The sequence below is a fragment of the Sulfitobacter sp. genome (assembly GCF_036960155.1).
Taxonomy (GTDB): Bacteria; Pseudomonadota; Alphaproteobacteria; order Rhodobacterales; family Rhodobacteraceae; genus Sulfitobacter.
This window is the reverse complement of sequence record NZ_JBALWB010000011.1, coordinates 1-57,671: the sequence shown is the minus strand read 5'-3', so window position 1 is coordinate 57,671 and position 57,671 is coordinate 1. Positions and strand designations below refer to the sequence as shown.

The following is a 57,671-nucleotide window of genomic DNA, read 5'->3' as shown; positions in this document are numbered from 1 at the left end:
GTTTTGATGGCTATCCAATGGCCCAGCAGGGCAAGGCGGGAAAAGCATTGACCATCGCCGCCATCAGCAGCTTTGCTGGCGGAACGGTTGGCGCAATTCTGTTGATGATATTCGCACCGATGCTTTCGTCCGTGGCCTTACTTTTCCACTCTGCAGAGTACTTTGCACTAATGGTTGTGGGGCTTTCGGCTATCGCGGCATTCGCGGGGACTGGCCAAGTCGCCAAGGCAATGATCATGACGGTGTTTGGTTTGATCATGGCCACTGTCGGCGAAGGCGCATTGTTCAATTTGCCGCGCTTTACGGGCGGCATCATGGATCTGCAATCAGGTTTTGGTTTTATCACCCTTGCGATGGCGATGTTCGCATTGCCCGAGGCAATATTTTTGGTCTTGAAACCCAAAATGCCGGGCAACGCGGACGGCGCCATCAAGGACCTGCGCATCACACGCGCAGAGGCGCGGGCCATCGCGCCCGTTATCGGCCGCCAATCAATCCAAGGTTTCTTTATCGGCGTTTTGCCCGGTGCTGGTGCGACAATCGCCAGCTTCCTAGGCTACGCCGTTGAACGTAACCTAGCCACAAAAGAAGAGCAGGCTGAGTTCGGAAAAGGGTCTATCAAAGGCCTTGCCGCACCTGAGACAGCGAACAACGCCGCCTGCACCGGATCATTCGTACCGCTTTTGACATTGGGCATCCCGGGTTCCGGCACAACGGCAATCCTGCTCGGCGCGCTCATTGCTTTGAACGTCTCGCCGGGTCCACGCCTAATGATCGACGAGCCGCAGATTTTCTGGGCCGTCATCATGTCGATGTTCATCGGTAATCTGGTGCTTCTCATACTGAATTTGCCCCTCATACCCTACATCGCCAAAGTGCTATCGATCCCACGCAATTTTCTGATCCCTTTCATTTTGTTCTTCACCTTAATGGGGGCCTACATTGGCCAGAACAACGCAACTGAGCTGCTCATCCTTGTCGGCTTCGGGGTCTGCGCGACGGCTTTGAAATTTGCGGACTATCCACTGGCTCCCCTTTTGATCGGGTTCATTTTGGGCGGCATGCTAGAGAACAACTTCGCACGATCAATGCAGCTGTATGACGGTATCTCGTTCATCTGGGAACGCCCCATGACGCTGGGTCTATTGATCATCGCCGCGATCCTGATCGTGCTGCCCAGCTACCGCGCAAGACGCGCACGAATTCGTGCGAGCGGCATTGCCGATGGTGACTAGTATCTAGCTAAAAGACTGACCAAATACTACCCCCTAGAAACTACTATCCGTTTCTAGGGGGGACTTCGTTCTCACGTGCCAATTTCTCAAATGCTCTCAGTTCAACCCTCAAAAAGGCTTCAAGAAAATCGGTCTCGTCTTTTTTGAAACGATCTTTGCGTTCAACTAGATAGTAGGTTCGATGAACTACCGGGTCGACCAAAGGGATCACACGGATACCGCTTTCCTCTGTCTCTTGGACGACCAGTTTGGGGAGTATCGCCGCCAATCCGCGGTGTTTTACCAACCCCATAAGGGTATTGCGAAACCGAACATGTACGGCGGGCTCAAAGAACATTCCAATCGCACGGAACACGTCGTTGATTATCTCGTAACTGTTTGAACCTTCCTTGAAAACGGCCAGCTCTTCCTGCTTCAGCTCTTCCCATCGAACAGTTTCACGGGCGTGAAACCGGTGGTCTTGATTTACGACTAAGCAGTATTGGTCGCGAAACAACTCCCTTGACCAAAACCGTTTTGGATCTTCCTGAGTACTAATGATGCCCAAATCGACATCACCAACGTCAACCGCAGCGACAATCTCTGGGTTGATACCGTCCAACAACGTTATCTTTATTTTCTCATTTTCCGCCTCGAATTGATTGATCAGAGACGGCAACAGATAAGCAGTCAGGCTAGAGATAGAGGCGATCTTAAGCTCTGCCGGGGCCCCTGCCCCACGCGCACTCAGAAAAGTGGTGAAATCGATACATTGGTTCAAATAGAGCTCTACTTTTGGCAATAGCTCTTCTGCTTTCGCAGTTATGATAACGTTTCGCCCCACCCGCTCGAAAAGAGGTGTATCGATTGCATCTTCTAACAGTTTAATTCCGCGACTAAGTGACGGTTGAGCAACGCCGCATTTTTTCGCCGCTACAGTAAAGTTACCAAACTTAGCAGCAGTATAGAAATAGCTCAGATTTCGCCGGCTAAGCCGAGCGTCGAAATTTTCCGAGGAGAGATAATCAAGGAGGTTTTGCATATGCACCATATCAACTCAAAGATCGATCAACAGCAAGCCAAAGCTAGTCAACATTCGCCCTCTGATAGCTTTTCACTATCAAAGTGGCCTGCTCAATATCTCTGAAATATCGCTCAGATTGAAACGATCGCCATGTGATAATCCAAACGCAATGAGGTGGTCCTGTTCCGTTACACCCAATCGATCAGACACCAACTGTCGGAATTTCAGAACAACTTGCTCTGTGGTCATTGGGTTTTTGGGGTCCCCTTTGGCCGCTGGAACATGACCTTTGAATTGGTCGCTATTGCGTGTGGTCACGAGGAAGTCGGGCTCCACCCCAGGCGTCCAATCATCCTTCACGTCAAAGCGCACCAAACGTGCCAATTCCAGCGTCCTAGAGGACGTAATCGTCTCGTCCGTAAACCGGTCAATGCCAATTGTATCGAACTGAAGCGCCAAAGCGATCGCAAATGGCAGGCTCAACTGGGCCTCGGCGACTGTCGCAGGGTCTACCTTTCCCAACTGGCGATATTACGAGGCAGAGCACGTCACCAAAACCGCATCAATGTTATCAGCGGTTACCTGATTTTCTGATCGCATCTGGTGAATGACATCGATGGCACTGTGGCATCCTCGGCAACATGCATATGGCTTGATACCTGTCCATCCAAGCCGCAGATCATCGCCAAGGTCAGCGAACAAGGTCATCAGATCATAGGTATGGTTGAAGGCGTATAGGGAGAAATACCCACCCCATTCAGCCTCAATAACATAGCGGGGTCCGGTAAATCCTTCGCGCGCCAAGTATGCCGCCGTAATTCCGCTTTGCGCTGCATTTCCGGGATTGAACCGCTTGCTCATGGACCCATCGCGACTAAAAGCCCAAGTCCCGCCAGCAACGCTACCGGACAAGCCGATGGCCGAGACCATTTGGGCCTGCGTCAGGCCAAGATACTTGCTTGTTGCGACTGCCGCAGCATAGGCCCCTAATGTTCCAGTTGTGTGCCATCCTGTACTGTTATGTTTTGAATAACCGCCGCCAGCATCCGTCGTCCGATTTCGTACCCGAGGATCATCGCCTCCAGAAATCGGCCCTCATCGAAATCGTTCTCGTGTTCTGCAACTGCAAACAAAGCGGGCAGCACAACGGCCCCCGTGTGATCGATGCCTAGAAAATCATCCAGCTCAAGAACGTGGGACATGATCCCGTTAAACATTGCCGCATTACGCGGAGTGCCCTTCAAACTGGTGCCCCACATCGCGACCTTACCTGCGCCGCCGTCCAAACTTTGGCAAGCTGCAAGGGCCGCATTTTGCTCGGGCGTTCCCAAACCACCCAATGCGCACCCCAAGAGATCAAGCAATAAGAGCCGCGCATAGGACACTATGATTTCAGGCGCATCTTCTAGGTGAAACCCGCAAGCAAATTTAGCAAAGACTTCGGTAAGGCTGGTTGAGTTTTCGTCCTGCATGATATGCCCCTAACGGTGTTGTTCTAGGCTGTGATCAAACCGTGCTTTACAACGGCGGCATCGAACCCAATCGTGAAGTCCGAAGTCATCTGTGCGCGTGTTGCATCGTCGATCCAAGCCCCTTCGAGACCGTTCAACATAAAGCCATGTAGGTCATCGACTGTGTAACCAAACGCGTCGTGCATCATTTTCCACACAAGGTTAGGAGACACGTTGTGGAATGTGGGATCATCTGTGTTCGGGTGAATCTTTAGACCCTTACGCGCCATCTGGCGGATCGGGTGTTTCTCGGCCCATTCGGATTGATCAAGCGTGCGCATATAGTAGGAATTTGTCGGCACAACAGTCACGATCATTCCCCGCTCGATACACGATTGCAGCAGTGTTTCGTTCTCTAACATCGTATAACAGTGATCCAAGCGGTCCACCTGCAACAGATCAAGAGACGTTTCCACATTGCGCCAATGACATCCAAATTCCCCCGCATGGGCGGTCGTCTTTAGACCTGCCTCACGGGCCATTTGGTAAGCTTTCCAAAACCCTTCTGGCGGATGTCCGGTTTCGAGATAGTCTATTCCCAGGCCGATTGCGCGATCATCTCGATGCGCCAATACACGTTCCATCAGGGTCACTGCATCCTCAACGCTGGCTTGGCGATCGATGGCATGGATCAGCATTGCGTTGATCCCTAGCGTCGCCTGCGCATCCTCCATCGCGCGGGTGATTGCGGCCTGCGTTTGTGCAAAGGTCAAATGTGGGTGGTGGGCCAATGTACCCGTCGAGTTCCAAAATAATTCTGTATACTGGACGTTCTCCGAGGCTAAATCCTCGAGGCATTCCATGGTGAGGCGGTACAGTCGATCCGTACTGCCGAAAATGAATTCTTCCATGAAACGAAACGCATGCAAGACGCCTTTGGGCTTCTCTCCACGCACGTAAAATTCGGCCACGCTTGCTTCGCTCATTGGTGCGCCCGTCTCGCGTACGAAATCTTTCAGCGTCGCTTCTCGAATGGTGCCGTACAGGTGGCAGTGTATATCTACCTTTGGGATTTCTGCAAAGAATGCGTCAGGGATTTGTGGCGTTGTTGATGTACCAGACATAAGTGAAAACCTACTTCTCAGAGAATATCTTTAAGCCAACAGTCCGGCTTGTGATGATGAAAATGATCAGCGTAACCGTCAACATAATGGTCGAAATTGCAGCGGGTGTAGGGTCTGCCGAATATTCGATATGGGACATCATCTGCACAGGTAGGGTCGTGGCATTTGGTCCGGTCAAGAAGATGGACAGCGACACATCGTTAAACGAATAGGTGAACGCCAAAATCCCGCCTGAGATGATGCCGGGGCGCGCCATCGGCAACACCACATTCATGAAGGTCCTGTAGGGCGTCGCGCCAAGGCCCAGGCTGGCTTCTTCTAGTGAGATGTCCGTGCCCGCCATCGCGGACCAAACCGACCGTACAACAAAGGGCACTGTGATCAGGATATGCCCGCCAATTAGGTTGATAAAGTTGTTCCCCTCAAGTGCGAAGTGCACAAGAATGTTGAACAACGCAAAGCCTAAGACAATCACCGGCAACAACAGCGGGGTGAGGACAATCAGTTCGACAAAACCCTTTGCCCGAAAGCTACCGCGTGCTAGCGCACGCGCCACCAAAATCCCAATCACAGCGGAAATCGCGGTCGATATAATTGCGATGGTAAAGCTGGTGATGATCGAAGACGAGAACCAAGAAAGCGAGAACACCTCCCAATACCACCGCATAGAAAATTCTGTTGGGGGGAACGTTAAGTAAGAGGCCGACGTGAACGACGAAATCACAACAACCAAGATTGGTCCAAGCAGGAATAAAAAGCCAAAGACCATCATGGCCACCGAAAGCGATTTGCCAGCAATCAACAGCACGTCTTCGACACGTGCCCGATTTTGGGATGATTTATTCATAGGATTTAAGCACCTTTTTTCCGACCCAGCGCTGTAGCGCAACAAAGCTAAGTGCCAAAACGATGAGCACCAGACCAACAGCGGCGGCGGCGGACCAATCAAAGGTGGTGAAGGCGAATGTATAGATCAGTGTGGTCAACAGCGGTGTTCGCCCTCCGCCCAACAAGAGCGGCGTTGCGAAGGCTGTAAGCGCTAGTGCAAAGACCAATAGCGTACCTGTCAAAAGACCCGGAACACTGACAGGTATGACAATCCGAAAGAACGTCGTGACCGGATTTGCGCCCAGGCTCATGGACGCTTCTTCCAAGTTAGTGTCTGCTTTTTGCAGGCTCGCGACCAATGACAACACCATGTATGGCAACAACAACTGGCTTTCGCCAAGGATCACAGCCCATTCAGTGTGAAGGATCTCCAGAGGTTCGGAAATAATGCCAATACCCATGAGAAATTGGTTCAAAATACCGCTAGGGCTAAGCACAACAATCCAGCCATACGCACGAACCACAACGGACACCATCAAGGGAAAAACCAGCAACGTCAAAAGGACCGGTTGCAGGCGTGCATTTGCGCGCAAAAACCCAATCGCCAGCGGATAGCCCAATATGATGGTGATCAGGGTGACACTAATAGACACTCGAATGGTCCGCCAAAAAGCTTGCATCGCAAGTTTGCTGTTCCAGAGCTTTTCAAAATTCGCCAGCGTAAAGCCTTCAATATCCGGCGACGAAAACGCCGAGACAAATAGCATCATTGCTGGGATAACCGCCAAGATTGTGACGATTGTGAAAGCCGGAAGCGATAAGGCCCAATCTTTTTGTCTTGCGGACAACATGGCTTAATCCTGCTCCAAAATCAGAATTTTTGCTGGCGGCAGATGCAATTTAACATTGCCTGTCAGCTTCTGTTCCTTTTCAGTTTTTAAAATGATCGGCTCAGAGCCTAGTCCAGTTTGAACCTGATAGACGTTGGATTCACCTGTGTAGGCTTCGCCAATGATTTCTCCGGTAATTTGGTTGTCCGACGCATCAGCCTCGCTGTTGACCAATTGCAAATCCCCACTGCGGAAACCTGCCATCATCTGGCTTGGCCCCTTCCCCGCGATGTCGGTCTTAAATTCGGATCCCGCCAGGCGAACACCATTGTCAGTTCGTACCGCTGGCAAAATGTTCTCGACCCCGATGAAATCTGCGACAAAGGCGCTGTTGGGGTGATCCCAGATTTCACGTGGGCTGCCGACCTGTTTGACGACGGCGTTGTTCATCACAACGATCTGGTCAGACAGCGTGAACGCCTCTTCTTGGTCGTGCGTCACCAGCAAGGTCGTGACACCAGATTGCCGCTGGATACGCTTAAGCTCAAACCGCATTTCATCGCGCAATTTGGCGTCCAATGCGGAAAGAGGTTCATCTAGCAACATGACATCGGGCTCAATGATCAAAGCACGCGCCAATGCAACCCGTTGACGCTGACCACCACTAAGCTGGCGCGGGTATTTGCTGCGGCTGTCCGGCAAGCCAACGCGTTTCAGCGCATCATCTACCTTACGCGAGATTTCATCTTTAGGAACCTTCCGCATCTTAAGGCCGTACCCGACGTTATCGCCGACAGTCATAAATGGAAAAAGCGCGTATGATTGAAAAACGATACCAATGTTGCGACGCCATGAAGGCGTATTTGCCAGCGATCGACCATCCAGCAATATGTCACCGCTGGTCACATCTTCAAACCCTGCAATCGCGCGTAATGTTGTGGTTTTGCCGCAGCCACTTGGGCCCAGAATACTGATCAAGCTTCCAGACTCGGCCATGAAACTTGCGTCATTCACGGCAGTGAATTCGCCGTATTTTTTAATAAGGTTTCGGACCTCAACAGAAGACATAATCCACATCCAATCAGGAAAAGTAAGGCGATGCAGAAGGATCTGACACCGCCTCAGTTCAGGGAGGTTCTTAGTTCGCGATTACAGTTTCCTGCCACAACTCAACCCAATCAGCCTTGGATTCTGCGATGGTTTTCATATCCCAAAAGTTCAGGTTATCCATTTCCTCAAGGGTCAGGACGTTGCGCGGCATTTCTGCGGCACCGGACATATCAACATTGGCGGAAACAGGTGTTTCACCGGATTCATTCAGAAGACGGTTCTGCACTTCATCAGACAGCATGTAGTTCATGAACTTTTCGGCCAGCTCTGTGTTTTTGCTGCCTTGAACTGCGCACATCAGGTTCAAGACGCCCAAACCACCCTCATCAGGCCAAGCAAAATCCATTGGAACGCCGTCTTCTTTTTTCACAAAGATATTCAGCTGTGGCGCAAGCGAAACATCCCCCCGCACAACACTCTCAAGAACTTCACGCGAAGCGAAAAACTGCAAGTTGTCGCGAGAGGCGTGCAAGGCATCAAAGCCCGCAGCAATGTTCGTAATGTCGCCACCGTTCAGCTCTGACATTTGAATAGCCAAAAGTGTCGCGTAAGAAATACCAATATCGGGGTATCCAGCTTTGCCAGCCAGATCATCCCTTAAAATATCACTCCACGACGTTGGCGGAGTATCCCCAAATTCGTCCGTATTATAGGCCAAACCAGCACCAAGAACCACAAACGCAGGGCATGAATCGCCGCCCATTGGGTCTTTGGCAAAATCACGCAAGTTGGCGCGGTTCGGTACGTTCTCAACAGTCACATTTGAGATAAGGTTGCGTGAATATGCTTCATACATCTGGAAATCAGAGAGGAAAATCAGATCGACCCCACGACCCTTTGTGGCAATCAGTTTGCTCAAACGTTCAGACGACCGCCCACCATCAATTGCAATTTCAACACCATGCGCCTCTTCGAATGGCTTTACATAGTTATTTGTAAACCGTTCGCCATAGCCACCGCCCCACAACGAAATTGTAAGATCAGCCGCACCAGCCGTACCTGCGGTTAACGCGAATGCAGCAAACGCTGCGGCGGAAAGTAATGAGGTCTTACACTTCATGATTATGCTCCAATTGGTCTTTCTGTTTGGAGCAGATTAACAGATGCTAACCAAGCCATCCAATATGAATAAGCTCTCAATCAATAGCGTATGTGCATGAATGAGTGCGGTGACCAGTCTGCAAATTAGTGTCGAGGTTTGCCCCCTGACGGGGCACTGTAAACTCAATGCACCGGTCTCGTAGAGATGCGATGTGGCAGCATGACCACATCCAGCCCTCCTTCGCTTTACCACTGCCATCGTTTTCCACCAGATGTGATTGCTCAAGCGGTTTGGCTGTATTTCGGAATTCCACTCAGCCTGCGCATGGTCGAGGATCTGCTCGCCGAACGCGGCATAATCGTTTCGCATCAGACAATCCGGGAGTGAGCCGATAAATTGCGTTCATACGGAGTTGCAAAGCGAGAAGTTATGTCCGGTGTCGAACACCGATCGCACAAGGGGCCGAATAATCGGGCCGAGAATTCTCACCAGCCAACGCAGAAAAGAGAAAGGGTGATGAAGTGGTTCAAATCACCAGCTCACTCGCAGCGATTTCTTTCAACCCACGATCCGATCGCCGACTTGTTCCTGCTTCCTCGGCACGAAATGAGATCACTGGCGACGCAAACCTGCCGCGAAATCGCTCAAGGTGTAGCGGCTTAAGCCCGAAGATCGCAGACCTACATAGCTGAGATAGTTAAGTTTACGGTGCCCCCTGCCCTAGTGCTAATACGGTTTTTCAAGGACAGGTAGCCGCTGGGTCGCGAAACCTGAGCAGCTGTAGCGGCTACTCATCCGTGTCAAAAATTCCTGGTTCAACATCTTCCCAAAAAGCAAAGATAGCCTTGCTGTTGAGTGCCGACATCCACCCATGGCGATCAAAATCATCCACCAACACCGGATCAGAAAGGCGACTGCGAAACAGCGCACGGTCCGCATCTCGTCGTGTAGGGGACCGGGATGCAACAGCATCCTGAACCGCCTTAAGTTGCTTGGCACGTCCGGTCTCGGGCACTGCCGCCTTTTCCGCTGCTGTTGTGAAATCCTCATCAATGGCGCGCCGCAGATAACTGACAGGGCTTTTCACTTCACCGCGTCCTGACACATAGGTCAGTTTATCATTCACGTAATCTTCGCCGTGTTCAGTGAGCCACTGTCGCGCCAGCCGGTCACTGACCCCCAGCGCGCGGAGCTTCGCATAGACGTTGCCCTTGCGCAGCCCTGCCCCGTCATCAATATCCAAAATAGACAGCTGCGGGTTTCTCTTGATCAGGAGGCGAATATGGCTAACCGCCCTGCCCTCTTTGCGGATCTCGGGCGTGATCGTGATGTCAGACACTTTGTTCACCTCGGCGACCGCTGGCTTGATGATCTTGGCGTTAAGATGTTTGTAGCTCTCGTAATACTCCGACCCATCGACCCCCATCAGCCGGCGAAATGTTTCCAACGCCCACCAACCCGTTGATCCTGTCCCGATAAACCGAAAGCAGTTTTCATAAAGCGCCAGCGCATGGCCGCCTGTGAACTGTCGCTGGATATCGAGATTGATCAGAGCAAATACCTTGGGGTCGTGCAGCTTTTCGGCCAGCGCAGGGGAATAGGCGTATTCGCACACGCCAGCCTTTAGCTTGGCAAAAGACAGCAGCGCCGAGACACCCCATTCCTGTCGCCCCTTTTCATCCAGCATATCCCATTCGGCCACCGTTTCCGCCAATCCACGCAGCGAGGCCTTAAGCGATTCTGTATCGTTGGAATTGTAGCCGATCATCATACACAGCGTCCGCGCGTCAATGCGGTGCGTGCTGCGAGAGATCAGCGTATCATACGCATTGAGCAGCAAAACATTGGACAATTTGCGTTGCAACAGCGTCAACTTGCCAGAGACATGAATTGCCGCGACATTCTTTTTCACCGATGGCCGCCGCAAGGCGCCGCTCAATTGGATATTTTCAACTGCTTTCATAGTCTGCTCTTTTTCTTGCAAGTTACTCCAAAAGGAACCTACAGTAAAGCCTTGCACGGGTCCCCTAATCAGGGAAGGCAGGCCCGCGCCATCAACACCTAAAGGAACCCAGATACGGGAACGTGTGAAAGGGTTGCTCATTGCCGTGGATGCAAACAGGCTCTAATCCGGCAATAATAGGCTCTACCTGTATTAGGGTTCCCTTATTCCCGCGAATCGGAGTCCTTTACCCCGTATCTGGGTCCCCTTGTGCCTGTATCTTGGTGCCCTTGCTCCTGCTTTTGGGTCCTCAAACACACCCAGTTGCTTGTAATCAATGGCATTAATTCTAGTGGAAGTCCTTAAAGATACATAAAGATAATAAACTATGTGCTGTCTTTTTTCGCTGTTATTTGGTTTCGCCGCGAAACTGTGACGAAGGGATGGTGATATCGGCTAGTTTCTGTGATATTGCAGCAAACAACGAACATATCGAGGTAGACAGATGGCGAGCAAGGATACCCCCCTTCCCCCGTACTACAATATTGATCCCAAGGAAGCAGCAAGCCGGTTGGCTGATCCTGTCACAACGACTCGGTTTGCAAAAGCCGCTAGTTTCGCGGCCAAGGGTCGGGATGATCTGGCACGGCGCGGTCATTCTCCGGACGGGAAAAAGCACCTGCGCAAGTTTTCCACATGGGAGATCTGCAAATACCTGATCCCTCTAGCAGCTGCCCACTTCAGACGTGTCCTTAAACAAAACCCCGATCTGCCCCAAGGGTCAGGTGAAGGGGGATCAAAGTGGTTCACTCTAGAAGAGGTCCTACAGTTACGTCAGCATTTCGCCGCAGAAGGCGCTGCTGACCGTGAATATTTGCCCTACCGTCCCGAAGGACTGCCCGCCAAAGTTATTGCTGTGGCGAACTTCAAAGGCGGTGTTGGAAAAACGTCAACCTGCGCACATCTCGCGATGAGCGCAGCCTTGGATGGCTACAAGGTTTTGGTGATTGATCTGGATAGCCAGGGATCAATGACCTCTATCATGGGGGGCAAAGTCGCTGATGAATGGCAAACCGCGTTTCCATTGATTGCCAAACATTTTGCGGGCCATTTGGCGGCAGAAAATAGCGTTCTTGCAGCGGGTGGTTTCGCCACGAAACCTTTGGACGAAACCCTACAGGCCGCAACCGAGATCAACGCAGATGATGTGATCCAGAAAACCCATTGGCCCAACATCGACCTGATTGGCGCACAACTGAACCTATACTGGGCCGAATTTCAGGTACCTGTGTGGCGCATGCAGTTGCGTTCTTGGCCGCTATGGGATGCTTTGGGCGGCTTTCTTGAGGATGAGGAACTGCTAGATAAATATGACTTGGTCTTCCTGGATACGCCCCCTGCCCTTGGGTATCTGACGATCAATGCGCTGGCCGCAGCCGATATTTTGCTGGTGCCTCTTGGCGCTTCCTTTCTTGAGTTTGATTCAACGGGGCGGTTTTTTGACATGCTCTATTCAACATTTGCAAGCATTGAGGACGGTGAAAACATGTCGCGTGCGGGTGCTGGTCTGGAGGAAGTCAGGTTTGAATGGGACGCGGTGCGTGCGTTAATCACCCGTTTTGATCCCGCTCAACAGACCGATCTTGCAAATGTGGTGCAGGCCTATTTCGGAGACTTCATGACCACCTACCGACAAGATTTCACCGCTATGGTGGGCCAAGCGGGTGAACAGGTCAGCGGGATTTACGAAGCGGACTACCGTGAGTTTAACCGAGATACCTATGTGCGTGGGCGTGAGACGTTTGACCGCACATGGAGTGAGGTCAAAGAAATTATTCTAGGGTGTTGGTGGCGGGACCAGCAAATGAATGCAACGAACGATCCGGTAGCAGAGGAGTAATAACCAATGGCTAAACGTCGTAAGCTCACCGCGCCTAGTGCCGAAGACCTCAACAAGATCGAAGAAGAGTTTCGCCGCGAAACCTCTCCAAATCCGGGGATGGCGCCGATTGCCCAAGTGGCAGCGGAGAACGCTATGAATATGAATGTCGTTGATCCAGCAACGCGCGCCAAACTGGCTGAATTGGATAAATTTCGCGCGGTCGAGGCCCAAGGGCTGGTTGCGCGACTGATCCCAATTGACGCGGTGGATGCGACAGTTCTTACCCGTGACCGAATGGATTTGAACCCCGAAGATTTTGCCGAACTTAAGGCAGCGATCCTTGCAAACGGGCTGCGAATGCCAATCGAAGTTTGCGAGCTGGAGCCTGTAGATGGGCGTGCGCGCTATGGGTTGATCTCAGGGTATCGTCGTTTTCGCGCAGTAAGCGAGCTGCGCGGCCAGCCGGGACAGGCAGCAGGCGTTGTTGAGGCGCTTATACGTCCAGCTGCATCTTCAGCGGCGAGTATGGAAGCGATGGTCGAGGAAAACGAAATCCGCTCTGACCTGACCCATTTCGAACGCGGACGTATCGCCGTTCTGGCCGCGCAACATGGCGTATACCGCGATGTAGAAGAAGCAACAGCCAAGCTATTTGCATTTGCCTCCAAGGCGAAGCGTTCCAAAATCCGCTCTTTTGCAGTGGTGTTTGAACGGTTGGGGGACGTGCTGGGTTTTCCGTTGGCGTTGAAGGAGAAACAGGGGCTTGCGATTGCGGCTGGGCTGAGAAGTGGGGCAGGGGATGCGCTACGCGAAGCTTTGGCTTCGGCCATACCAGCCGACCCATCCGAAGAATGGGCTGTGGTTGAACGCGTTCTAGACGGTTTCGCCGCGAAACCTCAGGCAGGTGACAAAGATCGTGGTGGTAGACCCAAGGCGCAAACCCAAACCGTTGAGACACCGCGTGGGACCAAGATAGGATGGACACGAAAAGGGCAGGGCGTAGTGATTCAGCTTGACGGAGAGATCAACGATGCTGACCTGAAAGAGGTGATAACACTCCTCAGTGGTGCGGTGTGACACAGGCAAGGCGCAGTACGAATAAGCTCTAAATGGCGCTTTAGGCTCAGCCTTAATCCTGTGTTACGACGCCATGGCGCGCGTTAGACGGCAGATGCTGGGGGAACGAGAGACATCGATTTTATCGAAGGCCGTCAACAGTGGCATAAGCCGAAACACATCATTCCGGTGTTTCTTAATGTCATCCCCCTTGACGGTTTCGCCGTTTTTACGACGCTTGGTCAGATCAACAAATGCTCTGGCCTTGAACGGGATTAGCAGTCTTTCATCTAAGATTTGGATTCCGCCGATCTCGCGGATCGCGCGAAAATCGACGCCGACTTCATCGAAAATGAGCGAGCATGCTGTGCCACCAATTAGGGCATAAATTCGCTTCATGGCCTGAAAAAATGTTCGCGAAGTTTGTCTATGCCCGGAACCACTGAAAATTCTCCATCAGGTGTAGGGTTGCACCCACGACGCGCTCATCTGCATGGTTTTGAAATTGCATGTAGAGGGACAGGGGATCAGCTGTGTTCTCACCTGTAATGATGTCTGGGTCATATCGCCAAACATCGACGCCGTAATCGGCCTAGTCTTGATAGATGACTTCGATGCCATAGTCGCCAGCTTGCAGGATTTTCCAATTCGTGGGGCCAACTGCAAAGTGTGGGTTTTGTGGCGGGTTGAGCACTGATTGCTCTGAAAGAGCCATCTCACCACCATATGGGAATTGCACAGGCAATGTGGTGCTCTGGAACCCTTTTGGCATGCGCTTGGCCTGAAAGAAGTGTGTCGATTTTACAGGTGATCGCAACATGGGATGCGCGGTTTTAAATATCTCTTCAGGGCTTTCGTTAAACTTGAGTAGCTTGCTTCGCCCATCGGGTATCACCTTTGCCAACCCGTTGGCCGAGAGCTCCTCAAAGGCGCGGCCAACGGTCATGGCCGAATAACCTAACTCTTTGGCAAGTCCGCTTGGGGTCCAGATTTTGTGATCAATCTTGAGGAGGTGACGAAACAGCACGGCTTGGGCCGCTGGTGACAGGCTGGAAGATGATAAAGGCGCACGGGTGCGGAAATACTCTCGTAAATCCAGCGCCAAGTCTGGAATGTAGAGTTGGTTTTCAACAACGATGAAGGCAATGCCTTTTTCAATCATGCGGGCACGGACATAGGCTGACATGTGTTCAAACACAAAGATCACAACTTCGGCTGCACCACGTTTGATCCTGTCCTGACGTTTTGCCAATTCTGATGGGGTTACTGGGGCGTCTTCGGACACGAAGGCGAAGATACAAGGGATTGAAAAGATATGAGCCTGCCGAAACTCAAACCCGCGAGCAAGGGAAAGGGGAAGGTCGGAACTGCCTTTCCATGGCTTGAGATCTAGGCGCAGATGGAGGGTCGATTGCAGGTAATCGCGCAATCGATCGGTGAGTTGGTTGTCGTCTTTGTTGTTGGATAATAACATAAATATGAACGTTATTATCGATCACGTTAGTCTAAAATTTTTATGTTAGAATACGCTCCAGCATGGATATTTTTTCGGTGCGGAACCCTTGCGGGTATCTCACAGAAAGGCCGGGCAGGGGCCTAGACCAACGTTCTCATGCTCCAAAATGCATTACGGACCGATCTTAAATTCATGTTTTTCGTAAACTAGCTATGCTAATTTCGAAATAATAAGGGATCAATCACATGCCTCAGCCATCATCTCGCAAGGACCTCAACCTGAAGTGGCTGGAGCTGTTCCAGATTTGTGCTCAGAAAGGGTCATTGCAAGCTGTTTCAGACGAAACTGGACTGTCAATCAGCACAGTATCCCATCACTTGAAAAACCTTGAAGATAATTTGGGCGTAGCGCTCTTTAATCACAACCGGCGTCCGATGACTTTGACACCTAAAGGGCAGGCCTTCTTAAGGAATATTGAGGGCGCGTTGCATTCCATTCGGAAGGCCAAAGCGGAAGCCTCTGCTGGGAACCTAGCTGAAGCCAGCTATCTGAGGGTTGGAACAATCGAGGATTTTGACAGCGATATTATCCCTGAACTGGCTGTGTTTCTGTCAGCCCATTTGCCGCAATGTGATTTTCTGTATCACACCGATTCCAGCCATACCGTCATTGAAATGTTGCGTAACCGTCAGTTGGATATTGGCGTAACAGCAAGCCCAACCGAACGTTTGCGCGACCTGCAAGATAGGCCGCTTTTGCGGGATCCTTTTGTTGTTGTGTTACCGTCCAAAAATGAATTTTCGCTGGCTAATGTCGTCGAAGGGCGGACAAAATTACCGTTTCTGCGGTTTTCAAACAATCTTATCATCGCGCGTCAGATTGAGGCTCAGTTGCGCCGCCTTGGGGTGTCGACTGCACACAAATTTGAATGTGGGAACAATCAAACGCTTATGGCGATGGTTGCGGCTGGCACGGGGTGGACCATCACGACCCCACTTTTGTTTTCCCGCGCGCGGCGATTTGAGAAGGCCCTGACAATGCACCGATTTCCAGGAAAGAGTTTTTCGCGCACCCTCGCGATTGTTTCAACGCCGGATTGCTCCCGATCTATCCTTGATCTTGTGGATAATCAGATGCGTGATCTCATCACGCAACACGTCCTTGAGCCACTGCACAAAAGCACTCCGTGGCTCAAAGATAGTTTAACTCTCATCGAATAGGCGTGGCTGCATCAACCAGAATTTAACTGCGCATACGGTCATAGCTGGGGTCATACGGTGAAGGCGTTATGACTTGGGCACCAACAAGATCACCGCAAAGATCAAGCAGCATCTTCGTACCGATTTCGGCTAGTTCCGGGTTAACAAAAGCATAGGCAAGGTTCATGCCAACGCGATGCCCCCAGTCACCTGAAGTGATTGTGCCAACAACGTTGTCCCCCTGCATCAAAGATCCGCCGCCATGTGCGGGAGCGTGGGTCGCATCGATCTTGAGGGTCACCAGCTTTTTGCGCGGGCGAGCCGCTTGGCGGGCAACAAGCGCAGGCTTGCCGATGAAATCACCCTTGTCGATCTTCACAAAACGATCAAGTCCGGTCTCAAACGGATCGAACTCGGTCAACAGATCAGCTTTCCAATGCAGGAACCCTTTTTCCATGCGCATGGCGTCAACGGCGCGTGCGCCAAACAGTTTTAGCCCATGGGCGTTTCCTGCATCGCGCAGCGCCAGATATGCAGCGTACAGCGATGCATTTGGAATGTGGATTTCATACGCCAATTCACCTGAAAAGCTAACGCCCATCACGGTTGCAGGCGAAAACCCGATGAAACACTCGCGCACTGACAACCACGGGAATGCGGCCTTGGACCAATCGCCACGAGAGCAGGCCGATAAAACGTCGCGCGCCTTGGGGCCTGCAAGAACAAGGATGGTTTGGTCATTGGTGAGCGAGCGGATTGCGACATCTTCGCCGTCGCGGATATGGTTTTGTAACCAATCCATATCGTGGAATTCACTGGCTGCGGCTGAGCCGTACCAGACGCGGTCTCCGCCACGATCACTGGCGGGAATGTTGGCGATTGTGGCTTCGCCTTTGACCATGCCGTGGTCATTTAACAAATATCCAAGGCCCACACGACCAGCCCGTTTTGTGACAGTGCCACAGAACATGCGGTCTAGAAATGAGTGGCGTTCTGATCCGGTGATTTCAAACCGGTTAAAGCCGTTCACTTCGCATAGCCCTACGTTTTCTTGGACATTTTTCACCTCAGCTGCAACGACATCAAATGCTTCGTCAAAGTTAAAGCTGAGTGACGGGTGGAAGTCAGAGGTGGGTTTGATGTAGTCGACACGCTCCCAGCCGTTGACGACCGTGAATTCCGCACCTGCTGCTGCCATGACGGGTGTCAGCGGTGTAGTTTTGGCATTGCGGCCCGCTGGGCGGTGCTCATGTGGGAAATGAAAGCGGAATTCGTTTTGGTAATCCTCAATCGCTTTCAGGGCAGTCAGTTCTACATTTGTGTGTCCGGTAAAACGACGTGGATCGATGCACCATGTGTCATAAACCGCTTCACCGTGCACAATTTGTTGCGCCAACAACCACCCATGGCCGCCGCCCTCACCCAGACCTGCACGCAGGCCGATAATGCAGAACGCATTTCGTTTGTTGGGGATCGGACCAACCAGCGGTGCGCCGTCAATTGTGTAGGTGATCGGTCCATTCACTACAGTGTGGACACCAACTTCTTCAAGGGCGGGCATCCGTGCAAATGCACCTTCTAAAACGTCCATCACACGGTCCATATCATCAGGGCACAAGGCGTTTACGAAATTTGGATCAATCCCGTCCATGCCCCATGTTTTGCAATCCTGTTCGTAAAACCCGATCAGCAAACCGTTCTTTTCTTGTCGGCAATAATAGTCGCTAATTGGGCAGCGCAGCAATGGCATCCGGTGATCCGCTTCCTTGATTGCCGCGATGTCTTCGGTCAAGAAATATTGGTGCTCCATCGAGCTAACAGGGTGATGAACGCCCATCATCGCGCCAACCTCATTGACGCGGTATCCGCAGGCATTCACCACAATATCACAATCGATATCGCCGTGTTCGGTGTGGACAGTCCATGTGTCGTCTTTGTGCTGGGTAAGCGCGGTGACTGGCGTGTTGCGGTAGACTTCGGCGCCCGCATTTCGTGCGCGCCGCGCCAGTGCTTGGCACAGCTGGGCAGGGTCAATGTCGCCATCCATCGGGTCCCAAAGCCCACCAATCATGTTGTCCGTTGCAATAAGCGGATGACGGCGGGCACATTCGGCCGCATCGATAACTTCGAAATCCACATCCATGCCACGGGCCATAGAAGAAAAATGGCGATACGCTTGCATCTGTTCTTCGGTATTGGCGAGCCGAATGCCGCCGTCGCCGTGATGGTAATTGATCGGATAGTCAGGATCATTTGCAAGTTCTTGATAGAGATTGATTGAATGTGTCTTCAGGCCCACCATCGTTTGGTTCATTCCGAAATTGGTGACTTGAGCCGCTGAATGCCACGTTGTCCCGCTTGTCAGTTCGTTGCGTTCGACCAGAACAACATCACTCCACCCCTCTTGCGTAAGGTGATAGAGCGTTGAACAACCAGCGATGCCGCCGCCAATGACAACAACTTTTGTGCGCGATTTCATGGGTATACCTCCAAGATTTTCTTTTATTTAGCGCCAAAGCCATGAGGTGCAACATGGCGTGCGATAAGTTTGAACTTATCGAATTTTAGCTCCCTATATTTCGAATTAATCACTTACCGATTGTGTTCACTTTCGATTGCACTGTCTAATTTGTGAATGTCTCAGGGGTAGGAATGAACATGGCCAAGCGATCCGTTAAACGGGGTGGACGTAAGGAACGCTTGGAACAACGTGCCGCAAAACCAGCGGTTGATCCATGCCCACCTGGCCAAGTTGGCGGAGCGTATAAACCGCTAACAGAAGATGACCTTCGTAAGATCTATGACACATCTTTGAGCCTTCTTGAAAACCTAGGCATCGGAGAAGTCCCTGCACGATTGCACAAGGACCTTCTGGCTATTGGTGCTGTGGATAACGGGGCAGGTCGGGTTTTATTTTCGCCTGCGCTGGTTGAGCGCGCAATTGATCAAGCGGCCAAAACATTTGTTTTGCACGGGCGCGACGAGGCGAGATCGATCACTGTTGGTGGCAACCGCGTCTACTTTGGAACTGGGGGCGCCGGGGTTCAGACGCTTGATATGGACAGCGGGACCTACCGGCCATCCACCCTTGAGGATTTGCACAACTTTACGCGCTTGCAAGACACATTGGCGAACGTCAGCTGGTATACGCGGTGTTGCATCGCGACGGACGTTCCCGACAATTACGATTTAGACGTCAATACGGTTTATGCCTTGCTGAAAAACACGACAAAGCCGACCGCGACGGCCTTTACCATCGCAGAACATGTCGAACCGATTGTAGAGATGTTGGACATTGCGGCTGGCGGCTCAGGCGAATTTTCCAAACGTCCGTTTATGAAAGCGCACATCAGCCCGCTCATTTCTCCGATGCGCTACGGTGAAGATGCGGTTGATGTGGTTTACGAATGCATCAAACACAATATTCCCATTTCCTGCATCACTGCGGCTCAAGCTGGGGCGACCGCACCGGCAACTTTGGCGGGGTTTTTGGCGCAATCCTTGGCTGAAACGCTCGCAAGCCTTTTGATGGTTCACGCGATACGGCCCGGATTTCCAATGGTGTTTTCCAACTGGCCGTTAGTGGTCGATCTGCGAACAGGGTCATTTTCTGGCGGGAGCGGAGAAACGGCTGTTTTAAATGCGGCGTCCGCACAGCTATCCAATTGGCTGGGTTTACCGTCAGGTGTCGCCTGTTCGATGACCGATGCGAAGGCTATCGATGCGCAATACGGAATGGAAAAAGGTATCACCTCGCTTGCGGCGGCTTTGGCGGGTGGGAATCTGATTTATGAGAGTTCGGGAATGACAGCATCCCTGTTGGGTGTCAGTTTTGAGGCATTCATTTTGGACAATGAAATGCATTCCCTCACGTACAGCGCCTTGCGCGGTATTGAGGTGACAGATGACAACCTTGGGTATGAAGCGATCTTTGACGCGGTGTTGGGGGACGGTCATTTTTTGGGTGGCCGCCATACCTATGCCGCGATGGAACGCGACTGTTTCTATCCTACTTTTGCCGACCGTGACGAGCCACGAACATGGGCCGAAAAAGGGGCCAAGGATGCATGGGCAGTTGCCCGAGATGAGGCACGTTCTGTCCTGAAGAACCATCATCCAACCTATCTAAGCGCGGAGCAGGACCAGAAAATCCGAGAGCGTTTTAACATCCTTTAATCGGTACTTCCTGAGCCAAAAGTTTGCTTGGCCATGTTAGTGGCGGAGTTCGGAAACAGGCACATTACGTGCCTTAAATTGCACGTTCTCGGATATGGAAATATGTGCTGCAGGGCAGTGCATGATCGGTAAGTCATTGTACTGCGACGTCTTCGCCAAAAATCGCGTTAGATATTTTGCGCACAAAACTGCTTGCCGAAAACTCATTTATGCAACCGATTGCAAAAACTCAAATCAACAGTAAAGTGTAGTACGAATCACGGAAGGCCTTTGGCTAAATGTTAACGCAGAAGATGAATCAAACGAGGCTGGAGAAAAGGGCCAGTGCACATCTACTGGATGCCCAGGCCGTGCACAATTTGATTGATCTGGCGTGTGCTGCGCTGGCGTTACCCGTTTTCACTGTTCCGCAGTTGACTGAACCAGTCGTCTGAGGGGGGAAGATACAATCGCCTCAACGCTAGGGGCCTCGGTATAAATAACGCATGCGCCGGGCATGCAAAAGGGAGGAATAAAATGAACAAATTTCTGATGGCCGCAGGTTTAACTGCTCTCATGGGAACGTCGGCAATGGCACAGCAAATTGGTGTGTCTGTTGCACGTTTTGATGACAACGGTCTGACCGTGATGCGCAACGGCATGGTCGCGCATGAAAAGGCACTAGACGGCGTTAGTCTTCAAATCGAAGACGCGACAGATGATGTTGCAAAGCAGTTGGACCAGATCAACAATTTCATTGCTTCGGGTGTTGATGCGATCATCGTAAACGCAGTTGACACAAACGCAACTGATGCGATGTCAAACGCGGCGGCATCTGCTGGCGTACCATTGGTTTATGTCAACCGTCAGCCTGTCAACATGGACACACTGCCAGAGGGCCAAGCCTTTGTTGCATCAAACGAGATCGAGTCAGGTACTTTGGCCGCGTTCCGCATGTGCCAAGATCTACGGGCGCAGGGCAAATCAGGCGGCGCTCAGGCGTATATGTTGATGGGTCAGCTGTCTAACCAAGCAGCGGTTCAGCGTTCAAAAGACTTTGAAGACGTGATCGGTATGGACATGTGTAATTTCATCACATTGATCGACAAGCAGACAGCGAACTGGTCACGTGACGAAGCGGCAGATCTGATGACAAACTGGATTTCTTCCGGTGAGCCATTTGATGCGGTTTTCGGTAACAACGACGAAATGGCCATCGGTGCGATCCAAGCGATGAAAGCTTCGGGCATTTCAATGGAAGACGTTGTTGTTGGTGGCGTTGACGCGACAGCCGATGCGTTGGTTGCGATGCAGGCCGGCGACATGGACGTCACAGTGTTCCAAGACCTTGCGGGCCAAGGCGCTGGTTCTATCGATACAGCGCTGGCATTGATCGCTGGCGAAGATGTCGACAAGAAAGTCTTTATCCCGTTCAAGCTGGTTACTCCTGAGAACATCAGCGAGTTCCTTCAGTAATCGTAAAACGACTGTGCAGGGCTGTTTTTTTGCCCTGCACACACAAACTCAAAATCTACAAATTCCATAAAATCAAGGAGCGTTGACACGTGTCAGATAAGAGCCATGGGACAGGCGGCCTGACTTTCGATACATCGAAAAGGCAGTGGCCAAACGAACTGAACGTGTTAGCCGCACTTCTTCTGATCATTGTGATCTTCGAGATTCTTGGGGCTATATTTGTTGGTCAAAGCTTGTTGTTTGACAGCCGGGATCGCTTTGACAGTATCTTTAATGAACAACGCTTGCGGATCATTATTATTCAGGTGGCCATTGTTGGGATCATCGCGCTGGGTGTGACGCAGGTGATCATTACGGCAGGTATCGATCTGTCGTCAGGGTCGGTGCTGGGTGCTACCGCCATGATCGCGATGAGTTTTGCACAAGTCGCCGAAGTGAACGGCGGTCCGAACCCCAAAGCAATCTTTGGACCCTCCTTTCTGGATCTACCGGTGGTGGTGCCTGTGTTCGTCGGGCTTTGTTGCGGTATCCTTGCGGGTATTGTGAACGGTGTACTGGTGGCCTTGGTGCGGATACCACCTTTTATTGCAACGCTTGGCATGATGCTTTTTGCCCGCGGCATTGCCCAGTGGTGGTCGCAGGGTAATCCTGTGTCCTTTCCCACCGAAGGCTATGCGGTCATTGGTGCAGGCATGAACCCGGTTATTATCTTTCTGGGCCTTGCTGTGCTGTTCCATCTGGTGATGAACTATACGGTATACGGCAAACACACCTACGCCATCGGATCGAACGAAGCAGCCGCGCGGATGTCTGGGATCAATGTGCCTCGTCACCTGATTTTGGTTTATGCGATTGCGGGCATGCTTGCTGGTCTGTCGGCGGTCATCCTGACGTCCAAGAACCTGACCGCACAGTCCGGCATGGGTTTGTCCTATGAGCTTGACGCGATTGCCATGGCCGTCATCGGTGGTGTGTCTCTGTTCGGCGGGCGCGGGTCGATTATTGGTACTGTGATCGGTGCGCTTATCATTGGCGTCATCACCTCTGGTTTCACATTCTTGCGCGTTGGCGCTTACTATCAGGAAATGGTGCTGGGTATGATCATTGTTGGTGCGGTTGCACTGGATCAAGTGCAACAAAAACGCGCTGCGATGCGGGTCTAGGAAAGAGTCAAAAAATGTCAGATGTTATTCTAGAGACCAAAGACCTAACCAAATACTACGGCGGGGTTCATGCGCTTGAGGGCGCGGACTTTATTGTCAAAAAGGGTGAGCATGTTGCCATCATGGGCGACAACGGTGCGGGTAAATCAACCTTTGTGCGCCAGATCACTGGCGTAGAACAACGCACACGCGGCACGGTGGTTTTCGACGGCAATGAGGTGAATTTTGCGGGCCCGCTGGATGCGCGCGAAGTCGGGATTGAGACCGTGTTTCAAACGCTGGCACTTGCCGATGATCTGAACGTTCCTGACAATCTGTTTTTGGGGCGTGAAAAGACCAAGTGGGACTGGCTTGGGCCGTTTCGTGTGTTGGACTACAAAGCCATGCGCGAAGATACGATGGCGGGTCTGGTCAAGACGGGCGTGAAAATTCCCAACATCAAAAACACAATTGCGAATATGTCGGGTGGTCAGCGCCAATGTGTGGCTATCGCGCGCACAGCAACCTTTGCCAGTAAACTGACGATCATGGACGAGCCAACAGCGGCTTTGGGTGTGCAGGAAACTGCGCAGGTGGAAAACATCATCCGCACCCTAAAGGAACAAGGTGAAAGCCTGATCCTTGTCAGCCACAACATGCGTCAGGTATTTGATCTGGTGGACCGGATTATTGTGTTCCGGCGTGGGCGTATCGTGGCCAACCTGAAGAAAGAAGACACCGACGGTCAAGACGTTGTTGCCTATATCACGGGTGCCAAAACAGGCGCTGAATACGAAGGCGCAGCGTGAGGAAACTCATTGATCTGAACGTTCCCTTTTTTGCCCCCTTATGGATTAGGGTCGCGGTTGTTGCAGTTTGCATCTGCTGGGGCCTGTTCGAAATGTCGGCAGGCGCGCCCATGTGGGGCATCGTTTTTTTGGGTCTGGGCGCAATCTGTGCTTGGCGTTTCGCAACAATTGACTATAGCACAAGCGAGGTAGACGGGGGAGACAAGTGAATGGCGGTAACGCTCAAGGAAGTTGCCGCACTGGCTGGCGTGTCACGCTCTGCTGTATCGCGCACCTATACTGAGGGCGCGTCCGTCTCGGCCAAGACCCGCAGCAAGGTCACCAAAGCTGCCGCTGATTTGGGTTATAGCCCCAACGCGTTGGCCTCTTCCCTAACCACTGGTCGGACCAAGATGATCGGGTTGGTGTCCGATAACTTTCACAATCCGATCTTTTTAGAAGTATTCGATCTGTTCACGCGGGGCTTGCAGGAACGTGGTTTGCGCCCGCTGTTGGTCAACTTGACCGATGAAACCGACCCCGAGGCATCGGTGCGCATGTTACGGCAGTATTCGGTTGATGGAGTGATCGTGGCTTCGTCCACCTTACCACCGGGTTTCGCCAAAGCGTTTCGGGACGCAGGTGTGCCTGTTGTGCACTCATTTGGGCGCCATACGGATACGCCACCTGTAGATGTTCTGGGGATTAACAACATTTCTGCTGGCCGGCTTGCGGCCCAGACCTTGATTGACCGTGGATATCAGCGGTTGGGCTTTCTGGGTGGACCAGAACAGGCGACCTCGACCCAAGACCGTTTGCAGGGGTTTTCACAAAGGATTGCCGAAAACCCTGAGCTAAGTTTGTCTGCCAGTTTCGCGACGGCCTATTCGTTTGAAGCAGGGCGGACAGAGATGCAGAATTTGCTACAATCCGAAATTGCAGAAGCCTATTTTTGCGGGGATGACGTGCTGTCGTTTGGAGTCTTGTCCGCGCTACAGTCCGCTGGCCTGAATGCCCCACAGGATGTCGGTATCCTTGGATTGAACGACATGGAAATGGCGGGCTGGGCAAACCTGAACCTCACCACGATCAATAACCCGATCAGCGAAATTATTGACGCTTCGATTGATCGGGTTACTGTACTTATCAAAGACCCAGACGGAGCCCCGCTAGCGCAACTGTTTGATTGCGCTTTGGTTGAGCGGGGCACATTGCGCCCCTTGCTCGAGGTTTGATTTAGCGCAGGGAAGGGGGCCGGGCATCGACCCATTGCCCGTCTGCCTTGCCGCTTTGCGCAACGGCAACAACCGCCGACATTGAGCGCAACCCATCTTCGGCCTTTGGAAACAGGTTTGCTGCGGCATCCATTTCGCGGCCCGTTTTACGCGCATCAATTGCTTCTGCCAGATCGGTATAGATGTTGGCGAAGGCCAATGGCATCCCTTCGGCATGCCCGATGGTGACACGGCTGGTGCGATCCGCCTCTGGTGACAGGTTCGCCTCGCCGCGCTCAATCACTTGCAAGCGACCGTTCAACGGCATGTAATACAGCTGGTTGGGATGCTCCTGCGACCAGCGCAAGCCACCAGTTTCGCCAAAGACCTGAATGCCCAAACCGTGTTGGCGCCCAATGGCAATGGAAGATGTCCAAAGACGTCCAACCGCACCACCGTCCATACGGAAGTTGACCATAGCGTCATCTTCTAAAGTGCGGACCTCAATGCAAGACACGATGTCCGCGCTTAGTTTTGTGACTTCCTGACCGGTGACAAAGCTGGCCATATGCATGGCGTGAATGCCGCAATCAGCGAACTGTGCGCTGACGCCTGCCTGTGCGGGATCATAACGCCACCGCACGCGGGGATTGTCGGCATCCGCTGCGTCTGCATGATGTCCATGCGCAAATTCTGCGTTCACAACGCGCACTTTACCAATGTCGCCACGTGCAACCATCGCCTTCATATGGCGTACAAGGCTGTAGCCGGAATAGCCGTAATTTACAGCACAAATCTGGCCAGTTGCCTTGGCAACTTTCACGATCTCTTCACCTTCTTCGACGGTCATTGTCATCGGCTTTTCACAAAGCACGTGAAAACCACCCTCAAGGAAGGCTTTGGTGATCTCAAAATGTGTCGCATTGGGTGTGGCGACGGTGACCAGATCAATCCGGTCGTCGCGCTTTTTCTCGCCCTCTAGCATGTCCTGCCAGCTGCCGTATGCGCGGTCACCAAGACCAAGACGTTGGCCGTACTCGATGCCCACGTCGGGCCGGTGATCTAACGCACCAGCGGCGAAGTTGTACAATCCGTCCAGACCTGCCCCAAGACGATGAGCTGGTCCGATCTGACTGCCTTCACCGCCGCCGATCATGCCCCATTGTAATTTTGCCATGATTTATGCTCCTTCAAAACCGATGGATTGCAGGTACGTGCGGTTCAATTTTGCATCGTCAATGGGCGAGGTGTCGCCTGACGGATCGCAATCTTGTTCTACAGTGCACCAGCCATCAAAATTTGCGTCCTGCAACACTTTGCGCACGGCTGGGAAATCGACATCCCCTTCGCCCAGATTACAGAAAATGCCTTGGCCGCATGCTGTGTAGAAATCAGTACGCTTGGCAACGACATCGGCTTTCACCTTGGGATCAATGTCCTTGAAGTGCATATAGCTGATGCGATCGATGTGCTTTTTCATAAACGCTACTGGATCAAAGCCAGCATAAGAATGGTGGCCCGTGTCAAAGCAGATTTTGAGGATGTTCTCGTCAACCTCATTCAGCAGGCGCTCCAGTTCCGGTTCAAAGTCCATAAAGCCAGCGGCATGGGCATGGATGCCGACCGTTAGGCCATAGTCTTCTGCACTCATTTTGGCGATGGTTGCGATACGGTCGCGGTAGGCAGTCCATTCGGCTTTGCCCATCTGCTCGGCTTCGGACGCGCGGCCGGCTGTTGGTGCACGGCGCGGCGAGATGCTATCGATCAACACCAAATGCTGCGCCCCATGAGCCTTGAGCGCCTTGCATGTCCGGACTGAGGCGTCCAACACTTCATCCCATGCGTCTGGGTCGTGGAACGGGCGGAAGACAACGCCGCCAACCAATTCCTGTCCAAATTCCTCTAGCGCATCTGACAGAAGCGCAGGATCTTCGGGCATGAAGCCCACTGGACCGAGTTCAATGCCCGTATATCCGGCATCTGCATTTTCTTGCAGCACTTTGCGCCAGCTTGGGTTGCGCGGATCATCCGCAAATTCCACACCCCATGAACAGGGAGCATTGCCAATTTTGATCATGGCGAATTCCTTTTCTCTTAGTAGTCAGCCACGTTGACCCAAGCCTGTTTATCGCTTGAACTGAGGGCTGCGTTGACGATGCGGTTGACCTCTACGCCTTCGGCAAAGGTTGGCCAGATGTTGCTGTTCTCATGAATTGCGCGCAGGAAATCATGCGCTTCAATAATGATTTGGTCTTGATAGCCGGTGCCATGCCCTGGTCCTTGGCAAAACGGCAGGTAATCAGGGTGGGCAGGGCCGGTAAGGATTTTGCGAAAGCCGCGCTCGGCCTCTGGGCCTTCCATGGTATAGAGATGGATGGCGTTTTGGTCTTCTTGGTCAAAACGGATAGCGCCTTTTGTGCCAAATACCTCGTAGGCATACCCCATTTTGCGGCCCGTCGCGACGCGGCTAAAGAACATATGCCCCTGTGCGCCATTTTCGAAGCGGCACATCATTTGCGCCTGATCATCGTTGGTTACTTTGCCGCCTGGGCGGGTATGGTGCACGGTTTCGACGCTTGCGATCAAGGATGTGACGGGCCCGATTAGTGCCCGCGCCGCGTTGATCATATGCGGGGCTAGATCGCCCATTGTGCCATTTGCCATACCGTCAGTACGCCATGTTGCGGGCAGGGTGGCATCGGCAAGGAAATCTTCGGTGTTTTCGCCGCGAAACCATGTGACATCGCCAATACGCCCTTCGGCGATAAGCTGGCGTGCAAACTGTGAGGCAGGGGTGCGGATGTAGTTGAACCCGACCATGTTGATATGGCCCTCGGAGGCGGCTTGCATAGCAAGGCTATCCTCAAGGGAAGCACCTAGCGGCTTTTCGCAGAAAACAGGTTTTCCGGCGGCAAAGGCGGCCTCGGCGATGGCGCGGTGGGTGACCTGCGGCGATGCGATGACAACGGCGTCAACATTGGGGTCATTTACCAAAACACGCCAATCATCCGTACAACGTGCGAATCCGAATGACTTGCGATACCGCTCAGCAGAGGCGGGGGAGGAGGCGGCAACCATCTCGAGTACGGGGCGCAAGGGGGTGTCAAACACGCCACCAACAGCAGCATAAGCAACCGCATGAGCCTTGCCCATATAGCCGCCACCGACGATTCCGATCCTGATATCTGGCATGCGTTTCGTTATCCTCAAATTATATATTGCAACCGATTGCAAAACGGGTATCTTTGAATGGTGCTGCGGGTCAATAGCTTTGTTGCTCACACCGCTAATTGAAAAGCTGGAGAACAACAGTGACACCTATAGGCAAAACAGTAACGTTGACCGTGGCGCAAGCAATTGTGCGCTACCTCGCCGCGCAATACATCGAGATTGACGGCACAAAGACGCGCTTTTGTGGTGGCGGTTTTGGCATCTTTGGACATGGCAATGTGACCTGTTTGGGCGAGGCGCTGTATAACAGTCGCGATGAATTGCCGCTTTATCGGGGTCAGAATGAGCAAGGCATGGGCTTTGCTGCTGCGGCTTACGCTAAAACGCACCTGCGCCGCCGGTTTATGTTTTGTACGGCCAGTGCTGGCCCGGGAACAGCGAACTTGCTAACCAGCGCAGCCCTTGCACATGCGAATCGTTTGCCGATGCTGTTGCTTTGTGGTGATACGTTTATCACGCGGCTGCCCGATCCGGTGCTGCAACAGCTTGAACATTTCGGCAATCCAACCTTCGGGGTGAACGACGCCTTTAAAGCCGTTAGCCGTTTCTGGGACCGAATCACACACCCCGCGCAGATCCTTCAATCGCTGCCTGCTGCCTTGGCAACAATGTTGGACCCTGCTGATTGCGGCCCAGCGTTTATTGGTCTGCCGCAGGATGTGCAGGGTTGGACGTATGACTACCCAGAAGAATTCTTTGCCGAGCATACCCACCGGATTCGCCGCCAAGCGCCGGACGTGGCTGAGGTTGCAGATGCTGTTGCCCTGTTGAAAAACGCCGAACGCCCAATGATAATCGCAGGCGGTGGGGTTCAATACTCTGGCGCAGTAGCGGAATTGACTGCCTTCGCCGAAACACATGCCATTCCGGTTGTTGAGACGATAGCAGGACGTGCCAATATGCTGGTGACCCATGACCTGAACATCGGGCCGCTGGGGGTTACGGGGTCGGATAGCGCCAATGCTATTGCCGAGCAGGCTGACGTGATCCTTGCTGTTGGTACACGGTTGCAGGATTTCACAACTGGCTCTTGGACGGCATTTTCCAAAGACGCGCGCATCATCGGATTGAACGCAGCGCGCCATGACGCGGCGAAACACATGTCTGCCACTGTGGTAGGGGATGCCAAACTGGGTTTGACAGCCTTGGAAGCAGGTCTGGCCGATTACACCGCGCCCACATCGTGGACAAAAAATGCGCGGGACCAGCGCAGCACATGGGACGCGTATGTCGCGGAGAACACCCGCCTTGGCAACGGTCCCGCCAGCTATGCGCAGGCCATTGGTGAGGTGAACCGCCTATGCGATCCGCGCGACCGCATTGTTGCTGCGGCAGGTGGATTGCCTGCAGAAGTGACCGCCAACTGGCGCACGCTGGACATCGGCACTGTGGACGTGGAATTTGGCTTTTCCTGCATGGGATACGAGATCGCAGGCGGGTGGGGCGCACGCATTGCGCAATCCGAAAAAGAGCCTGACAGCGATACAATCGTCTTTACGGGCGATGGTTCCTATCTGCTGATGAACAGCGATCTTTACTCATCCGTTCTGACCGAAAAGAAGATGATCTTGATGGTGTTGGACAATGGCGGCTTTGCCGTGATCAACAAACTGCAGAACAACACTGGCAACGAAAGCTTTAATAATCTGATCGCGGACACGCCCACGGCGACCAACCAAACCCGCGTCGATTTTGAGGCGCATGCGCGGTCCATGGGCGCACTGGCGGAAACTGTCAGCAACCCTGAGGGGCTTGCAGATGCGTTTGCCCGCGCCAAGGCCGCAAAGCAAAGCTATGTTATCGTGATGCAGGTCGATCCCTATGAGGGTTGGACCACCGAAGGCCACACATGGTGGGAGGTTGGCACACCGCATATCTCTGAAAGCGAACGCGTAAAAGAGGCCCACATAGATCAAGAATCCACACGCACGCAGCAGCGGAAGGGCGTCTAAATGTCTGCATTGATGGATGGCATTAAGGCCAATAATTTCCTTGTCATTGGCCGCGCCGGTATGGATTTCTTTGCTGATCCTCCCGGAACAGCCACAGAAGATGCCGAGGTGTTTCATGCAGGTTTGGGCGGGTCGTCTGCCAATATTGCGGCGGGTGTTTGCAAGTTGGGCGGGCAGGCGGCGCTTGTCACGCGGGTATCTGACGACAGCGTCGGGCGCTATTGCGTGAACCAGTTGAAACGCTACGGCGTGGATGCAACCCACGTGACACCCGTTGGCGGCGAGGCCCGTAATTCCTTGGCCGTCTATGAAAGCCGGATCGAGGATCATCAATCCGTGATTTACCGCAACGGTGCCGCAGATTTTGAGATGAACAGTGATGATGTGTCTGCTGTTAACTACGCCCAATACGGTGCGTTGATCACCGCAGGCACGGTATTCGCCGCCGAACCATCGCGCAGTGCCACTTTTCACGCGTTTGACCTTGCTAAAAAGGCGGGTCTGCCGATCATCTTTGATGTTGATTACCGTCCCTATTCTTGGCCCTCTGCTCAAGAAGCGTCTGATGTTCTTACCCGTGCTGCCGCTGCATGCGATATGATCGTGGGCAACGATGAAGAGTTCGGTTTTATGGCGGGTGACATCACAAAGGGTTTGGGCATGGCCCGTAAATTATCGCAAACATCTGCCACGATGGTGATTTACAAAATGGGGTCCAAAGGCGCCATCACCTTTGCAAATGGCGAAGAAATCCGTACAGGCATTTACCCAGTTGATGCTCTTAAACCAACGGGCGCGGGCGACAGCTTTATGGCGGGTCTGATGACATCTATCGCGGGGGGGCATGATCTGCGCACTGCGATTCTGCGCGGCTCTGCTTGCGCTTCCATCACGGTATCGCGTCCAGGCTGTGCGCCTGCGATGGCCGATACTGAAACACTTGAAACCTTTTTGGCCGCGCATCCCGGCCCGATTGAAACCTAAGGGGACGGCTATGCATTACGCGCCATTTGACAACCAGAACAAACCCATCGTGGACATTGATGATCCGACGGTCCCGTTGAATTACTTCAACATCATTAAGTTGAAAAAAGGCGAAGCCTTTGAGTATGAAGTGCCGGGGTATGAAACGTGCATCGTGCCTGCGACGGGTACCGTGGACGTTAATGTAGAGGGTTTCAAAGCAGACGCTTTGGGTAATCGGACCGTTGATGTTTGGGACGGCGAGCCCGAAGGCGTTTATGTGCCCACCGCCGCACGCGCTACAATGGTGTGCACAACGGACGAGGCAGAAATTTTTGTCGCCGGCGCGCGCTATGACAAAGTGCTCGAAGCATTCGAGGTTCGGGCCGCAGATCTGGACAAGGTTCAGTACGGATCGGACGACACAAAAACGCATCGCAAGATCAAACATATCTTTGGTACAAAATACCACGACAAGGTAGGCCGCCTGCTGGTGTCCGAATTGTTCACTGTCGGGCAGGGGGGATGGTCAGGCTTTCCAAGCCACAAGCACGACACAGACCGTTTGCCGATCGAGACGCGCCACGACGAAACCTACAATTTCCGCTTTAAGCCGAACCACGGCAGTGGTGTGCAGATGTTGCAGCGCGAGGATGGCAAGTCAGGTGATGCCTATCATCTGGTCGATGGCTCAACGATTTGCATCGACAACGGGTATCATCCCTGTGCCGTTCTGCCGGGGTATGAGATGTATTATTTCACGATCCTAGGTGGGCTGACACAACGCAGTCTCGTGCAGTATTTCCAGCCCAGTCACGCAGATCAGGTGGAAACCATTCCCGGCATCAAAGACATGATCGCCAAGTTCAAATAAAGCCCGTTAGGTCTTCACATCCATGCCCCTTGTTTCACTTTCAGACGTCCTTCAACCCGCGCTTAAGGGCCGTTATGCCGTTGGCGGCCTCGTTACGTTAGGCTGGGAAGACATGCGTGCTTTCGTTGCCGCAGCTGAGGCCGAAGGCTGCCCCGTCATCTTGCAGGCGGGGCCTGGGTGCCGCGAACATACGCCTTTGCCAATCCTTGGAAAAATGTTCCGGCATCTGGGCGAGGGGGCTTCTGTTCCTGTCGTCGCTCATCTGGATCATGGCTATACCTATGATGAATGCTCTGAGGCGTTGGATGCAGGGTTCACGTCACTGATGTTTGATGGCTCACGAGACACATTAGCGGATAACATTTCGCAAACCCGCAAGATCGCCGAGATGGCCCATGCTGCTGGCATTTCCTGCGAGGGCGAGATTGGGTTTGTGGGGTATTCTAACGGCGAACAATCGGCAGGAACGGACCCCGCTGAGGCCGCTACGTTTGCGATTGAAACGGGCGTAGATGCCATGGCGATTTCTGTTGGTAACGTACATTTACAAGAAAACAAGGAAGGTGGCTTGGACGAAGGCCGCATCGCCGCGATCCAGTTAGTAACGGATGTTCCGCTGGTTATTCATGGCGGCTCTGGCGTTCCTGTCGAGCAGCGCTTGCGTCTCGCAAGAACCACGGACATCTGCAAATTTAATATTGGCACCGAACTGCGCATGGCGTTTGGCAACGCGATGCGCGATGCCGTCAACGCAGACCCCGCACGGTTTGACCGCGTGTCGATCCTCAAAGAAACCCACGACCCGATGGTTGCTGCGGCGCGCCGCGTTCTTGCTGCCTTAAAAGGATGACATCATGTTAAACATTGGTATTTTGGGATGTGGCCGTATCGGTCAGGTCCATGGCGAAACCCTGCGTGGAATGACAAATGCCCGTGCTGTAGCGGTGTCTGATTTCATGCCCGAAGCCGCGCAAGCGTTGGGTGCCAGACTGGGCGCCAAGGTCATGTCCAGCGAAGATATCCTGCGTGATCCCAGCATTGACGCCGTCGTCATCGGCACGCCGACAACTACGCATTTCGACCTTATCCAAGAGGCCGCTGCCAACGGTAAGGCGATCTTTTGCGAGAAGCCGCTGGACTTGTCCGTCGATCGCATCCGCACCTGTCTAAAAGCCGTTGCCAAGGCTGGTGTTCCGCTGATGGCTGCGTTCAACCGCCGCTTTGACCCCAGCTTTGCGCATCTGCAAAAACAGATTGCCGATCAAGTTATAGGGAACGTCGAGATTGTCACCATCTTGTCGCGCGATCCATCGCCGCCACCGATCAGCTATATCGAAACATCGGGCGGCATCTTTAGGGATATGATGATCCATGATCTGGATATGGCACGGTTTTTGCTGGGTGAAGAACCAGTAGAGCTGAGCGCTGCGGCCTCTTGTCTTGTTGATCCGGCCATCGGGGCGGCTGGCGATTTTGATACCGCCGTTGTGACCTTGAAAACCGCCAGCGGTAAACTTTGCCAGATCAGCAATTCCCGCCGCGCTACGTATGGCTATGATCAGCGCATCGAAGTGCATGGGTCTAAAGGCATGCTGCGCGCTCACAATGTGCTCGAAAACACGGTTGAGCTGTCCAATGGCACCGGCTTTTGCACCGCCCCCACGCAGGCATTCTTTCTAGAACGTTACGCGGCCGCATACCGTGCTGAGATGATGCATTTTGTTGACGTAGTCACCTCTGGCGGAACAATGGTCCCCTCTGGTGAAGACGGCCTACGGGCTCAAATTCTTGCGGATACTGCTGATGCCGCAGCGCGTGACGGACAAGTTCACTTGATTGGGTGACGTATGTTGGTGCTGAGGTCTGTAATGCGGACTAAGCGACGCTATGTGACTTGGACCAGAATGAATGCTTTTGACGCTTGTCTAAATTAGCCTTCCAATACAAGCGGGGCAGGTTCATAAAAAACCTGTCCCACTCCGCCAACTTTTCGCCTCAACCCCCTTGTGGGTTCAGCTATGGCTTTTGAAACTTTTACGTTGGCACACATCAAGAAACCCCTGATGCAGCATACATCTAATTAATTGTCTCTGCTTTGGTCGCTGGCGCCCGTCCTGTAGTTGTTCCAGTTGGCGCGCACCCAGCCGAAAAAAACGGAACAATTGCCGAGTGTACGACAAGTGCTCTACGTCCAAATAGTGGTTTCATGAAATTCCCCCAGTGCCCCGCGCGAACTGCATAACGTCAATATAAACTGTTGTTGAGGCGGATGCCTGCTCAAGGCACGGAAAAGCGGCAGTTCCGATATTCTTAAATGGTGGAGTCGTCTACCTACGATAAGGTTACACCTAGAAACGCCAGCCAAGCACACGTGTCGACCAGATTGACACCGCGCCAATTCTTAAAAGACATATGTATCACGGCACATCTATGTTAAATTCTGGTCTTCGGTTGCAGTTAAAACCGATAGGTTAGTTGGCAGAGGATATCAGCAATAAATGCTACATTTTTTTAAAAATACAGCTGCCTTCATTGGACCATACTGTGCCTCTTGAGGGCAGCGGCAAGACAGCCCCTGCATTTATTCATGATGTCAGATCAACAGATGTCCCAGCTGATGTTATGCACGTGGCACGTCGATGTTTGGTAGATACCCTAGCAATTTGGGCATCGGGGATAGCCACTGAACCGAGCAGAATTGCCCGTGACCATGCTGTGCGGCGTTACGGCGGTGGCGATGTGAAGATGCCGTTTGACGGGCGTGCCGTGAACCCCGTTGGCTATGCCTTTGCCGGGGCTGCAACCATTGATGCAATTGACGGACATGATGGACATCAACCCAGTAAGGGCCATGCTGGCGTGGCAATCCTTCCATCACTTTTGGCCGAATTGGGACAAGCGCCTGATTGTACGATGGATGACCTGCTGGCGGATTTAATTGTGGGATATGAGGTCGCAGTCCGTGCCGCACTCTCGCTGCATGCAACCGTGCCTGATTATCATTCTTCGGGTGCTTGGAATGCATTGGGGTGCGCCGCTATTGCGGCCCGATTGCGCGGTTTCACGACCGAGCAAACCCGCCATTCCTTGGGTATTGCCGAATATTACGGCCCGCGCGCACAGATGATGCGCTGCATTGAACATCCCAGCATGGTCAAAGACAGCAGCAGTTGGGGTGCATTGACGGGTATTTCTGCCGCTGATTTAGCCGAGGACGGTTTCACAGGTGCGCCCGCTATTACTTGCGGAGCGCCAGAGGTTTCTGAAATATGGGGCGATTTAGGAACGCATTGGCGCATTCTTGAAAGCAACTTTAAAGCATATCCAGTGTGCCCTTAACGGTCGCAATCAGTCTTATTCACGGCACAATCCGGCCCGAACATATGCTGATCCAAAATTATGACCAACCTGATATCTGGCGTCTGGTCGACAAGGTTAGCTTTGTCGAAAGTGACGAACACAACGCTGGATTTCCGCAAGAACGGTTCGCGAATGTCATAATCAAACTTGCCGACGGAACGACCCTTAAATCTGAAACCGCCGTGGCACGAGGGAGTTTCGATGCGCCTCTATCTGATGGTGAAATTTTAGAAAAACTGCATCATTACGCAGCAAGTGTTCTTTCTCAAAGTGCTCAAGATAAAATTGCTCGTATATTAACTGACCCATCCAACGCGGCATCGCCTGCTGAACTGGTTGCATTGCTGCAACCGCGACCTTGTTGATCTTAAAGTTCGACTTCGTACTGCCGCCGCAGGCGCGGCCCCTCAATCTTGCAAGACGTGATCGAAGATCTAGTACTTACAAAAACGAAAATACGACCATCATTGTAATTCCCTTCTTTTGCACACCGCCGCTAAAATGATTGGTGACGCTTTTCAACCTTGATCTATGATTGGAAAATTTTGACGCTACCCAATACCATGCATGCAGTTCTTTTGACGTGCCACGGCGGCATCGAAAAGCTTGTTTACCAAGCGGATATCTGCGCGGGATGGTTGAGAAGGCTGGGTCAGGGGAACTGCATCTCGAATGCAGTTCCTATGGGCGTTTGAATGCACACGCTTCATGATCGGTTTGTTGAACCAAGGGGTAAGGAGCATGACACGGAGATCACGGCATTTGTCCATATTCAGCTGTTTTACTCGCCACTTTTGATCAATTGTCCTTCGTACTTGAAATTCAGAAAAACATACCATTTTTTCTGACAAAAGGAGAGTTAAATTGATCACGTCCAAGATTCTACAAGGCATCAAAGGCAAAGGCCGAGGTGCTATTTTTGCACCGTCCGATTTGCTGGACTTGGGGTCGCGCGCCAGCGTTGATCAAACCTTGTCGCGTTTGGCGGATCAGGGGGTGATCAGGCGTTTGACTCGTGGCCTTTACGACTATCCAAGGATCAACCCACGTTTTGGAATGGTGCAGCCAGCTGTTGATAATGTAGGACACGCGATCGCCCGTAAGGATCGCTGCGTTCTTCTCGTGTCACCTGCTGCTGCGGCAAATCAATTTGGTCTGTCCACACAAGTCCCGTCAAAGCACGTCTACAAGACAGACGGTCCAACGCGGACAAGAACCATCGGGCGGCAAGTGATCCAGTTTCGCAATGCATCTCGCAAAACCCTAGTGGGGGCAGGGCAGAAATCCGGAGCAGTGTTTCAGGCCTTGCGTTATGTCGGCAAGGGCGGTGTGACCGACAGCGTTATCCATAAACTGGCACGAACCTTGACTGACAAAGATCGTGACTTGCTTGTTAAGCAAAGCCGCGATGTGCCCGCATGGACGCAGCCAGTTTTGCAAACGAGCCGCCAGTATCGCGCGCCGGGGCATTTCAAGAAGCCGCAGCGCGTCTGGGGTTTTCTCAGGCAATCATCGAGAAAGATTTCTGGGTGTGCTGGTCGCTCAGCAAGCTCCTTGCGCTCCCATCATTTGGTGAACATCTGATCTTCAAAGGCGGCACCTCGCTCTCATAGGCTTACAATGTAATCCATAGATTTTCAGAGGATGTCGACCTATCGATTGATCGAGCCCAATTGGGCTTTGTTGGAGTCAGTGATCCAGACAATCCCGACCTCTCTGGAGGGAAGAGAAAAGCGTTACTGGTGACGCGAGCGAGCGTCCCTTCAAGGATTACGATGAACCGAAAAATAGTGTTAAGAAAAAGTGCCGATCAGTCTCAAAGGCGTGACGGGATTCAGTTCAACAAGGAACTGAATGAAGGATCTATCAAATGCTGACGAACAGTCAAATTCGGCTAGTAGCTAGACCACGCGAAATTCCCCAACGCTCAAGTCGTCAGCAATTCCAATGAAGGCTTTGACCAGGTTTCACAAACCCTCGTATGTGAAAGTTGTCGTTTACGACGTCCTAAACTAACTGGCGTTCTGCGTCCTAAATGCGCTTTGGCTGTATCTGCGCGAATGTCAGTTTCTGGAGCGTGTACCAGCGTCAGTTTTCATGCTTTCGATGTTAGAAAATTGCTCTACGAAGCAAGTTTATTCCCATCAAAAGAAATATCCAAAGCAAAACAGTCCTAAACCTTTCAGGCTGCAAGCGCCGTCGGATAATTTCACCTAGTGAAAAGCCGATCAACGTTGGCAAGATCATCATTGCTGAAAGCGGAGCGGTGTTCCCATTCAGGAGTCCTGTTTGCCAATACCCTATGGTCAAAGGGATCGCCCCGACAAAAACAAACAGCCCTGCGGCCCGCACAAATTCGTCATTTTCGACACGTTTCGCGATGAGAAACGTCACGATGGGAGGCGACCAAATGCTTGTCAAACCGCCAAGAATTCCAGCGGAAATGCCTGTGACTGCTTGTGCCACAGGGTTGCTGCCGTTCGGCAATTTAGGCGGCGATTTGGCAAGGCTGGAAGTCGCAAAAATGACGATGGCGGTGCCGATCACCCCTAGCAAGAATTCCGCAGGCATTTGAACTGTAAAGAACGTGGTTACCCAAAGCGATACGACAAGAAGGGCAATCAAAAGCCAATAGTCTAGCACAGTCTTAAGGCTTACTTTTGAGCGAATGATTTGCCAGATGTTCGAGAAAAGGAGCGGGAAGACAACAATCGCGATAGCCATATGAGGCGGTACGAATTGGCTCATCAAGCCAACAGATACCGTCGGCATCCCAATCCCTACAGTGCCTTTTACGATCCCTGCAAAAATGAAGATTGCCGCGATGGCCAGTGCTGTCTGATCAAGAAACACCAAAACTCCTTTGATAAAATGGACGCGTCATTTTCAAGCCATGGCATTCATCTCTGGCTTCGCCAAGGATCAATTTGCAGAAGAAGTTAGCTTTTGCTGCGTGTGCTCCAAGGGCTGGTGTATTACCCTAGCAAAATTACTCAGGCTTACGGAGCTCCGTAATTTTACGTATCTACAGCTTGGCGGCGGTTAGTTTCCCCAACGTTGACCGCGCGCAAGCAATCTCACCTGCCAATGCTGCAACGGGCTTGGATCGTGCATTTCTACTTTCACGAACTGCAAATGTGACCCCGGGCGGTGAGGGTAGCCTTTCACCGATCACTTCCATTTCACTTGTTACGTGCTGACCTGGCAACAACGCTATTCCGAGCCCTGCCTGGACACCAGAAACGATCCCCGCTGAACTTGCACATTCCAGAACCGTTTCAAGGCCAACATCAGAGTCTTGAACAGCGTCCATCGCCCAGTGTTTGTAAAAACACCTAGCATCATAGGCCAAAAACGGGAGTGGTTGATCGAAATTGATCCTAAAATCACGCGCTTTGACCCAACAAAGATGGTCATCATAAAGTTGTACGTCTGTTCTCTGAAGCCGGTGCGTGAACAGTTGCATCACTGCCAGATCAATCTTTCCTGTTTCAAGAGCCTCCTCCAGCTCCAGACTTTGGCGCACTTGTGTCCGCACCGATACATTCGGATGGAGCCTTATGAAGCGACCAAGGATACGTGACAGATCACTGCTTGTCGTGTCTTCCGTCATCCCCAGCCTAACCTTGCCGCTTAGGGGTTTTTTGCTGAGGCCCAGCAGTGCTTCGTCGTGCAGCGAAAGAATGCGTCTGGCGTACCTAACAAGATTCACCCCTTCCTGTGTCAGCAACGGCGCACCAGGTCGTCGCGCAAGCAGGACGCAATCCAAACCAGTCTCCAATCGCCTAATTTTGTGACTCACGGCAGATTGCGAAAGGGCCAGTTGCTCAGACGCTCTTGTTACGCCGCCAAAATCTTCTACTGCGCACAGCGCCTGAAGCGCATCGATATCCAGCCGCTGGCCCATGTCAGTTTCCTTTATGATAATCCACAACGCCAAAGTTCATGACAAAATTAGATCATTGGATGAAATAGTCTCATTTGATTCATGTTATGGCAAGTGGCAGTTTGCAATTGCAAAACAAGGTCGGAGAAACCCATGAAACACATCGTCGTTGATCATACATTGATCAATAACACCCGCATTGCCCACGGCGTACATGGAGCGGGCGAGCCTGTTGTGTTGATCCATGGAACGCCGTCTTCGTCTTATATCTGGCGCAATGTCATGCCGCACTTGGTCGCGGCAGGGTATCAGGTGCATGTGTTTGACCTCTTGGGGTATGGCCTGTCCGAACGTCCATGGGACACAAACATTGACACATCGATGACGGCACAAGTGCCTATTTTGGAGGGGCTTCTGGACCTTTGGGAACTCGATACATTCCATTTGGTTGCGCATGACATTGGTGGCGGTGTTGCGCAACGGTTTGGCATTCAATCAACTGAACGACTACGTTCCCTGACTATGATTGATGTGGTCAGCTACGACAGCTATCCGTCCAAGCGCACACGCCAGCAAATGGACGCGGGTCTTGATGTGCTGATCGAAACCCCTGATCAGCAGCATCGATCGCATTTTTCGGATTGGTTACTATCTACGGTCCAGAACAAGCAGAAACTAAGCGACGACGCGCACGATGTCTTCTTGGATTTCATATCGGGCCCTGTTGGGCAGGCGAGCATGTTTCAACATCAGGTTCGGCATTATGACCCCAGTCACACAATGGAATTAGCGGATCAGATGCACGAATTGGGTCAGGTCCCCGTCAAGCTGATTTGGGGGGCTGACGATGCGTGGCAGGTCACGGATTGGGCTCATAAACTCAATCAGGCAATTCCAGGTTCCGAGCTGACAATCATTGAGGATTGTGGACATTTTTCTCCCGAAGATCAGCCTGGGCGCGTTGCAGAACTTATCGTCACATTCCTCAGTGGCAGGTGATGCAGACCCAGACTGCCAAGACTTTTGGCGCATTAGCTATATCATCGCAGCCTGAGCACTTGCAGGGGCTGGCATTGGCTTAGATCGACCCGTCGTTTTGAAAGAACACGATCAGATGTGCCTTGGGATTTATGGCCTTGGTACGCAAATCCAAACGGTAATCAAATCCCACATTATCGATACCAAATTTAGGAATTAGACTATGCCATCCATGAAAACCATCGCGGCATTTGAAGCATTGTCCAACACTGACCCAAATTGCTTTGTTGTCGTCGAAGAGGACACGCCTGTAGCTACGGGCAAGGATTTGTTGATCCACATCGATGCGATTTCTGTAAACCCTGTCGATTACAAAGATCGTCTAGGGATTTCAGGTCATCGCGAGACCCCGCTGGTGTTGGGCTGGGATGCCTGCGGCGAAGTCATCGCGATAGGTGATGACGTCACTGGTTTTAAGGTTGGCGACAAAGTGATTTCTGCTGGGGATATTTCGCGGCAGGGCAGCTATGCGCAATATCAGCTTGTGGATGAGCGGATCACCGCGCTTAAGCCTGCTGGCTTGAGCGATGAGCAAGCCGCGACACTACCGCTGACGACGTTGGCGGCCTGGGAGGCGTTGTTTGATCGGCTGGGCATTTCAGATGCAGATGAGGTAGAAAAACCAGCATTGCTCATCATTGGTGGCGCAGGCGGTTTGGGGTCGATGGCCGTTCAGTTTGCGCGCCAATTTTCAAGCTGCACGGTGATTGCGACAGCATCCCGACCAGAAACCAAAGACTGGTGCCTTGAGTTAGGCGCGCACCACGTCATCGACCATTCGGAGGATATCCAAGCGCAGTTGCGAGAGCTAGGATATGAGGACGTTCCTTACATCCTGAATTGCAGCAATAACATCCCGTATTGGAAGCTGATGAGCCGCCTCATCGCACCGGAAGGCGCGATCTGTCTTGTCGCCAGCACGAAGGCAAAGCTCGACCTCGACTTGTTCATGGAGAAAAGCGTTCGGATCAATTACATGCTGATGTTCACACGCTCGCTTTTCAAAACCAAGACGATGCAACTTCAGGGTGATCTTCTGGCACGGTTGTCTGACATGATTTCAAGCGGCAAAGTGCGTCATGTGATGACAAAAGAACTCGGTCCGATGACCCGGGCTTCTTTGGCACACGCCCACGCGTTACTTGAAAGCGGGCGGATGGTTGGAAAAATAAGGCTAACGGCGCTACGTGACGAGGTTGATTAAGCCCGCACCGCATCCTTCGTTGTGAGGAAAGTCCAAGACATCCATAAAACGTGCAATCACCTTACATAATCGGATGTCAAAATTGTCAGAGCCCCCGGTTCAATGAAGATGGCACCTGATGAAACTGGCGAGCGCGAGGTCATTACCTTTATTGAGGATCCAGACGGCTACAAAATCGAACTGATCCAAGCGCCTTGAGGTTTGCATTCAGGTAATATCACCCGTCGTCGCGCATCTTTAGTCTGTGCCCAACCTCCACAATGGCCTCAAGTGCGGGCACAAGTTCGCCGCCCAGATCTGTCAGGGCATATTCAACAGATGGCGGCGAAGTTGGTTGTACGTTGCGCGACAGCACACCGCGCTGCTCTAGCTCAGTTAATCGGGTGGATAACACCTTGGCCGAAATCGGGGGGATATCAGTGCGCAATTCGTTGAAACGGCGTGGGCCAGCACGCAGCGACCAAATCACGTTGGCCGCCCATGCGCCAGAAATCACGGCCATGCAATGGGTCAACATGCAAGGCGGCGGCGGGCTGGGGCTTTTGTTCTTGCGGACTTTGAGTGGCATGATTGGGTAACCAGGTTTCTTTGAGGTAACTGGATAATTGGGTATCTTCTAGAAACCTAGTTGTCAACGGTAATTGGGTAACCCATGTCTACCTCACGAAACCAATTAACTGGAGACAAGAACCATGAAACTTCATTACAAGCCAGGCGCATGCTCAATGGCATCTCACATCATCCTAAACGAGCTTGGCGTCTCGTTCGACCTCGACAAGACAGACACAGACGGGCGCACAACCGAAGCGGGCGATGATTTCCGCAAGATCAGCCCAAATGGCTACGTTCCGGCATTGATCACCGACAACGGTGATATCATCACGGAAAACCCCGCCGTGCTTCAGTATTTGGCCGATCTGTCCCCCGAAGCTGGCCTTGCCCCCGCAAACGGTACGTTGGAGCGTACACGCCTTCAGGAAGCGCTCAACTTTGTTTCTTCCGAACTTCACAAATCCTTTAGCCCGTTTTTCTCAGGCGTTGAGATGGATGATGCGGCACGCGAAAAGGCAGTAGCAGGTATCGGACGTCGCGCCGCACATATCGAAAGTATTCTCGCAGATGGACGTTCCTTTCTGTTGGGTGAAACCTTCTCTGTTGCGGACGCCTATGCATTCGTCGTGCTCAACTGGGCAGGCTTTATCTCGGTAAGCCTAGACGCACATCCAAAAACCCAGGCTTACGTGGCGCGGATTGCAGCGCGTCCTGCCTCAATCAAAGCGATGATTGCTGAGGGTCTGATGGAGCAGGCGGCATGACTGAATTCGCCGCAGTAATCGGCGTGTTAGGGACCTATTTCGATGGTCTCTATCACGCTGATACCGACAGGTTGGCGATCGTATTTCACCCAAAAGCGATCTATGCAACGGCGGACGAAGTGCCGATGCTCCATCGCACGATGGATGAATATTTCCCTGTGGTGGCAAAGCGCGTCTCTGCGGCCTCCCGCAATGAACCCCGGCATGATGTAATCGAGTCCATCGAGTTCGCAGGCGACAACACCGCGTTTGCGCGCGTGCGCTGTTCCATCGGCACAAAGGATTTTATCGACTTCCTAACGCTAGTGCGCACTGACGGCACGTGGCGGATTATGACTAAGATTTTCCACATGACTGAACGCACATCCTGAAAGGAACCGATATGCCCTACGTAAACATCAAGGTGACCCGCGAAGGCGTCACCGCCGATCAGAAGGCCGAATTGATCAGCGGCGTGACCGACTTGCTGGTCCGGGTGCTCGACAAATCCCCAGCGACAACTTTTGTCGTCATCGACGAAGTTGCGCTAGAAGATTGGGGGATCGGTGGCCTGCCTGTTGAGCAGTATCGACGCTCTGTCGTGCGTTAACCCCTATGTCTATTCGTACACCACTGAATAATTTATTGGGCATCAAACATCCCGTCATACTGGCACCCATGGCAGGTGTCAGCGGCGGGGCGCTTGCTGCGGCAGTCAGCAATGGAGGCGGCTTGGGTCTGATCGGCGGGGGCTATGGTGACGCCGATTGGCTGAAGCGTGAGTTCGACGCAGCAGGCGATTCACGGATCGGAGTTGGCTTTGTCACGTGGTCACTGGCCCTCCAGCCTCACCTGCTTGATCTTGCCCTTGATCGAAACCCTGCTGCATTGATGCTTTCATTCGGTAACTTCAAACCGTTTCTCCGACAAATTAGGGGCGCGCAGGCGAAGTTGATCGTTCAGGTGCAGACGCTGGACCAAGCCCGCGAAGCGGCGGACGCCGGGGTCGATGCGATCGTGGCGCAGGGCACAGAGGCAGGCGGACATGGTGGTGCGCGCGCGACGCTGCCGTTCGTCCCTGCGGTCGTGGATATCGCGCAAGGCATACCGGTCATTGCCGCAGGGGGAATCGCTGATGGACGCGGGCTGGCCGCTGCACTTGCGCTTGGCGCGTCCGGCGCGTTGTGCGGAACCACCTTCTTTGCCAGCGACGAATCTCTCGCCAGCGACACTGCAAAACAAGCCGCCGTTCGCGGCTCCGGCGACGATACTGAACGCAGTTCGGTGTTCGACATAGCGCGCGATCTCGACTGGCCTTCGGGTTGGAACCTACGCACGATGCGAAATTCCTTCTCGCGCCGATGGAGCGGAGACTTGGCAGGCCTCGCCCAAAACCTAGCTAAAGAGCAAGAGCGTTTCAAAGCCGCGACAGAAGCAGATGACATAGATGTTGCCGCCGTTATCGTAGGCGAGGCGGTTGATCTCGTTCGAACCCGTGCTCCCGCGCAAACCACCCTTCATGAAATGATCTTACAGGCCGAGGATCGATTACGGTGCCTCAGTCAATCTATCGCCCCCTCACAAAGGATTAAATGAATGTCAAAACTCAAAGGAAGCTGCTTGTGCGGCGCTGTCTCGTACGAGGTCATCAACGAATTCGACAGACTATTCTTGTGTAGCTGCGATCAATGTCGACAGATCACCGGATCGGCCTTTGCTTCGAATCTGTTCATAATGGCCGATGGGTTCGACTGGCTGTCTGGCGGCGACGACATTGTCAGCTATCAAATGCCGGGGCGAGACATTTCTAAATCGTTCTGCCGCGTGTGCGGCTCTGGCGTGCCGTGGTCCAGCGGTGACGGAACTAAGATGATTGTTCCAGCGGGATCACTCCAAGGAGAGCCGGAGGTAGTCGACAAAGTCAGGGTCTTTGTCGCCGAACAACCATTGTGGTCATCGAACCTTGAGAAAGTCGAGGCACATCGGGGGTTTCCATCGTAGGAATCTGAGCTGCCGCACTCAGCTCTGATCCAAAAGACCGCCTGCGATTACCTCCCTTGATCGGGCCTTGATCGGGAATGAATACAACCCATTGTCCAGAAAACCGTTGTAAGGAGAAGCTGTTGATAACTTGTTATGTTCAATATGAACTGAACCCGTCGAAAATTTCCGAGTTCGAAGATTACGCACGCGCGTGGATACCGTTGGTTACGAAATTTGGGGGTACCCATCATGGGTATTATTTGCCCCATGAAAGTCCTAACGATTTGGCCGTCTGCCTTTTTTCATTCCCCTCTTTGGCTGACTATGAGGCCTACCGCATCAAGAGCCTGACAGACAGCGAATGTCAAAAAGCCTACAAATTCGCCGAAGATATGGATTGTATCAGGCGCTATGATCGCCACTTCTTACGACCATTGGAAACGGGCGATTAGGGCAAACCTGTCGCTATTTCAGTAAAGAACAGTTCATCGATGGCTGCTTCTAAACGGCTTTTTGCATCAAGTGCCACTTATAATGGTGCGCAGACAAAGCCGTTCGACCGCTGGATTTACATTCCCCTTTTGATTGGAAGAAGACGTTATGAAACTCTATTATGCCAACACATCCCCCTATGCCCGCAAGGTACGGATTGTCCTCCGCGAACGCGGACTGACTGATCATGTTACCGAGATCCTGACAAATCCGTTTGAAGAAAACGCCGCGTTGGGTTCGGCAAACCCACTCCACAAAGTGCCAACGCTGGTCACATCTCAAAATACGGCTATCTTTGATAGCGCAGTAATTTGCGGCTACCTTGATACCATCGGGACAGCTGCTCCGCTCACTCCTGTTGGAGACGACCGTTGGTTGGCTCTGACTGCTCAAGCGATGTGTGACGGGATGCTCGATGCCCTTTTCAATCTTGTGATTGAGCGTCGCCGACCTGAAGCAGAGCGATCCACCATGTGGCAGGAGCGTTGGCAGGCCGCAATCTTACGCACTGCAGACGCCGCCGAAGCTAATATGCGCCCATTTGAGGCACAACTAACTTTGGCCCAGATCAGTCTTGGCGCGGCACTTGGGTATGCCGATTTCCGTACCCCAGATATTGCTTGGCGCACTAATCGCCCTGCCTTGCGCGACTGGTTCGATGCCTTCGCCGCACGTCCATCCATGGTCGCCACCGACCCTTCACTTTAACGCATCAAACCGAAGTCATCAGATGAACCCCAAACACGCCCCGTTGCTATTACCTTTGCGAAATGTCGGCTTTTAGTACTTGCTCTACGAAAGGTGTTGTTGGGATTGAGTGGAATGTTGCAGGCGCTTGTTGTGTCAACTTGGCTGACGTCGTCAGCGCCTGCGGGTCCAGACATTTCTATTCGATAAGTAAACTTTTCGGCTTTTGAAGCAATAAGATAGAGCAGTTTCGATTTTGCCCTTGCAGAATAAAATGAAAGTCGACAGATTGATAGTTGCATACACAAGGATTCGCATGTCTGACCCCCTTAATAATTGTTTCAGTTTGGCCAGCCGTAGGTTGTCCCGAGTAATCGGGCAGATTTACGACAAAGCTCTTGTCGGCTCGGGCCTGAAGATCACACAGTTTTCAGTGCTGACGGCTGTTGGCTACGCACAGGATCAGGATCTGCCGCTCGGGGTCATCGCCAAGGCGATTGACATGGACAAGTCCACTTTGACGCGAGCGCTGAATCCTTTGGTGCGTGATGGCTTCGTAATCCTGAGCAAAGGCGAAGACCGTCGCCAGAGATCCGCAAAGCTGACGAGCGCAGGACGTCTGTTACTTGCTGAGGCTACGGTCAGCTGGAGCCAGGCGCAGTCACAAATAGAAACCCTGCTGGGGGAGACTTCTTTTGTAGAGGGCCATCGGACGATGACCACAATGCGTAAAAAAATATCATCCAAGAACGACAACTAGAAAAGGTTACTTAATGACACTTCAAGCTACGTCTGAGGCCCGGATCGCACCGCCTCGATTTGCATTGGTCGCACTAATCGTGATTTCCGTTTGGCTGATCTGTATCATAATTCTAGGTCGCAGTGGCACGTTTCACGTCGAAGCAAATCAACCGCCCCTGCCAACTATTTTGGCCATGTTGTCGCCACCGCTTTTGTTTTTGATCGCCATGCGACTCCCGGCCTTTAGAGCGGAAGTTCTTTTGATTAATCCAATCTGGCTCAATGGGATGCAAGGTTTACGTATTCTCGGCGCAGGGTTTCTGTTTGTCGCCTCTTACGGGCACCTCCCGCAAGTTTTTGCCTTCTTTGCGGGATGGGGCGACGTCCTTGTCGCTTTCTTGGCTCCGCTAGTTGTTGCTAAGATTGCTTCAAATCGGGCATTTTTGGCGTCGCGACGTTTTTTGATGTTTCATTTGCTGGGATTGATGGATTTTGTTGGTGCGGTGGTTTCTGGGCTTATCTCACGCGGTACAATCCCGCTCGTTGACACACCACAATCTACCGAGGCCTTAGCAAGTTTTCCCTTGTTGATTATTCCCTGCTTCGCTGTGCCGCTTTGGATATGCCTACACATCGCGGCCTTAGCTCAGCGACGCGCGTATCTCGATGACATGAAATAAGCCGCTCACAAATCGGCCACTGTCACGGTGCCTATTTCAACTGGTCTGTGCGAGATTTGCATCTTTGCTACGCAAAAAAACCGCAGTTGACGACATCAACGTAACTTCCAATTGATCGAAACGATCGTCTGGTCATAAGAAAAGTCGGAGGGTGAAATTGTCGCTTTTTCATAAACTTGTAGGTAAGATGATCGTAATGGGATCAGAAATTGCACCAAATTTAATGGCGCGCATAATCGTTCCACGTCTTCTAACACCGCGCCGTGTTCAATCTCGGTTACCAGATACGCTTGAACCGATTGATATCGGCGATGGAATAGTTGCATGGCGAGAGCACAACAGCGATCCAACGATGCCTCTCGCTCTGTTTGTGCATGGGTTTGATGGTAATCACGCACAATGGTCAGACATTGAAACTGTTGTGCGGCAGTCAGGATATCGAGCCATATTTTTAGACCCTCCAGGTCATGGTTCATCACGGCAAGGGCAGTGCGATCCAATAATCTTTAGTAAAGCTGTCCGTGCTTCATTCGAATGTTTCGGTCCAGTCTCGCTCTATATCGGACATTCCATGGGTGCAGTCGCTGGCGTCCTCGGGACGAGTGAGGTAGCGGGCGCCGATGCTTATATACTGATGGCTAGCCCAGCCGTCATGTCTCACACCATTAGAGCAACAGCACAAAAATTTGGGCTTGGATCGGTCGCTATTGATGCACTTCTGAATGAAGTCGGGAGACGCGTAGGATCCCATCCTTCCGATCTGGACCTTATCAAGTTTGTTGAAAAAAGAGTTGCGCCTGCACTTATTGTCCATGATCGCAGCGATCGTCAGGTACCCTTCGGAGAAGCAGAACGAATCCATGCCAGTTGGCCCAACGCGCAGCTCTTCGTTACTAACGGATTGGGTCATAATAGGGTTCTTCGAGACGGTGACGTTCTGGCTGAGATTGTTAAATTTCTGTCAACCAGATCAGGCTTATGAGGGCGCCCCCCCCCCGACTTGATTGACGGCAGGTCGCTTAATCGACGCGTTGATGCTGAATTTTGGAACGTGTTAAGCGTGCCAAAGAAGGACGAGATATTGAGGTTTGACGAACGCAATTTGACGGTTCGCCTTTTGTGGCTTGCCAAGCTTTGGCTCGGGGTCAGAGGTGGTCATTAGTACTATTTGGATGAATAATTGGCTGTTATTTCGAAAGCATGACGACGAGGGCAAGATCAAGCATTGCCATTGTTACTGGATTGCCATTGTGACCGGGCCCAAAGCATTCGCTCTGGCAAAGTTGGAGTCAGGATATTCATAATGGCTGAGACGAACGTTGTTGCGAATGCGATTCACCCGGCCCAGTATTGGCCAATAACCTACGGCGGAAACGATCGATAATCCCATGGCGAGCATAAGAAAAATCGAAAACCTGCCAAAATGCGGTTCCGTATTGGAAGTTGTCCAACGTTGAAACAACCTTGGGTAAGCCTTCCCCAAGGCGCACCTGCGATCAGACAAACCAGAAACAAAATTACGCCAATGCAAATCGCAGAATAGATGAGGACAGCAACTTGGGTCATTTGTCATCCTTCAGAGTGAACCGGGCGCTTCTTAGGCTAAACGTATCCAGATTGTGCGTTCCAATATTTAACTTCGGCGCTTCTGGGTTCGTTTAGCGAATTTGAAGAGTGAGTGCTTCTGACTTGTTCTAATTGGTTGCTTTTGCGCTTACTAAGCTGACGGCCCACCTTCCCTGAAGTTCAAGCTGACGACCGCAAACTGGCGCGCACTTGTTTGAGATAGAGCAACTCAGCTTCATACAGCTCAATGGCGGCAGGACGTGAGGAAACCCGCTCAAAGTGCTTCATCAAATAGGGAAAGCGGCTTTCATCCGGCAAGCACTTTGAATGCTGCAAGTTCGCCATTTGAGAATAAACTGACACATCTGCAACTGAAATTGCGTCCCCGCAAAACCAGTCTTTCCCTGAGATTTGTGTCTCCAGATAGGTCAACAAGGGTGGGAGATGCTCAGCAACCGACGCTTGCACAGTCTTTGTATCAATAGGCAGGCCTCGCATCTCGTTGATAAAAATAGGCCTGAACACACCGTCACTAATCTCAGAAAAAAGCGCCGAGTCTGCATATTCTTCGATCCACAAAGCATGCCCCAGATGTTTGGGTTCTTTCGGAAAGAGCGTTGCATTGGTGGGGTGTGCCGCATTGAGATACGCACAAATGGCTGAGCTGTCATTCAACGTAAAATCATCTGTCTGAAGAACTGGCACACGCTTGAGTGGGCTGATTGCCTCAAAGCCATCCGGCGGAGCGTAGGGGTTTACCAGCTCTAGGTCAGCTTCCAGGCCCATCTCAGCCGCGAACAAAACCACTTTTCGGGTAAACGGTGAGAGCGGATTTCCGAGAACTTTATACGCCATAGTAGTGATCCATTCTATTAAGTTGACGCTGTCAATATTGACATCATAATTGACGATGTCAATATGGCCGGATGAAAATGAAACAACCTTTCCATCACGGTAGCTTGAAACAGGCACTGCTGGACGCTTCAGGTACTCTTCTGGATCAGCATGGTCCTGACGGCGTTACGATCAGAGCCATCGCACGGAAAGTTGGGGTTTCTCATGCCGCTCCGGTCAACCACTACAAAGATCGAGAGGCTCTTCTCACTGCACTTGCGACGGTACTGTTCAAAGATCTCTTGGCTTCTGTCAAAGGGAAACTCAGCAGCAAGGATCTACCCACCACCGCGCGCATTTCAGTTTTTGCAATTATGCTTTTCGAATATGCAATGGCGCATCCCAACCGCTATCGATTGCTTTGGCACACTGGATTGGTCAATCATAATGACCCAGAGTTGCTTGATGTCATGGATCAATTTTACAATGCTTGCTGCGCCGAAATTGCAGGGGCTGGTCTGTGCAGTGAACGAGATGCCGAAACCTATGCAATTGCTTTGTGGTCTTTGGTGCACGGCTACACCGACCTCAGGCTGACAGGAATGTTTGAGGCGAAAAACGATAAGATCAATGGTCGCCCGAGGTTAGAGGCCATGCTTGATATGTTCCTAAACCAAAGCCGAAATAAATCCCCATAGGGTAACTCTACGAACAAACCTTGCGATGGGCCCGTTGGACAAAAACCTATTGCCAATACCTATGTGGTACAAACGGTCCATTTGGTCACTCTATCTGCGGCCAAGCGGAATCAGGCACTTGGCTGTGATAAAACTCCCCAGCAAAATCATTGCAGTTTTGGCAACTTTTTGACCGTCGTAAGAGTCTAATGTCGGAGAGGAAAGAATTCTTGGGTAAGGCACAAGCAGCCGTTCGTCACGTGCGCGGCGAAGGTGTCAAAAGAGCCCTTACTTACATCGCGAAAGGAAATATATTACGTCAATGGATGATCGAAAATGAAGCCCAATAAAAAGCTGTTCTTTGCTGTATTAGAACGGGTTGCAAGTTATTGCCACTCCGAAGGGTTTGTCGCGCACCCAGCTTACGTTTCAGCATGGGAACCTCATAACCAAGCATATCAAGCGACGCTAATCCGCTCCGATGTCTCGGACTTCATTGACCAACTGAATGTCTCATTCTATCCGTCTTCGTCTGCATTCGGTTTCGAAGTCACTCGAAGTGTAAACTCTTTGGGAATCAATAGCATAGATGACCTCCCCACCGACGCTAGGGAGTGGACTGATTGCTGGCTTTATCAACCGTATGACCAGTATTCTCTTGGTAACTATAGTGCGTGGAACATATTTTACATCGATAGAGGGTTCAGAGTGAGTAAACGGAAGCCATTAGATGTGGAAGTGGAGACGCTCAAGGTCTGCACTTCGTTTGAACGCAATTCGGTGTTCCTTTTTGATGCTCTAAAGGGGAACTATCATGGGCGTTCTGTCTGTGTGAGACATTACAAAATTGAGCGCCAGAAATAGGGTCACTAAATCCGCAAAGCCGCCTATCGCCTTCTTATTTGGCGTTGATCTCGTGTGCAAACGCAGCGAAAGTCGGCTTCGAGCCCACTATGACCGATGCTGCGTTTTATATGAATGTCCGCTTCCGGTGGTCTGCGAGAGACAATTATTACTCGGAATACGCAATCTTCACAGATTTATGGACTGCATTCAAAATGGTGGTCAGTTCATTTTTTGCGACACCACCAAAGGCCAACCGTAAAGCTTGCGGAACTGCGGTGGTGGTTGCAAATGGATCTGCACCGGATATCGAAATACCCCTTTCCCGCAAGCGGCTGACAATCGGTTCAGCCCGCACAGCCCTATCTAAGGGCAACCACGCGAACCCTGCATTGCGATGCGCAAGGATGGGGATGTCTGCCAGAGCGGTCCGGCAAAGCTGCTGGCGTTCTGCACCATCTCGCCTTCTGGTTTCTTCGGAAACCTTCAACGTGCCGTCCTCAATCCAGCCTGTCACCAGCCCAGAAATGAGTGCGGGTGCATTCCAGGTTGTTGCTCTGATGGCTTCAAGCAGGCCTTCGATGTGAACCGGAGGTGCGATCACATACCCTAAACGCAGCCCTGTCGCGATGCTTTTGGAAAACCCACCGACATATATGGTCCGCTCAGGGGCTAAGGCCAGAAAAGCGGGCGGGGGATCGGGTTCCAAAAACGCATATGCGGCATCTTCTATGATGAGAAGATCATGCTTTCGCGCGACCTTGATCAAAGCCGTCCGCGTTGCCTCATCCATTACGGAGCCAAGAGGATTGTGGACAGTTGGCATGAGATAGACAGCGCTGATGTGCCTGCTTCGGCACTGCCTATCAAGATCATCGGGGTCCATGACGCCCTGCGTCCCTTCGATTGGAACAAGGTCTAGTCCCTGCAAGGCGGCCACCGACTTGAAGCCGGGATAGGTCAGTGCATCGGTCGCCACAACGTCGGCCTGCCGAAGTAGTCCAAATGCAGTGATCGCCAGGCCGTGTTGACCTCCAGACGTCACTAAAAGGCGTTCGGGATCGACGAGACCAAGAGAGTGATCAAGACTGTTAGCGATTATGCGGCGTTCATGAATGCGACCACCATGCGGTTGGTAGCGTAGCATCGCTTCCAGATCACCCGCCGTCGCCAGTTTGCGCAGTCCGGCCCGCAGAGCGTCAGCGTCCGCCGCGTCACCCGGCATGTTGAACACAAGGTCGATTAGGCCATCAGTTGCTGTCTGATGAACACCGAGTGTTATGGGCAGTCCAAGATCACGCACGAATGTCCCACGACCCGCCTCTCCGACGACCATGCCCCGACGCTCAAGCTCTCCATAAACACGGGTGGCCGTCGCCAGTGCAATTTCAAACTGCCCGGCAAAGGCGCGATGCGTTGGCAGTTTGGTTCCCGGTGCCAACTTACCCGACTGGATCGCGCTGGCCATGGAATCTGCAAGGCTTAGGTATCTGGCTTTCGGCATAATCTCACTGTATCTATGACAATTAAAGAATTGTCATATTGACGTCTTCTCGGCATTTGGGCTGCAAGTCAATTCTCAAGGTGCCCCTATGACAAAGATTATCCCTGCCTCATTGCTTGCGGTCTCCCTTTTCACAGTGACGTTCGCCGTGAACTTACAGGCTCCGCTCTATGATGTGTATGCGGCTGAAAGTGGTGTCGGGCCAACGGCTGTCACGGTCGCATTTGCGGCATATGTAGGGGGCCTCATGCCGACACTCTTGCTGCTTGGTGGACTATCGGACCGGGTCGGTAGGCGGATTCCCATTGCACTGGCTTTGTTGCTGGGAGCAGTTGCAACAATGCTGCTGGTGCAGGCCCCAAGCTGGACAAGCCTTGTCATCGCACGTCTGTTGCTTGGGGTTGGAACGGGCCTCGCCACGACTGCCGGAACAGCCTACATGGCAGAAATTCTTGGCGAAGATAGGGCGCATAACGCGGCTCTTATCGTTACATCGGGCACGTCGCTTGGCTTTGGCGGTGGTGCACTGGCGACTGGTATCAGCCTCGGCCTGTCTGGTCCGACACTGCTTCCTGCCAGTTACATCGTTTTGTTTATCGCAGCACCGCTTCTGGCAATGATCGCGTTTTGTCTGCCTCGGGTAGATCACCCTAAACGCGTGTCGATCTTGCGCCTACCGGTGTTTCCAAAAGGCACATGGATGTTTGGGGCAGCGATGGCATTGGCATGGTCCACAACGGGCATGACCATCGCCGTTGTGCCGTTGGAATTGGCAGCGAACGACTTAGGCGGCTGGACTGGCCTTGTAATTTTTCTGGCGATCTTCGTGGGCTTTCTCTGCCAGCCAATTGCACGGCGCATGACCAACGATCAGTCGCTTGCTCTCGGCTTTGTTCTGATCCCTTTCGGTTTTCTTGTTCTGTTGGCTGGTGTGTGGCTGCACCTTCTTGCCCTCGTTCTGATTGGAACCTGCATCACAAGTTCTGCAAGCTACGGGTTCAGTTATCTTGCATCGCTGGCAGAGGTCTCTTTGCGCGCCCCGATGAATCGCGCACGGGCGACAGCAGGGTTGTTCGTCTATGCGTATTTTGGATTTTCTCTTCCGGTGATCGCCAGCGGCGCGCTAGCAGACAGGTTTGGCATGTTAGTGGCGATGATTGTATTTTCTCTTATCCAGATTACGATCACGGCAATCATTGTTATTTTTTGGAAGCGACAGGCGGCGTTGCCTACAACAGCCTCTGACGCAGGATAACGCAAAGCTGCTATTGGTGGCGACAGGTCCAAGGCCCGTTTTGTCCACACATTTCAGAAGTTGGAGCTTAGGTCCGCTCTTGCTAGATAGGGTCAAAAATTAGTTGCATTATGTAGCTATGTATCAGGCGTTAACACCCCCCCCCGTATAGACAAAATTCGCTCTGCCGCACGACCTATTGTGCGCGAGCTAGGCTTCATGCAGGCCGGGCTGGCTGGTATCGAACTTTCGCCTTCAGCCGTGCATACTATCATTGAGATTGGTTACGGCACGGTGACGAATGCAAGCGGCCTTGGCACGCTGTTGCACCTGGAAAAACCCAGTGTCAGTCGCCTTGTTCAGAAGCTGGAAAATGAAAGCCTGATCGAGGTCGGGCCTGACCCAAGTGATAAACGATCCCAAGTTCTTTCTCTGACGCATGGTGGGAAATCCCTTCTTGGAGAAATCGAAGCTTATGCGCGACAACAACTTGGCTCTGCGCTGAACGAATTTTCCGTACAGGATGTCACCTCTATGACAAAGATGGCTTCGCCCTCATTCTCGGTCTTCACCGCGTTGGCACGGATTTCGCCTGTGCCAAAGTTTATGGCGACTGAAAGATAATCATTGCCGGCCTGGCTTGTTGCTTGCCAAGCGCTGCCGATGCGAATGGAACGATTTGGCGGTGATCTCGAAGTCTGGGTGCTTTTCTGTTTTCTTGTGTGGGTTCCCTGAGATTGCGATGTCGACATCGCAATCTCAGGGAGGCGATCCAGCCGGTGAAAGTGTTTTCGTTTGTGCGGTTGATTGTACCTTCGATAGTCATGTCAATTTTCCTTTTGCTAAGTGACGAATTGCGCATGTCTAATGGTGACCGCGGATCACCGTAGCGCAGCACAGGGGAACCTCTCGCGGGGTTGATCCGCTCAGGGCGGCTTGAGGTAAGTGTGGTGAGAAAAGTTGGAAAAAAGGGAGATTGCGGCGCCACCTTGGAGGTTCATCGCACAAATGATTTGCTGACTTGCTGCTTCGCCAATTAAAACATGATCGTCTGATACTCAAAACAGAACCCACCTGAACAAGAGGACCCAATTCGGAGATTCTGGGCACGACCCCGCCAGCATTGATTTGAGCATAACAGGGCAGGGGCTCAGGCTCATGTTTGGCAATCTGCATCAGTGAAAGTCCCGACTTGGAACCAGCCGTTTTGCCTGGTCGCGCGGATGCGTGGCGCGAGGTTGAGGCCGCCCGCGTGGTGCGTCGTCGGTTTGGGGTTGCGTGATTAGATGCATCACAATGCCCTCGCGTTGTACATGACCTGTGATGCGCAGCACCCACCCGCCCATGACATGCTCAAAGTCTAAGGGGGGCATTGAATTCGCTGCTTTTTACAAGACTGTTGAGCAGGGAATGGATATTGATGACAACCTCCCTGGTCTGGTGTATTTCTTGATCTATAATGCTGTATCAATAATCTCATGCGATATGTATTGGTAGATCAATCCTTGATTTTCATAGTCAAGTTGATATATAAAGGCAGATCAAAGAGGTATATATGATCTATATTGGCAGATCACTATGAATTATGAAGCAGAGGCGTTGGCAACAACGCTCAAATTGGCACGTGAACGTAAGGGGCTTAGTCAAAGAGACTTGAGCGCCCTTGCAGGCGTGCCGCAGTCTCACATCTCAAAAATTGAAACGGCGGGTGTTGATCTGCGGATCAGTAGTCTGGCGGCCTTGGCAAATGCCCTTGATCTCGAAATCGCTCTTATCCCACGCAAAGCCGTGCCCGCCGTTCAATCCATCAGCCGTAGTGTGGATATCACCCCACAAACCCTGCCTGAGGTGGCCAAGATTATCAATGGTCTTGCCCAAGAAGTGGAACGGGTCAGGACGCTCAAAATTGATCCAGAAACACTACAACGCGTTCAACGCACGTTTAAAGAGATACAGCAATTCCAGAACCTCATTCGTGATCCGGCCATGTTAGCATCGGCGCGCGAAGCGATCAAAACAGTGACCAATTCCGATGGCTTGAAGGCACTGCGCCAGTCAGCCCAGCTTATGACAACCCTACGCAACAAGCTGGCGCACACCGACATCAAGCCAAGCAACCTACCGAGACGTGCCTACCAGCTTGATGGTGACGACGATGCCTAACGTCTCAGTCCTGAATGTGAACCTGCACGGAAATACAATCGGCACGCTGACTAACGTTGGCGGTGATCGCACATTGTTTGCGTTCACGGATGCCTACATCAACGACACCAGCCGCCCAACACTGGGACTGTCGTTCAAGGATGAGTTTGGGACTCTGACCACGGATTTCCGAAACTATCAGACGCGTGTGATGCCGTTCTTTTCAAACCTTCTGCCAGAAGGGCATTTGCGCAAATACTTGGCGGAGCGCGCAGGCGTCAATCCAGAACGCGAGTTCTACCTTCTTTGGGCGCTCGGCAATGATCTCCCCGGAGCTATCACGATCACACCTGCTGATGGTGAGTTGTGGCCCGTCGACATAGATGAGGATAGCATCCGAAGAGATGATGATCACCATGAGAACGCGCTGAGATTTTCGCTAGCTGGCGTACAGTTGAAGTTCTCGGCTGTCTCTGACGCCACTGGCGGGTTGACGATCCCCGCAACAGGCGCAGGCGGTTCCTGGATCGTCAAATTGCCGTCCCGAGAATACGATGGCGTGCCAGAAAACGAGTTTTCGATGATGAAGCTTGCGGCAATGATGGGCATGAACGTCCCCGCGATAGATCTTGTCAGCCTGGATGCCATCAAGAACGTTCCTGCAGGCATTGAGCAGATCGGCAGAGATGCTTTTGTCATAGAACGGTTTGACCGATTGCCCGATGGTGGGCGTGTGCATATTGAGGATTTCGCGCAGGTTTTCGGTGTTTATGCTGAACACAAATACAAGCAAGCCAGTATGCGCAACATTGCGCAGGTCATTGCGGCTGAGGGCAGCACAACGGACCTTATGGAATTTGTACGGCGCCTGACCTTCAACATGATCGTCGGTAACGGCGATATGCACCTCAAAAATTGGTCTTTGATCTATCCAGATCGCCGGCACGTGTCATTGGCACCTGCCTATGACTTCGTTTCGACCATTCCATACCTTCCAGAGGATGGTACGGGACTAAATATCAGCCGGTCCAAGGCCTTCACTGACTTTAACGTTGATGAGCTCAGCCATTTTGCTGTGAAAGCCGCCATCCCCAAGAAGATGGTCTTGGACACTGCAAGAGACACGATTGCTGCGTTTCAAGAGGCCTGGGCCAATGAGGCGGCAAATCTGCCAATGAGCCGCGATGTACGCACTGCGATCGAAGCGCATATGACAACTGTCCCGATCATGGACGAACTGGGATAGACCTGTAACCGAGGAACAAGTGGATGTTATGGGTAAGGCAGTCTACGCACACCAGCCGAATTCCCACAATTCAAGTACCATAATATCCTGTTATCATAACTAGCGCGCTAATCTGTTGGCTCCCTCGATCGCTGTTACCAGAGAATTGGGTGATGACGAGTTGAGGGCGGAATATTTAAGCTGCGATCCAGTGCTTAAGTTAAGCTAAGGTTAACCATTTTATCGGCGCTGGAGGTTTATCCCTCTGGCCAGCTTTGTTGCACAAATGGTCTGCTGGGATTCACTGTATGAATCCAGCGTGATAGA

Annotated in this window: 55 protein-coding genes and 1 pseudogene (1 of these 56 running past the window's edge); 35 read left to right on the top strand and 21 right to left on the bottom strand. The window is 52.2% G+C overall.

What is annotated here, in order from left to right:
* Positions 1–1,235: the 3' portion of a tripartite tricarboxylate transporter permease gene (locus V7775_RS19145; RefSeq protein ID WP_335753532.1), read on the top strand. Its footprint begins 277 nt before the window's first position; only the last 1,235 of its 1,512 coding nucleotides appear in the window; its start codon lies off the left edge, out of view; the stop codon is at positions 1,233–1,235.
* Between the two features lie 43 nt (positions 1,236–1,278).
* Here V7775_RS19145 and V7775_RS19140 read toward each other — a convergent pair whose 3' ends face one another.
* From V7775_RS19140 to V7775_RS19100, 9 genes are all read right to left on the bottom strand, one after another.
* Entirely contained in the window at positions 1,279–2,265 is a 987-nt protein-coding gene (locus V7775_RS19140; RefSeq protein ID WP_335753531.1) for a LysR family transcriptional regulator, read from the bottom strand.
* 69 nt (positions 2,266–2,334) lie between these two features.
* Positions 2,335–2,760 carry a hypothetical protein gene (locus tag V7775_RS19135; RefSeq protein ID WP_335753530.1) on the bottom strand — a complete coding sequence of 142 codons (426 nt, stop codon included), beginning with the start codon at positions 2,758–2,760 and terminating at the stop codon, positions 2,335–2,337.
* A 9-nt stretch (positions 2,761–2,769) separates the two neighbouring features.
* Positions 2,770–3,327 carry an MmgE/PrpD family protein gene (locus V7775_RS19130; RefSeq protein ID WP_335753577.1) on the bottom strand — a complete coding sequence of 186 codons (558 nt, stop codon included), beginning with the start codon at positions 3,325–3,327 and terminating at the stop codon, positions 2,770–2,772.
* Positions 3,225–3,710, bottom strand: coding sequence for an MmgE/PrpD family protein (locus tag V7775_RS19125; protein ID WP_335753529.1), 486 nt, complete (start codon positions 3,708–3,710; stop codon positions 3,225–3,227). Before V7775_RS19125 ends, V7775_RS19130 begins: the two co-directional genes overlap by 103 nt.
* A gap of 23 nt (positions 3,711–3,733) precedes the next feature.
* Positions 3,734–4,813, bottom strand: a complete 1,080-nt coding sequence (locus V7775_RS19120; protein WP_335753528.1) for an adenosine deaminase family protein — start codon at positions 4,811–4,813, stop codon at positions 3,734–3,736.
* A 10-nt stretch (positions 4,814–4,823) separates the two neighbouring features.
* On the bottom strand, positions 4,824–5,660 hold the full coding sequence (locus V7775_RS19115) for an ABC transporter permease (RefSeq protein ID WP_335753527.1): 837 nt from the start codon (positions 5,658–5,660) through the stop codon (positions 4,824–4,826).
* Positions 5,653–6,492, bottom strand: a complete 840-nt coding sequence (locus V7775_RS19110) for an ABC transporter permease (RefSeq protein ID WP_335753526.1) — start codon at positions 6,490–6,492, stop codon at positions 5,653–5,655. The genes V7775_RS19115 and V7775_RS19110 overlap by 8 nt, the downstream gene beginning before the upstream one ends.
* A 3-nt stretch (positions 6,493–6,495) precedes the next feature.
* A complete protein-coding gene (locus V7775_RS19105; RefSeq protein WP_335753525.1) occupies positions 6,496–7,539 on the bottom strand; it encodes an ABC transporter ATP-binding protein in 1,044 nt (347 codons plus the stop codon).
* Between the two features lie 70 nt (positions 7,540–7,609).
* Positions 7,610–8,641, bottom strand: coding sequence for an extracellular solute-binding protein (locus V7775_RS19100; RefSeq protein WP_335753524.1), 1,032 nt, complete (start codon positions 8,639–8,641; stop codon positions 7,610–7,612).
* A gap of 201 nt (positions 8,642–8,842) precedes the next feature.
* Here V7775_RS19100 and V7775_RS19095 point away from each other — a divergent pair.
* A pseudogene (locus V7775_RS19095) lies at positions 8,843–9,286 on the top strand (DDE-type integrase/transposase/recombinase).
* Positions 9,287–9,410: 124 nt separating this feature from the next.
* Here V7775_RS19095 and V7775_RS19090 read toward each other — a convergent pair.
* The gene (locus V7775_RS19090; RefSeq protein ID WP_335753523.1) at positions 9,411–10,586 is read right to left on the bottom strand and encodes a replication initiation protein; all 1,176 of its coding nucleotides are present in this window, start codon (positions 10,584–10,586) and stop codon (positions 9,411–9,413) included.
* Positions 10,587–11,070: 484 nt separating this feature from the next.
* Here V7775_RS19090 and V7775_RS19085 point away from each other — a divergent pair, with 484 nt between their 5' ends.
* A complete protein-coding gene (locus V7775_RS19085; protein ID WP_335753522.1) occupies positions 11,071–12,465 on the top strand; it encodes an AAA family ATPase in 1,395 nt (464 codons plus the stop codon).
* A gap of 6 nt (positions 12,466–12,471) precedes the next feature.
* Positions 12,472–13,524, top strand: coding sequence for a ParB/RepB/Spo0J family partition protein (locus tag V7775_RS19080; RefSeq protein WP_335753521.1), 1,053 nt, complete (start codon positions 12,472–12,474; stop codon positions 13,522–13,524).
* Between the two features lie 63 nt (positions 13,525–13,587).
* On the opposite strand, the gene V7775_RS19075 is transcribed toward V7775_RS19080, so the two are convergent.
* Together V7775_RS19075 and V7775_RS19070 are read right to left on the bottom strand one after the other, a co-directional pair.
* Positions 13,588–13,902 carry a hypothetical protein gene (locus V7775_RS19075; RefSeq protein WP_335753520.1) on the bottom strand — a complete coding sequence of 105 codons (315 nt, stop codon included), beginning with the start codon at positions 13,900–13,902 and terminating at the stop codon, positions 13,588–13,590.
* 193 nt (positions 13,903–14,095) lie between these two features.
* Positions 14,096–14,977: a hypothetical protein gene (locus tag V7775_RS19070; RefSeq protein WP_335753519.1), complete on the bottom strand. Its 882-nt coding sequence runs from the start codon at positions 14,975–14,977 to the stop codon at positions 14,096–14,098.
* Between the two features lie 227 nt (positions 14,978–15,204).
* On the opposite strand from V7775_RS19070, the gene V7775_RS19065 reads away from it, so the two are divergent.
* The gene (locus V7775_RS19065) at positions 15,205–16,179 is read left to right on the top strand and encodes a LysR family transcriptional regulator (protein ID WP_335753518.1); all 975 of its coding nucleotides are present in this window, start codon (positions 15,205–15,207) and stop codon (positions 16,177–16,179) included.
* Between the two features lie 22 nt (positions 16,180–16,201).
* On the opposite strand, the gene V7775_RS19060 is transcribed toward V7775_RS19065, so the two are convergent.
* On the bottom strand, positions 16,202–18,637 hold the full coding sequence (locus V7775_RS19060; RefSeq protein WP_335753517.1) for a GcvT family protein: 2,436 nt from the start codon (positions 18,635–18,637) through the stop codon (positions 16,202–16,204).
* Positions 18,638–18,816: 179 nt separating this feature from the next.
* Here V7775_RS19060 and V7775_RS19055 point away from each other — a divergent pair, with 179 nt between their 5' ends.
* From V7775_RS19055 to V7775_RS19035, 5 genes are all read left to right on the top strand, one after another.
* On the top strand, positions 18,817–20,334 hold the full coding sequence (locus V7775_RS19055) for a trimethylamine methyltransferase family protein (protein WP_335753516.1): 1,518 nt from the start codon (positions 18,817–18,819) through the stop codon (positions 20,332–20,334).
* Positions 20,335–20,850: 516 nt separating this feature from the next.
* A complete protein-coding gene (locus tag V7775_RS19050; protein WP_335753515.1) occupies positions 20,851–21,789 on the top strand; it encodes a substrate-binding domain-containing protein in 939 nt (312 codons plus the stop codon).
* Between the two features lie 89 nt (positions 21,790–21,878).
* On the top strand, positions 21,879–22,952 hold the full coding sequence (locus V7775_RS19045; protein WP_335753514.1) for an ABC transporter permease: 1,074 nt from the start codon (positions 21,879–21,881) through the stop codon (positions 22,950–22,952).
* Between the two features lie 14 nt (positions 22,953–22,966).
* Complete coding sequence (locus V7775_RS19040) at positions 22,967–23,740, top strand: ATP-binding cassette domain-containing protein (protein WP_335753513.1); 774 nt, start codon at positions 22,967–22,969, stop codon at positions 23,738–23,740.
* A gap of 209 nt (positions 23,741–23,949) precedes the next feature.
* Entirely contained in the window at positions 23,950–24,954 is a 1,005-nt protein-coding gene (locus V7775_RS19035; RefSeq protein WP_335753512.1) for a LacI family DNA-binding transcriptional regulator, read from the top strand.
* A gap of 1 nt (position 24,955) precedes the next feature.
* Here V7775_RS19035 and V7775_RS19030 read toward each other — a convergent pair whose 3' ends face one another.
* The 3 genes from V7775_RS19030 to V7775_RS19020 are packed head-to-tail and all read right to left on the bottom strand — an operon-like array spanning position 24,956 to position 28,125.
* Positions 24,956–26,110, bottom strand: a complete 1,155-nt coding sequence (locus V7775_RS19030; RefSeq protein ID WP_335753511.1) for a Gfo/Idh/MocA family protein — start codon at positions 26,108–26,110, stop codon at positions 24,956–24,958.
* 3 nt (positions 26,111–26,113) lie between these two features.
* The gene (locus V7775_RS19025; RefSeq protein ID WP_335753510.1) at positions 26,114–27,010 is read right to left on the bottom strand and encodes a TIM barrel protein; all 897 of its coding nucleotides are present in this window, start codon (positions 27,008–27,010) and stop codon (positions 26,114–26,116) included.
* Between the two features lie 17 nt (positions 27,011–27,027).
* On the bottom strand, positions 27,028–28,125 hold the full coding sequence (locus V7775_RS19020) for a Gfo/Idh/MocA family protein (protein ID WP_335753509.1): 1,098 nt from the start codon (positions 28,123–28,125) through the stop codon (positions 27,028–27,030).
* Between the two features lie 119 nt (positions 28,126–28,244).
* Here V7775_RS19020 and iolD point away from each other — a divergent pair, with 119 nt between their 5' ends.
* The 8 genes from iolD to V7775_RS18980 all read left to right on the top strand — a co-directional run bounded on the left by iolD (position 28,245) and on the right by V7775_RS18980 (position 36,897).
* Positions 28,245–30,116, top strand: a complete 1,872-nt coding sequence (gene iolD, locus V7775_RS19015; RefSeq protein ID WP_335753508.1) for a 3D-(3,5/4)-trihydroxycyclohexane-1,2-dione acylhydrolase (decyclizing) — start codon at positions 28,245–28,247, stop codon at positions 30,114–30,116.
* Positions 30,117–31,100, top strand: a complete 984-nt coding sequence (gene iolC, locus V7775_RS19010; protein WP_335753507.1) for a 5-dehydro-2-deoxygluconokinase — start codon at positions 30,117–30,119, stop codon at positions 31,098–31,100. It begins immediately after the preceding gene.
* Positions 31,101–31,110: 10 nt separating this feature from the next.
* Positions 31,111–31,953, top strand: coding sequence for a 5-deoxy-glucuronate isomerase (locus V7775_RS19005; RefSeq protein WP_335753506.1), 843 nt, complete (start codon positions 31,111–31,113; stop codon positions 31,951–31,953).
* Between the two features lie 22 nt (positions 31,954–31,975).
* Positions 31,976–32,803, top strand: coding sequence for a class II fructose-bisphosphate aldolase (locus V7775_RS19000; protein WP_335753505.1), 828 nt, complete (start codon positions 31,976–31,978; stop codon positions 32,801–32,803).
* Between the two features lie 4 nt (positions 32,804–32,807).
* On the top strand, positions 32,808–33,797 hold the full coding sequence (iolG, locus tag V7775_RS18995; protein ID WP_335753504.1) for an inositol 2-dehydrogenase: 990 nt from the start codon (positions 32,808–32,810) through the stop codon (positions 33,795–33,797).
* A gap of 688 nt (positions 33,798–34,485) precedes the next feature.
* Positions 34,486–35,292, top strand: coding sequence for an MmgE/PrpD family protein (locus tag V7775_RS18990; protein WP_335753503.1), 807 nt, complete (start codon positions 34,486–34,488; stop codon positions 35,290–35,292).
* Positions 35,293–35,336: 44 nt separating this feature from the next.
* Positions 35,337–35,678, top strand: coding sequence for a hypothetical protein (locus V7775_RS18985; RefSeq protein ID WP_335753502.1), 342 nt, complete (start codon positions 35,337–35,339; stop codon positions 35,676–35,678).
* Between the two features lie 499 nt (positions 35,679–36,177).
* A complete protein-coding gene (locus V7775_RS18980; protein ID WP_335753501.1) occupies positions 36,178–36,897 on the top strand; it encodes a DUF6088 family protein in 720 nt (239 codons plus the stop codon).
* Between the two features lie 525 nt (positions 36,898–37,422).
* Here V7775_RS18980 and V7775_RS18975 read toward each other — a convergent pair.
* Together V7775_RS18975 and V7775_RS18970 are read right to left on the bottom strand one after the other, a co-directional pair.
* On the bottom strand, positions 37,423–38,166 hold the full coding sequence (locus tag V7775_RS18975) for a sulfite exporter TauE/SafE family protein (RefSeq protein ID WP_335753500.1): 744 nt from the start codon (positions 38,164–38,166) through the stop codon (positions 37,423–37,425).
* 172 nt (positions 38,167–38,338) lie between these two features.
* On the bottom strand, positions 38,339–39,220 hold the full coding sequence (locus V7775_RS18970) for a LysR family transcriptional regulator (RefSeq protein WP_335753499.1): 882 nt from the start codon (positions 39,218–39,220) through the stop codon (positions 38,339–38,341).
* A gap of 132 nt (positions 39,221–39,352) precedes the next feature.
* On the opposite strand from V7775_RS18970, the gene V7775_RS18965 reads away from it, so the two are divergent.
* Both V7775_RS18965 and V7775_RS18960 read left to right on the top strand, forming a co-directional pair.
* Positions 39,353–40,198 (top strand): alpha/beta fold hydrolase, encoded by an 846-nt coding sequence (locus V7775_RS18965; protein WP_335753498.1) that lies wholly within the window; start codon positions 39,353–39,355, stop codon positions 40,196–40,198.
* 202 nt (positions 40,199–40,400) lie between these two features.
* The gene (locus V7775_RS18960) at positions 40,401–41,441 is read left to right on the top strand and encodes a zinc-binding alcohol dehydrogenase family protein (protein ID WP_335753497.1); all 1,041 of its coding nucleotides are present in this window, start codon (positions 40,401–40,403) and stop codon (positions 41,439–41,441) included.
* Positions 41,442–41,658: 217 nt separating this feature from the next.
* Here the strand turns inward: V7775_RS18960 and V7775_RS18955 are convergent, their stop codons facing one another.
* Positions 41,659–42,009, bottom strand: a complete 351-nt coding sequence (locus tag V7775_RS18955) for a winged helix-turn-helix transcriptional regulator (protein WP_335753496.1) — start codon at positions 42,007–42,009, stop codon at positions 41,659–41,661.
* A gap of 124 nt (positions 42,010–42,133) precedes the next feature.
* Between V7775_RS18955 and V7775_RS18950 the strand changes: the two genes are divergently transcribed.
* The 10 genes from V7775_RS18950 (at position 42,134) to V7775_RS18905 (ending at position 48,301) form a co-directional block, all read left to right on the top strand.
* Complete coding sequence (locus tag V7775_RS18950; RefSeq protein WP_335753495.1) at positions 42,134–42,757, top strand: glutathione S-transferase C-terminal domain-containing protein; 624 nt, start codon at positions 42,134–42,136, stop codon at positions 42,755–42,757.
* On the top strand, positions 42,754–43,128 hold the full coding sequence (locus tag V7775_RS18945) for a nuclear transport factor 2 family protein (protein ID WP_335753494.1): 375 nt from the start codon (positions 42,754–42,756) through the stop codon (positions 43,126–43,128). Before V7775_RS18950 ends, V7775_RS18945 begins: the two co-directional genes overlap by 4 nt.
* 11 nt (positions 43,129–43,139) lie before the next feature.
* Positions 43,140–43,346 (top strand): tautomerase family protein, encoded by a 207-nt coding sequence (locus tag V7775_RS18940; protein ID WP_335753493.1) that lies wholly within the window; start codon positions 43,140–43,142, stop codon positions 43,344–43,346.
* Positions 43,347–43,351: 5 nt separating this feature from the next.
* Positions 43,352–44,332: an NAD(P)H-dependent flavin oxidoreductase gene (locus V7775_RS18935; protein WP_335753492.1), complete on the top strand. Its 981-nt coding sequence runs from the start codon at positions 43,352–43,354 to the stop codon at positions 44,330–44,332.
* Positions 44,333–44,737, top strand: coding sequence for a GFA family protein (locus V7775_RS18930; protein ID WP_335753491.1), 405 nt, complete (start codon positions 44,333–44,335; stop codon positions 44,735–44,737).
* Positions 44,738–44,859: 122 nt separating this feature from the next.
* Complete coding sequence (locus V7775_RS18925; RefSeq protein ID WP_335753490.1) at positions 44,860–45,171, top strand: NIPSNAP family protein; 312 nt, start codon at positions 44,860–44,862, stop codon at positions 45,169–45,171.
* Between the two features lie 148 nt (positions 45,172–45,319).
* A complete protein-coding gene (locus tag V7775_RS18920; protein WP_335753489.1) occupies positions 45,320–45,919 on the top strand; it encodes a glutathione S-transferase in 600 nt (199 codons plus the stop codon).
* Positions 45,920–46,214: 295 nt separating this feature from the next.
* On the top strand, positions 46,215–46,658 hold the full coding sequence (locus V7775_RS18915; protein ID WP_335753488.1) for a MarR family winged helix-turn-helix transcriptional regulator: 444 nt from the start codon (positions 46,215–46,217) through the stop codon (positions 46,656–46,658).
* Between the two features lie 13 nt (positions 46,659–46,671).
* Positions 46,672–47,319: a hypothetical protein gene (locus V7775_RS18910; RefSeq protein ID WP_335753487.1), complete on the top strand. Its 648-nt coding sequence runs from the start codon at positions 46,672–46,674 to the stop codon at positions 47,317–47,319.
* Positions 47,320–47,515: 196 nt separating this feature from the next.
* Positions 47,516–48,301 carry an alpha/beta fold hydrolase gene (locus V7775_RS18905; protein WP_335753486.1) on the top strand — a complete coding sequence of 262 codons (786 nt, stop codon included), beginning with the start codon at positions 47,516–47,518 and terminating at the stop codon, positions 48,299–48,301.
* Between the two features lie 764 nt (positions 48,302–49,065).
* Here V7775_RS18905 and V7775_RS18900 read toward each other — a convergent pair.
* Positions 49,066–49,740 carry a glutathione S-transferase family protein gene (locus tag V7775_RS18900; RefSeq protein ID WP_335753485.1) on the bottom strand — a complete coding sequence of 225 codons (675 nt, stop codon included), beginning with the start codon at positions 49,738–49,740 and terminating at the stop codon, positions 49,066–49,068.
* A gap of 77 nt (positions 49,741–49,817) precedes the next feature.
* Between V7775_RS18900 and V7775_RS18895 the strand changes: the two genes are divergently transcribed.
* A complete protein-coding gene (locus V7775_RS18895) occupies positions 49,818–50,417 on the top strand; it encodes a TetR/AcrR family transcriptional regulator (protein WP_335753484.1) in 600 nt (199 codons plus the stop codon).
* A 991-nt stretch (positions 50,418–51,408) separates the two neighbouring features.
* Here the strand turns inward: V7775_RS18895 and V7775_RS18890 are convergent.
* Positions 51,409–52,743, bottom strand: a complete 1,335-nt coding sequence (locus V7775_RS18890; RefSeq protein ID WP_335753483.1) for an aminotransferase-like domain-containing protein — start codon at positions 52,741–52,743, stop codon at positions 51,409–51,411.
* 88 nt (positions 52,744–52,831) lie between these two features.
* Between V7775_RS18890 and V7775_RS18885 the strand changes: the two genes are divergently transcribed.
* The 4 genes from V7775_RS18885 to V7775_RS18870 all read left to right on the top strand — a co-directional run bounded on the left by V7775_RS18885 (position 52,832) and on the right by V7775_RS18870 (position 57,365).
* Entirely contained in the window at positions 52,832–53,998 is a 1,167-nt protein-coding gene (locus V7775_RS18885; protein WP_335753482.1) for an MFS transporter, read from the top strand.
* Positions 53,999–54,196: 198 nt separating this feature from the next.
* On the top strand, positions 54,197–54,601 hold the full coding sequence (locus tag V7775_RS18880) for a MarR family winged helix-turn-helix transcriptional regulator (RefSeq protein WP_335753481.1): 405 nt from the start codon (positions 54,197–54,199) through the stop codon (positions 54,599–54,601).
* Between the two features lie 954 nt (positions 54,602–55,555).
* A complete protein-coding gene (locus tag V7775_RS18875; protein ID WP_335753480.1) occupies positions 55,556–56,140 on the top strand; it encodes a helix-turn-helix domain-containing protein in 585 nt (194 codons plus the stop codon).
* Entirely contained in the window at positions 56,133–57,365 is a 1,233-nt protein-coding gene (locus tag V7775_RS18870) for a type II toxin-antitoxin system HipA family toxin (RefSeq protein ID WP_335753479.1), read from the top strand. Before V7775_RS18875 ends, V7775_RS18870 begins: the two co-directional genes overlap by 8 nt.
* Positions 57,366–57,671: the final 306 nt, after the last annotated feature.

Excerpts from the sequence above, each read along its gene's own strand:
- V7775_RS19140 (WP_335753531.1), bottom strand. The coding sequence starts at position 2,265 with ATGGTGCATATGCAAAACCTCCTTGATTATCTCTCCTCGGAAAATTTC.
- V7775_RS19125 (WP_335753529.1), bottom strand. The coding sequence starts at position 3,710 with ATGCAGGACGAAAACTCAACCAGCCTTACCGAAGTCTTTGCTAAATTT.
- V7775_RS19120 (WP_335753528.1), bottom strand. The coding sequence starts at position 4,813 with ATGTCTGGTACATCAACAACGCCACAAATCCCTGACGCATTCTTTGCA.
- V7775_RS19115 (WP_335753527.1), bottom strand. The coding sequence starts at position 5,660 with ATGAATAAATCATCCCAAAATCGGGCACGTGTCGAAGACGTGCTGTTG.
- V7775_RS19110 (WP_335753526.1), bottom strand. The coding sequence starts at position 6,492 with ATGTTGTCCGCAAGACAAAAAGATTGGGCCTTATCGCTTCCGGCTTTC.
- V7775_RS19105 (WP_335753525.1), bottom strand. The coding sequence starts at position 7,539 with ATGTCTTCTGTTGAGGTCCGAAACCTTATTAAAAAATACGGCGAATTC.
- V7775_RS19100 (WP_335753524.1), bottom strand. The coding sequence starts at position 8,641 with ATGAAGTGTAAGACCTCATTACTTTCCGCCGCAGCGTTTGCTGCATTC.
- V7775_RS19090 (WP_335753523.1), bottom strand. The coding sequence starts at position 10,586 with ATGAAAGCAGTTGAAAATATCCAATTGAGCGGCGCCTTGCGGCGGCCA.
- V7775_RS19085 (WP_335753522.1), top strand. The coding sequence starts at position 11,071 with ATGGCGAGCAAGGATACCCCCCTTCCCCCGTACTACAATATTGATCCC.
- V7775_RS19080 (WP_335753521.1), top strand. The coding sequence starts at position 12,472 with ATGGCTAAACGTCGTAAGCTCACCGCGCCTAGTGCCGAAGACCTCAAC.
- V7775_RS19075 (WP_335753520.1), bottom strand. The coding sequence starts at position 13,902 with ATGAAGCGAATTTATGCCCTAATTGGTGGCACAGCATGCTCGCTCATT.
- V7775_RS19070 (WP_335753519.1), bottom strand. The coding sequence starts at position 14,977 with ATGTTATTATCCAACAACAAAGACGACAACCAACTCACCGATCGATTG.
- V7775_RS19065 (WP_335753518.1), top strand. The coding sequence starts at position 15,205 with ATGCCTCAGCCATCATCTCGCAAGGACCTCAACCTGAAGTGGCTGGAG.
- V7775_RS19060 (WP_335753517.1), bottom strand. The coding sequence starts at position 18,637 with ATGAAATCGCGCACAAAAGTTGTTGTCATTGGCGGCGGCATCGCTGGT.
- V7775_RS19055 (WP_335753516.1), top strand. The coding sequence starts at position 18,817 with ATGGCCAAGCGATCCGTTAAACGGGGTGGACGTAAGGAACGCTTGGAA.
- V7775_RS19050 (WP_335753515.1), top strand. The coding sequence starts at position 20,851 with ATGAACAAATTTCTGATGGCCGCAGGTTTAACTGCTCTCATGGGAACG.
- V7775_RS19040 (WP_335753513.1), top strand. The coding sequence starts at position 22,967 with ATGTCAGATGTTATTCTAGAGACCAAAGACCTAACCAAATACTACGGC.
- V7775_RS19035 (WP_335753512.1), top strand. The coding sequence starts at position 23,950 with ATGGCGGTAACGCTCAAGGAAGTTGCCGCACTGGCTGGCGTGTCACGC.
- V7775_RS19030 (WP_335753511.1), bottom strand. The coding sequence starts at position 26,110 with ATGGCAAAATTACAATGGGGCATGATCGGCGGCGGTGAAGGCAGTCAG.
- V7775_RS19025 (WP_335753510.1), bottom strand. The coding sequence starts at position 27,010 with ATGATCAAAATTGGCAATGCTCCCTGTTCATGGGGTGTGGAATTTGCG.
- V7775_RS19020 (WP_335753509.1), bottom strand. The coding sequence starts at position 28,125 with ATGCCAGATATCAGGATCGGAATCGTCGGTGGCGGCTATATGGGCAAG.
- iolC (WP_335753507.1), top strand. The coding sequence starts at position 30,117 with ATGTCTGCATTGATGGATGGCATTAAGGCCAATAATTTCCTTGTCATT.
- V7775_RS19005 (WP_335753506.1), top strand. The coding sequence starts at position 31,111 with ATGCATTACGCGCCATTTGACAACCAGAACAAACCCATCGTGGACATT.
- V7775_RS19000 (WP_335753505.1), top strand. The coding sequence starts at position 31,976 with ATGCCCCTTGTTTCACTTTCAGACGTCCTTCAACCCGCGCTTAAGGGC.
- iolG (WP_335753504.1), top strand. The coding sequence starts at position 32,808 with ATGTTAAACATTGGTATTTTGGGATGTGGCCGTATCGGTCAGGTCCAT.
- V7775_RS18985 (WP_335753502.1), top strand. The coding sequence starts at position 35,337 with ATGCTGATCCAAAATTATGACCAACCTGATATCTGGCGTCTGGTCGAC.
- V7775_RS18970 (WP_335753499.1), bottom strand. The coding sequence starts at position 39,220 with ATGGGCCAGCGGCTGGATATCGATGCGCTTCAGGCGCTGTGCGCAGTA.
- V7775_RS18965 (WP_335753498.1), top strand. The coding sequence starts at position 39,353 with ATGAAACACATCGTCGTTGATCATACATTGATCAATAACACCCGCATT.
- V7775_RS18960 (WP_335753497.1), top strand. The coding sequence starts at position 40,401 with ATGCCATCCATGAAAACCATCGCGGCATTTGAAGCATTGTCCAACACT.
- V7775_RS18955 (WP_335753496.1), bottom strand. The coding sequence starts at position 42,009 with ATGCCACTCAAAGTCCGCAAGAACAAAAGCCCCAGCCCGCCGCCGCCT.
- V7775_RS18950 (WP_335753495.1), top strand. The coding sequence starts at position 42,134 with ATGAAACTTCATTACAAGCCAGGCGCATGCTCAATGGCATCTCACATC.
- V7775_RS18945 (WP_335753494.1), top strand. The coding sequence starts at position 42,754 with ATGACTGAATTCGCCGCAGTAATCGGCGTGTTAGGGACCTATTTCGAT.
- V7775_RS18940 (WP_335753493.1), top strand. The coding sequence starts at position 43,140 with ATGCCCTACGTAAACATCAAGGTGACCCGCGAAGGCGTCACCGCCGAT.
- V7775_RS18935 (WP_335753492.1), top strand. The coding sequence starts at position 43,352 with ATGTCTATTCGTACACCACTGAATAATTTATTGGGCATCAAACATCCC.
- V7775_RS18930 (WP_335753491.1), top strand. The coding sequence starts at position 44,333 with ATGTCAAAACTCAAAGGAAGCTGCTTGTGCGGCGCTGTCTCGTACGAG.
- V7775_RS18920 (WP_335753489.1), top strand. The coding sequence starts at position 45,320 with ATGAAACTCTATTATGCCAACACATCCCCCTATGCCCGCAAGGTACGG.
- V7775_RS18915 (WP_335753488.1), top strand. The coding sequence starts at position 46,215 with ATGTCTGACCCCCTTAATAATTGTTTCAGTTTGGCCAGCCGTAGGTTG.
- V7775_RS18910 (WP_335753487.1), top strand. The coding sequence starts at position 46,672 with ATGACACTTCAAGCTACGTCTGAGGCCCGGATCGCACCGCCTCGATTT.
- V7775_RS18905 (WP_335753486.1), top strand. The coding sequence starts at position 47,516 with ATGGGATCAGAAATTGCACCAAATTTAATGGCGCGCATAATCGTTCCA.
- V7775_RS18900 (WP_335753485.1), bottom strand. The coding sequence starts at position 49,740 with ATGGCGTATAAAGTTCTCGGAAATCCGCTCTCACCGTTTACCCGAAAA.
- V7775_RS18895 (WP_335753484.1), top strand. The coding sequence starts at position 49,818 with ATGAAACAACCTTTCCATCACGGTAGCTTGAAACAGGCACTGCTGGAC.
- V7775_RS18890 (WP_335753483.1), bottom strand. The coding sequence starts at position 52,743 with ATGCCGAAAGCCAGATACCTAAGCCTTGCAGATTCCATGGCCAGCGCG.
- V7775_RS18885 (WP_335753482.1), top strand. The coding sequence starts at position 52,832 with ATGACAAAGATTATCCCTGCCTCATTGCTTGCGGTCTCCCTTTTCACA.
- V7775_RS18880 (WP_335753481.1), top strand. The coding sequence starts at position 54,197 with ATGCAGGCCGGGCTGGCTGGTATCGAACTTTCGCCTTCAGCCGTGCAT.
- V7775_RS18875 (WP_335753480.1), top strand. The coding sequence starts at position 55,556 with ATGAATTATGAAGCAGAGGCGTTGGCAACAACGCTCAAATTGGCACGT.
- V7775_RS18870 (WP_335753479.1), top strand. The coding sequence starts at position 56,133 with ATGCCTAACGTCTCAGTCCTGAATGTGAACCTGCACGGAAATACAATC.